The organism is Staphylococcus sp. HMSC34G04 (assembly GCF_001838765.1).
In the GTDB taxonomy this organism is placed as follows: Bacteria; Bacillota; Bacilli; order Staphylococcales; family Staphylococcaceae; genus Staphylococcus; species Staphylococcus epidermidis.
The window spans coordinates 29,973-87,643 of record NZ_KV838752.1; the positions used below are offsets into that span (position 1 = coordinate 29,973).

43 protein-coding genes and 1 pseudogene are annotated in these 57,671 nt (G+C 32.5%); 4 read left to right on the plus strand and 40 right to left on the minus strand.

Translation table 11 applies throughout. The features are described 5' to 3' along the window. Positions 1-458 precede the first annotated feature (458 nt). Both HMPREF3241_RS09510 and HMPREF3241_RS09515 read left to right on the plus strand, forming a co-directional pair. Positions 459-1,820 carry an FAD-dependent oxidoreductase gene (locus tag HMPREF3241_RS09510; protein ID WP_002486869.1) on the plus strand — a complete coding sequence of 454 codons (1,362 nt, stop codon included), beginning with the start codon at positions 459-461 and terminating at the stop codon, positions 1,818-1,820. Positions 1,821-2,133: 313 nt separating this feature from the next. Next, positions 2,134-3,024, plus strand: a complete 891-nt coding sequence (locus tag HMPREF3241_RS09515) for a fructose bisphosphate aldolase (RefSeq protein WP_002458264.1) — start codon at positions 2,134-2,136, stop codon at positions 3,022-3,024. Positions 3,025-3,156: 132 nt separating this feature from the next. Here the strand turns inward: HMPREF3241_RS09515 and HMPREF3241_RS09520 are convergent, their stop codons facing one another. The 9 genes from HMPREF3241_RS09520 to betB form a co-directional block, all read right to left on the minus strand. After that, positions 3,157-4,080 (minus strand): hypothetical protein, encoded by a 924-nt coding sequence (locus HMPREF3241_RS09520; protein WP_058703079.1) that lies wholly within the window; start codon positions 4,078-4,080, stop codon positions 3,157-3,159. Positions 4,081-4,473: 393 nt separating this feature from the next. After that, positions 4,474-5,973 carry an L-lactate dehydrogenase (quinone) gene (gene lqo, locus HMPREF3241_RS09525; protein WP_001830651.1) on the minus strand — a complete coding sequence of 500 codons (1,500 nt, stop codon included), beginning with the start codon at positions 5,971-5,973 and terminating at the stop codon, positions 4,474-4,476. 208 nt (positions 5,974-6,181) lie between these two features. After that, the gene (locus tag HMPREF3241_RS09530; protein WP_002447042.1) at positions 6,182-7,000 is read right to left on the minus strand and encodes a pyruvate, water dikinase regulatory protein; all 819 of its coding nucleotides are present in this window, start codon (positions 6,998-7,000) and stop codon (positions 6,182-6,184) included. A gap of 1 nt (position 7,001) precedes the next feature. Beyond that, entirely contained in the window at positions 7,002-9,629 is a 2,628-nt protein-coding gene (gene ppdK, locus HMPREF3241_RS09535) for a pyruvate, phosphate dikinase (RefSeq protein ID WP_058703080.1), read from the minus strand. Between the two features lie 362 nt (positions 9,630-9,991). Beyond that, complete coding sequence (gene mbcS / locus HMPREF3241_RS09540; protein ID WP_002447040.1) at positions 9,992-11,572, minus strand: acyl-CoA synthetase MbcS; 1,581 nt, start codon at positions 11,570-11,572, stop codon at positions 9,992-9,994. Between the two features lie 341 nt (positions 11,573-11,913). After that, the gene (locus HMPREF3241_RS09545; RefSeq protein ID WP_002495975.1) at positions 11,914-12,360 is read right to left on the minus strand and encodes an antibiotic biosynthesis monooxygenase family protein; all 447 of its coding nucleotides are present in this window, start codon (positions 12,358-12,360) and stop codon (positions 11,914-11,916) included. Positions 12,361-12,387: 27 nt separating this feature from the next. Then, on the minus strand, positions 12,388-12,606 hold the full coding sequence (locus HMPREF3241_RS09550; protein ID WP_002447038.1) for a sterile alpha motif-like domain-containing protein: 219 nt from the start codon (positions 12,604-12,606) through the stop codon (positions 12,388-12,390). A gap of 842 nt (positions 12,607-13,448) precedes the next feature. Then, a complete protein-coding gene (gene betA, locus HMPREF3241_RS09555; RefSeq protein WP_001830593.1) occupies positions 13,449-15,167 on the minus strand; it encodes a choline dehydrogenase in 1,719 nt (572 codons plus the stop codon). Between the two features lie 159 nt (positions 15,168-15,326). Further along, a complete protein-coding gene (gene betB / locus HMPREF3241_RS09560; protein ID WP_002447037.1) occupies positions 15,327-16,817 on the minus strand; it encodes a betaine-aldehyde dehydrogenase in 1,491 nt (496 codons plus the stop codon). Positions 16,818-17,291: 474 nt separating this feature from the next. Between betB and HMPREF3241_RS09565 the strand changes: the two genes are divergently transcribed. After that, positions 17,292-17,852 (plus strand): choline uptake/conversion transcriptional regulator CudC, encoded by a 561-nt coding sequence (locus HMPREF3241_RS09565; protein WP_002447036.1) that lies wholly within the window; start codon positions 17,292-17,294, stop codon positions 17,850-17,852. Between the two features lie 49 nt (positions 17,853-17,901). Here the strand turns inward: HMPREF3241_RS09565 and HMPREF3241_RS09570 are convergent, their stop codons facing one another. From HMPREF3241_RS09570 to HMPREF3241_RS09700, 27 genes and pseudogenes are all read right to left on the minus strand, one after another. Then, positions 17,902-19,524: a BCCT family transporter gene (locus tag HMPREF3241_RS09570; RefSeq protein WP_002447035.1), complete on the minus strand. Its 1,623-nt coding sequence runs from the start codon at positions 19,522-19,524 to the stop codon at positions 17,902-17,904. Between the two features lie 421 nt (positions 19,525-19,945). Continuing rightward, positions 19,946-21,244, minus strand: coding sequence for an anaerobic C4-dicarboxylate transporter (locus tag HMPREF3241_RS09575; RefSeq protein ID WP_001830664.1), 1,299 nt, complete (start codon positions 21,242-21,244; stop codon positions 19,946-19,948). Positions 21,245-21,606: 362 nt separating this feature from the next. Next, positions 21,607-22,143 carry an anaerobic ribonucleoside-triphosphate reductase activating protein gene (gene nrdG / locus HMPREF3241_RS09580; RefSeq protein ID WP_058703146.1) on the minus strand — a complete coding sequence of 179 codons (537 nt, stop codon included), beginning with the start codon at positions 22,141-22,143 and terminating at the stop codon, positions 21,607-21,609. Then, a complete protein-coding gene (nrdD, locus tag HMPREF3241_RS09585; RefSeq protein WP_070853627.1) occupies positions 22,140-23,990 on the minus strand; it encodes an anaerobic ribonucleoside-triphosphate reductase in 1,851 nt (616 codons plus the stop codon). The genes nrdG and nrdD overlap by 4 nt, the downstream gene beginning before the upstream one ends. 318 nt (positions 23,991-24,308) lie before the next feature. After that, complete coding sequence (locus tag HMPREF3241_RS09590) at positions 24,309-24,614, minus strand: hypothetical protein (protein WP_058703144.1); 306 nt, start codon at positions 24,612-24,614, stop codon at positions 24,309-24,311. Positions 24,615-24,965: 351 nt separating this feature from the next. Next, positions 24,966-25,565: an adenylyl-sulfate kinase gene (gene cysC / locus HMPREF3241_RS09595; protein WP_001830609.1), complete on the minus strand. Its 600-nt coding sequence runs from the start codon at positions 25,563-25,565 to the stop codon at positions 24,966-24,968. Positions 25,566-25,580: 15 nt separating this feature from the next. Next, positions 25,581-26,759 carry a sulfate adenylyltransferase gene (gene sat / locus HMPREF3241_RS09600; protein ID WP_058703143.1) on the minus strand — a complete coding sequence of 393 codons (1,179 nt, stop codon included), beginning with the start codon at positions 26,757-26,759 and terminating at the stop codon, positions 25,581-25,583. Between the two features lie 23 nt (positions 26,760-26,782). Next, complete coding sequence (locus tag HMPREF3241_RS09605; protein ID WP_002458277.1) at positions 26,783-27,682, minus strand: sulfite exporter TauE/SafE family protein; 900 nt, start codon at positions 27,680-27,682, stop codon at positions 26,783-26,785. A 20-nt stretch (positions 27,683-27,702) separates the two neighbouring features. Beyond that, entirely contained in the window at positions 27,703-28,314 is a 612-nt protein-coding gene (locus HMPREF3241_RS09610; protein WP_001830641.1) for an NAD(P)-binding protein, read from the minus strand. 87 nt (positions 28,315-28,401) lie between these two features. Continuing rightward, complete coding sequence (gene cobA / locus HMPREF3241_RS09615; protein WP_002447028.1) at positions 28,402-29,181, minus strand: uroporphyrinogen-III C-methyltransferase; 780 nt, start codon at positions 29,179-29,181, stop codon at positions 28,402-28,404. A gap of 21 nt (positions 29,182-29,202) precedes the next feature. Then, the gene (cysI, locus tag HMPREF3241_RS09620) at positions 29,203-30,921 is read right to left on the minus strand and encodes an assimilatory sulfite reductase (NADPH) hemoprotein subunit (RefSeq protein ID WP_058703142.1); all 1,719 of its coding nucleotides are present in this window, start codon (positions 30,919-30,921) and stop codon (positions 29,203-29,205) included. A gap of 19 nt (positions 30,922-30,940) precedes the next feature. Further along, positions 30,941-32,785, minus strand: a complete 1,845-nt coding sequence (locus HMPREF3241_RS09625; RefSeq protein WP_002458281.1) for an assimilatory sulfite reductase (NADPH) flavoprotein subunit — start codon at positions 32,783-32,785, stop codon at positions 30,941-30,943. Positions 32,786-33,083: 298 nt separating this feature from the next. Continuing rightward, on the minus strand, positions 33,084-33,815 hold the full coding sequence (locus tag HMPREF3241_RS09630) for a phosphoadenylyl-sulfate reductase (protein ID WP_002458282.1): 732 nt from the start codon (positions 33,813-33,815) through the stop codon (positions 33,084-33,086). A gap of 342 nt (positions 33,816-34,157) precedes the next feature. Then, positions 34,158-34,634: a glutathione peroxidase gene (locus HMPREF3241_RS09635; RefSeq protein ID WP_002447025.1), complete on the minus strand. Its 477-nt coding sequence runs from the start codon at positions 34,632-34,634 to the stop codon at positions 34,158-34,160. A gap of 12 nt (positions 34,635-34,646) precedes the next feature. Further along, positions 34,647-35,990 (minus strand): dihydrolipoyl dehydrogenase family protein, encoded by a 1,344-nt coding sequence (locus HMPREF3241_RS09640; RefSeq protein WP_002447024.1) that lies wholly within the window; start codon positions 35,988-35,990, stop codon positions 34,647-34,649. A gap of 16 nt (positions 35,991-36,006) precedes the next feature. Then, positions 36,007-36,447, minus strand: a complete 441-nt coding sequence (locus HMPREF3241_RS09645) for a MarR family winged helix-turn-helix transcriptional regulator (RefSeq protein WP_002475659.1) — start codon at positions 36,445-36,447, stop codon at positions 36,007-36,009. Positions 36,448-36,666: 219 nt separating this feature from the next. Further along, on the minus strand, positions 36,667-37,416 hold the full coding sequence (locus tag HMPREF3241_RS09650; RefSeq protein WP_002447022.1) for a zinc-ribbon domain-containing protein: 750 nt from the start codon (positions 37,414-37,416) through the stop codon (positions 36,667-36,669). A 5-nt stretch (positions 37,417-37,421) separates the two neighbouring features. After that, positions 37,422-38,747: a PrsW family glutamic-type intramembrane protease gene (locus HMPREF3241_RS09655; RefSeq protein ID WP_070853628.1), complete on the minus strand. Its 1,326-nt coding sequence runs from the start codon at positions 38,745-38,747 to the stop codon at positions 37,422-37,424. A gap of 143 nt (positions 38,748-38,890) precedes the next feature. Further along, positions 38,891-40,000 (minus strand): 5,10-methylene-tetrahydrofolate dehydrogenase, encoded by a 1,110-nt coding sequence (locus HMPREF3241_RS09660; protein ID WP_070592532.1) that lies wholly within the window; start codon positions 39,998-40,000, stop codon positions 38,891-38,893. Next, the gene (locus tag HMPREF3241_RS09665; protein WP_058703140.1) at positions 39,997-41,181 is read right to left on the minus strand and encodes a hypothetical protein; all 1,185 of its coding nucleotides are present in this window, start codon (positions 41,179-41,181) and stop codon (positions 39,997-39,999) included. The genes HMPREF3241_RS09660 and HMPREF3241_RS09665 overlap by 4 nt, the downstream gene beginning before the upstream one ends. A gap of 129 nt (positions 41,182-41,310) precedes the next feature. Further along, positions 41,311-42,903, minus strand: a pseudogene (locus tag HMPREF3241_RS09670) (solute:sodium symporter family transporter). A gap of 521 nt (positions 42,904-43,424) precedes the next feature. Further along, positions 43,425-44,015, minus strand: a complete 591-nt coding sequence (locus HMPREF3241_RS09675; protein WP_020363892.1) for a DUF4064 domain-containing protein — start codon at positions 44,013-44,015, stop codon at positions 43,425-43,427. Between the two features lie 103 nt (positions 44,016-44,118). Further along, positions 44,119-46,131 carry an FtsX-like permease family protein gene (locus tag HMPREF3241_RS09680; protein WP_002495980.1) on the minus strand — a complete coding sequence of 671 codons (2,013 nt, stop codon included), beginning with the start codon at positions 46,129-46,131 and terminating at the stop codon, positions 44,119-44,121. A 1-nt stretch (position 46,132) separates the two neighbouring features. After that, complete coding sequence (locus HMPREF3241_RS09685) at positions 46,133-46,882, minus strand: ABC transporter ATP-binding protein (RefSeq protein WP_002458292.1); 750 nt, start codon at positions 46,880-46,882, stop codon at positions 46,133-46,135. Between the two features lie 110 nt (positions 46,883-46,992). Continuing rightward, on the minus strand, positions 46,993-47,889 hold the full coding sequence (locus HMPREF3241_RS09690) for a sensor histidine kinase (RefSeq protein ID WP_002458293.1): 897 nt from the start codon (positions 47,887-47,889) through the stop codon (positions 46,993-46,995). A gap of 5 nt (positions 47,890-47,894) precedes the next feature. Continuing rightward, positions 47,895-48,560 carry a response regulator transcription factor gene (locus HMPREF3241_RS09695; protein ID WP_070853629.1) on the minus strand — a complete coding sequence of 222 codons (666 nt, stop codon included), beginning with the start codon at positions 48,558-48,560 and terminating at the stop codon, positions 47,895-47,897. Between the two features lie 30 nt (positions 48,561-48,590). Continuing rightward, positions 48,591-48,770 carry a hypothetical protein gene (locus HMPREF3241_RS09700; RefSeq protein WP_070853630.1) on the minus strand — a complete coding sequence of 60 codons (180 nt, stop codon included), beginning with the start codon at positions 48,768-48,770 and terminating at the stop codon, positions 48,591-48,593. 296 nt (positions 48,771-49,066) lie between these two features. On the opposite strand from HMPREF3241_RS09700, the gene HMPREF3241_RS09705 reads away from it, so the two are divergent. After that, positions 49,067-50,536, plus strand: coding sequence for an alkaline phosphatase (locus HMPREF3241_RS09705; protein ID WP_070853631.1), 1,470 nt, complete (start codon positions 49,067-49,069; stop codon positions 50,534-50,536). 122 nt (positions 50,537-50,658) lie between these two features. On the opposite strand, the gene HMPREF3241_RS09710 is transcribed toward HMPREF3241_RS09705, so the two are convergent. From HMPREF3241_RS09710 to HMPREF3241_RS09725, 4 genes are all read right to left on the minus strand, one after another. After that, positions 50,659-52,203, minus strand: a complete 1,545-nt coding sequence (locus HMPREF3241_RS09710; RefSeq protein ID WP_070853632.1) for an NAD(P)H-binding protein — start codon at positions 52,201-52,203, stop codon at positions 50,659-50,661. Positions 52,204-52,393: 190 nt separating this feature from the next. Further along, positions 52,394-54,727, minus strand: coding sequence for a CDP-glycerol glycerophosphotransferase family protein (locus HMPREF3241_RS09715; protein ID WP_070853633.1), 2,334 nt, complete (start codon positions 54,725-54,727; stop codon positions 52,394-52,396). 197 nt (positions 54,728-54,924) lie between these two features. Continuing rightward, positions 54,925-55,026 carry an SE2200 family small protein gene (locus HMPREF3241_RS09720; RefSeq protein ID WP_002437978.1) on the minus strand — a complete coding sequence of 34 codons (102 nt, stop codon included), beginning with the start codon at positions 55,024-55,026 and terminating at the stop codon, positions 54,925-54,927. Between the two features lie 332 nt (positions 55,027-55,358). Beyond that, positions 55,359-56,678: a poly-gamma-glutamate hydrolase family protein gene (locus HMPREF3241_RS09725; RefSeq protein ID WP_070853634.1), complete on the minus strand. Its 1,320-nt coding sequence runs from the start codon at positions 56,676-56,678 to the stop codon at positions 55,359-55,361. Positions 56,679-57,671: the final 993 nt, after the last annotated feature.

The window sequence follows — 57,671 nt, forward strand, 5'->3', positions numbered from 1 at the left end:
AGGACAAGCTGAAGACTACAGGATGAAGCTGTTCCCTAAGAAAGCAATCCAACAATACGAACTATTGTAAATAAAGGAGCCAGTAAATGAATTTATAAAAAACTCATTTACTGGTTATTTTGCTAGAAATTATGTGCCAATCTCTCCTTTTAATTTCAATATTTGTAAAATATTTTGAACACACTCTCCTACCAATAACATAAATATTGAAACAAGCTTGATAATAGCGCATTTTAATCCACTATCGACTACCCATATGTAAAAATCCTTGAGTCAATGACTTAAGTTTCATATTAATCGAACATGAACGAACCTCCAATTCTTTTACAAAATTTTGAAATATATATCACTTTTTCAATAACGTTGAATAGAATTTAACTACCTGGGTAAACATCATAATGTAATTGCTAAAACTAACGTAATCTATACGTTTTTATAAATAAAAGGAGGACATCATAATGAAATATATTGTGGTAGGTACATCTCATTCAGGATATGAAGTAATCCAAACATTGCTTAAAGAAGATGAAAATGCTGATATTCAAGTTTTTGAAAGTGCAGATCAACCGTCCTTTTTATCTTGTGGTATTCAAAGTTATCTTGAAGACATCTCATCATCACTAGATGATTTACATTACGCATCCGTTGACTCTTATAAGGCACAAGGTGTAAACATTCATACGAATAGCACAGTCACAGATTTAGATACTGACAATAAGACTGTTACAGTTGAACACCAAGGTCAAACATCAACTTATTCTTATGATAAATTGTTCCTAAGTCCCGGCGGTAAACCTGTTACACCTCCAGTCGATGGAATTGAAAAATATAAACATGTATTATTTATGCGTGGACGCGATTGGGCAAATCAAATTAAAGAACGCATGAAAGATGCCAAAAAGGCTGTTGTAGTCGGAGGTGGCTATATAGGTATTGAAGCTGCTGAAGCTTTTGCTAAAGCAGGCATAGATACTACAATCGTAGATGTCGCTGATCGTATATTAAACACTTACTTAGATAAAGAGTTTACAGACGTATTAGAAACAAATGCACAGCAACACGGTCTTCATTTTAAAGGTGGCGAAACAGTACAATCACTTTCAGGAAATCAAAATGGCGAAGTAACTACTGTAGTTACCGACAAAAATGAATATGACGCAGATACTGTCTTATTTGCTGTAGGTGTCGAACCGGCTACCGAGTGGCTAAAAGATAAAATAGATTTAGGTAAAAAAGGAATTATAAACATTAATCACCAACAACAAACATCTGCTAAAGATGTCTATGCAGGTGGCGATGCGACATTAGTTCCTTTTGCACCAGTATCTGAGGATCGTTATATTGCATTAGCAACAAATTCAAGACGTCAAGGCGTTGTCGCAGCAAAAAACATGTTGGGTAAAGAAATGACAATGCCGCGCGTTTCTGGTACTTCAGGTTTACAATTATTTGATTATAAATTTGGACAGACTGGCATTCATGGTACAGAAATCGATAATTATGATGGCAATTTAGGTCAAACATACGTAGAAGAATTGATTCGTCCTCAATTTATGCAAGATGATACGAAAATTCATATGAAAATTATTTATGATAAAGACACTCACCGTATACTTGGTGGTCAAGTCATGTCAAAAGAAGATATTACTGCTTCTATTAATACAATTTCAGTAGTAATATCTGCTGGATTCACACTTGAACAGCTCGCTGTCCAAGATTTCTTCTTCCAACCTGATTATGATAGACCATGGCATTACCTTAATGTTTTAGCTCAACAAGCATTGGGAGATACATTTGGTAGCGATAAGATGTTATTCTAAATCTCTTAATCTGATATAGGATAAAGTACTTATAAGCCTAGGATATCTAATGTTGTCCTAGGTTGATTTAACCTTTATCAGTTGATAATTAAATTGCACCAGTTAAACTTTTTCAATTCTATTCATCGGTGTTTCTGACGAAATGATGTATTTAAGGAAAATCATTGTTACGATTTATTAACATTTTACACATCTAAATCATAGTTAATTACAACAATTATGTGATTTTTCATCATTTTTAAGTAGAAAAACTTGAGATAAAAAGTAATTTTTATCATACTGTATATGAAAGTTATATTAAGGAGTGGAAAGTATGAATAAAGAACAATTAGAAAAAATGACTCATGGTAAAGGATTCATTGCTGCATTAGACCAAAGTGGTGGTAGTACACCTAAAGCACTTAAAGAATATGGTGTGAATGAAGACCAATACAGTAATGAAGACGAAATGTTCCAACTTGTTCACGATATGCGTACACGTGTTGTAACTTCACCTTCATTTTCACCTGATAAAATTTTAGGTGCGATTTTATTCGAACAAACTATGGATCGCGAAGTTGAAGGTAAATACACTGGAGACTATTTAGCGGACAAAGGCGTTGTTCCTTTCTTAAAAGTCGACAAAGGTCTTGCTGAAGAGAAAAATGGCGTACAATTAATGAAACCAATTGATGATTTAGATGAAACTTTAGATCGTGCAAATGAACGTCATATCTTCGGTACTAAAATGCGTTCTAACATCCTTGAACTTAATGAACAAGGAATCAAAGATGTTGTTGAACAACAATTTGAATTCGCTAAAAAAATCATCGCTAAAGGTTTAGTACCTATTATCGAACCAGAAGTTAATATTAACGCTAAAGATAAATCTGAAATTGAGAAAGTTTTAAAAGCTGAAATCAAAAAAGGTTTAGATTCATTAAACGATGATCAATTAGTTATGCTAAAATTAACTATTCCTACTGAAGCTAACTTATATAAAGAATTAGCTGACCACCCTAATGTTGTACGTGTAGTAGTATTATCAGGTGGTTACAGCCGAGATGAAGCTAACAAATTGTTAAAAGATAACGATGAATTAATTGCAAGCTTCTCACGTGCATTAGCAAGTGACTTACGTGCTAGCCAATCACAAGAAGAATTCGATAAAGCATTAGGCGATGCTGTAGATTCAATCTATGATGCGTCAGTAAATAAAAACTAATTATTTATCAGTTCATAACGAACAATGTTTTCTCTTAACAACATCACATTGTCTAGAGAAATATTAAAACCGTGTGGTAGATTAATCTGACCACACGGTTTTTTTATATTTTACACACATTTTGTCCTTTGATTATTCATCGAATGACATACTACTTTCGATAATTTTTTTAAATACACCAAGTTGATAAGATGAAAAATCGTTTTGAGCACTTAAGAATGGCGCTGATGCAACTTCAACGTATTTATGATTATCGTCACTATCTAATTCCGTTGGTGAAAATAGATAATAAGCTAATATGGCTGAGGAAATATCATTCTCTTCATCAGAGTCACTGCCTAATATTGAAACTTGAGTGTATGGTTTCCCTTTATATTTCGTCTGTAAAATACCATATGATGTCGCTTTAGGATTTTTCAAACGCGTTAAATCTTCCAATGTCTTAACTTCTTCTAAGTCTTTAGCTTTAACCATTTTCTTTTTATCTAAAGCAAAAAATCCAGGTTGAATATTTGTAGCTACTAATTTACCTTCTTTAAATGTTGCAAGTATTTGAGCGTAGGACATAGGTTGCTTATTTTTACCTGTTTTTTTACCATCTGGATCTACATACATATAATTGATATGCTTAATATTTTTTTCCTTACTTTTCATTCGTTTAATCTCTACACCTTTTTTATCTTTAAAGAACTTATTAACTTCTTCAATGGATGATCCTTTAGATTCTTTTGTGTATTTATAATCTGCAAGTGTTACCTTATCCATTAATTTTTTATAGTCTTCCCAGCCTTGCAATCCCTTTTTGTTTGTAAAACCTTTTTCTGTAATAAGTGCATCAATTTCATTAAGAACTGGCTTTTGTTTAAGATCCTTAGCTTCTTTTTCTAGTTCTTTATATTCATCCTCTTTTGTATATTCAGTCGCCACGTCCGTTTTTTTCTCCGAGCTTTTTGATGATGACTTTTCATTAGAAGATTGATCTGAATCATTGCTATTTGAACATCCCACAAGAGCAATTGACATCACAATTAATAAAATTCCCAAAAATTTTTTCATATTCTATCTCCTTTTAATTTTTATATACAGAGAAATAACAATTAAATATTCATTATTTTTAAATTGCTATTTATAACTTTATAATACACTATTTAAGGTTTTGGATATATAGTTACCTATACATATTTTTATTTATTAATTTTAAAAAACGAATTTTCATTAATTATCTATCAATTAAAGAAAAGATATGAAATATACTTTGTATTGAATTTTTTCGCTGCCTTATCAAAAGATATGATAGTTCACAATCTTGATTTAAATCCCTTTCATCTGCAAATTAACCATCGACTGTTAATATATAAAAATGCCTGAGACACTCATTGTCTCAGGCATTTAAAATATTAAATACAGCAACTTTACCTAACAAGGATTAATAGATAACGCTATATATTTTTATTTTGCTTTATTATAGAATCCTAATTCAAGATCTTTAGATGTTTGTTTACGTATTTTTCTCATTAATTGAACATCATCAATAAGTGATTCACCATATGAAGGAATCATTTTCTTGATTTTAGGTTCCCAGTCTTTCGCATATTCAGGGAAGTTTTTCTCTAAAACTTCTAGTGCTACTGATACTGAAGTTGATGCTCCTGGTGATTCGCCTAGTAATGCAATAACTGAGTGGTCTTCAGAATTAACCACTTCAGTACCAAATTGGATAAATCCTTTACCATTCTCTTCAGTATCTTTAATAACTTGTACACGTTTACCAGCTGTGTAAACTTGCCAATCTTCATCACGTGCTTCAGGATAGAACGTACGTAAATGGTTCATACAACCTTCTTTTGTCATAATGACTTGGTCAAATGAATACTTAATTAATGGTAAGTTTTTAACTGCAGAAGCAAGTAAAGTCGTAATGTTATATGGTTTAATTGATTTGAATAAATCCAAGTTAGAACCATGTTTTAGGAACTTAGGCCCCACGTTTGCAAATGGCCCAAATAATAATGTTCTTTCACCATCAATGTAACGTGTATCTAAGTGAGGTACCGTCATTGGTGGTGTACCAGGTGGTTCTTTACCATAAACTTTAGCATCGTGTTGTTCAATAACTTGTGGATTTGTACAAGCAATAAATTGTCCACTGATTGGGAATCCACCTAAATGTTTACTTTCTGGAATGCCAGTTTTTTGTAATAGTGGAATTGCGCCACCACCAGCACCGATAAACACATAATCAGTTTGATGTTCGAATACTTGTCCATTATTTAGATTTTTAATTTTAACTGACCATTTACCATTAGACAAACGTTCAAAATCAACAACTTCATGTTTGTATTGCACTTCAACGTTTGGTGAGTTTTTAAGATTTTGAGCCATTTTACGAGTTAATTCACCGTAGTTTACGTCAGTGCCTTCGTCTATTTTACTCGCTGCCATGTAGCCCTTATCTTCACGGCCTTTCATCATTAATGGAATCCATTTTCTCATTTCTTCAATATCTTCAGTATATTCGATATTATCGAACATAGGGAATTGCTTCATCGCTTCATAACGATCTTTTAAGAATTTAACGTTATTTTTACCACGAACAAAACTAATATGAGGTAATGGATTAATAAATTCTTTAGGATTTTGAATTTCTCCTGATTTAACTAAATGCCCCCAGAATTGTTTAGAAATTTCAAATTGTTCATTAATTTCTTTAGCTTTTTCAATATCAATTGAACCATCAGGTTGTTGTACAGTATAGTTCAATTCACATAAAGCTGCATGCCCTGTTCCTGCATTGTTACGTTCATTTGAACTTTCAATACCAGGACGATCTAGACGTTCATATAAATGAATGTCCCAATCAGGTGCAATCGTTTTCAACATAGAACCAAATGTAGTACTTAGTACACCGGCACCGATTAACACGACGTCTTTTTTGTCAGACATAGCCATAATGTTCACCTCTTGTGTAGTAGTTATCAAATTGCTTTCCAGCTAATTAGACGTCATCATTCTTGTTATATTACTTTATAACCTCAAAACCTTAGAAAAGAATCAAATCTAATAGCTTTTACATATATATGTTAAAGCAAGCACTTTGAAAAGTAAATTGTTAATAGTAAATTTATGACAATTTTATGATATATATTTTTATGAAAATTTAACGTTTAGCTAAAAACTTTTCAATATAAAATGCCGATTCCTCTATCGATTTATATTCTGTATTAATTACCGTTGCATTTAATTTTCTAAAAACTTCTTCAGCATAAGATAATTCTTTTTTGATACGCTCTAAACTATTGTAATTAGATTCTGAAGATAGTCCTAATGTTTCTGCACGATTACGTCGTATATTTGCGATATAATTGGGACTTGCTGTTAATCCAAATACCTTTAAATTCTTTTGTTGAAATACATTATCTGGAATAGCCACTTCAGGGACCAAAGGAATATTTGCAATCTTATATCCTTTATTAGCTAAGTACATACTTAATGGCGTTTTAGAGGTACGTGATACACCTACTATTAAAGCATCCGCTTCTCCAATATCTGTAAAATGCTTACCATCATCATATTTCACTGAATACTCAATTGCTTCTATACGCTTAAAATACTCATCATTAAGCTTACGCAACGCACCACTTTCCATTAATGGTTTAGCGTGTGTATGTTTTTTAATTATACTAATTAACTCAGACATGTAATCTACATAGGGAATTTGATGTTCATTTGCAAACTGATGACCTAATGCATTAAATGACTCACTCACTAATGTTGTTGCAACAATTGCATTCTGTTCTTTAGCTAATTGTAAGACATTTAAAAATTCTTGTTCGTCCTTAATATACGGAAATTTCTTAATTTCTACTTGAGTTAAATCTGGAAACTGTGTCAACGTTGCATGAATCATCCGTTGCGCTGTTTCTCCTATTGAATCTGAAACTATAAATAACTTTAATACTTCATTATTATCCTTCACCTTATCGCTCGCTTTCCTCCGCTTGACTCTGAGCTGTAGCTAAAATTGCACCCGGAACTCTAAATGGTGAACATGAAACATAATCAATTCCCCATTGGTTAAATTGACGAATTGATTTTGCATCGCCACCAAGCTCACCACATACACCAATTTTAATCTCTGGATTGGTATTTTTAGCTTGTTCAACGGCTAATTGAATTAGTCGTCCTACACCTTCTCTATCTAAAGTTTGGAATGGGTCAAGCTGTAAAATGTTATTTTCAGTATACACATTTATGAATTTTCCTGCATCATCTCTAGAGAAACCAAATGTCAATTGTGTTAAATCATTAGTACCAAAACTGAAGAAATCACAATGTTTCGCAAGGTCATTCGCAATCAAGCATGCTCTAGGCGTTTCAATCATAGTACCTATCATATATTGTATATCTTGTTGAGATTCTTTTTCTAAATGTGTAATTGTATTAACTAATCGTTCTTTTAAAGTTGTAAATTCTTCTACTGTTGACACGAGAGGAATCATAATTTCTGGCAGGCACGTTATCCCCTCTTTTTGAAGCTTAATAACACTTTCAATGATAGCTTCAACTTGCATCTCATATAACTCTGGATAAGTCACAGCCAAACGACAACCACGATGACCAAGCATTGGATTGACCTCATTTAAGTCAACGATTCGCTTGCGTAAGAACTCAGAAGATACATTCAGCTGTTGAGAAACATTGTTTATATCTTCTTCAGATGATGGTAAGAACTCATGTAACGGTGGATCAAGTAAACGAACAATCGTAGGTCTATCTTGAGATAATCTAAAAATTGTTTCAAAATCTTCTATTTGGTATGTTTTAATTTTTTCTAAAGCTTGTACACGTTCGTCATGATTTGAAGCTAAGATAAAACGGCGCATTTCTATTAAACGTTCAGGGCCAAAGAACATGTGCTCAGTACGAACTAAACCTATTCCTTTAGAGCCAAAATTATATCCAGCTTTTATATCTTGTGGTGTTTCAGCATTCATTCTAACTTGCAGTCTTGCAATCTCTTCAGACCAAGTCATAAATTGATCGAACTCTTCACTATGTTCAGCATTGACTGTTTCAATTGCTCCTAAATATAAATCACCAGCTGAACCATCTACAGAAACGATATCCCCTTCATGTAATTCACCTTCAGGATAATATACTGTTTTGTTCACTGTATCTATCTCTACATTCGAACATCCTGTCACACAACATTTACCCATTCCTCTTGCTACAACAGCAGCGTGTGATGTCATACCACCATGAGTTGTTACGATTGCTTCACTTGCTACCATCCCCTCAATATCTTCAGGTGATGTTTCCGGTCGCATTAACACTACTTTATTACCATTTTCAGCTTGAAGTTTTGCTTCTTCAGCAGAGAAGACTACTTTTCCTGTTGCTGCACCGGGACTAGCTGGTAAGCCCATTTTAGAAACCACTGTCGCTTGCTTTAATGACTCTTCATTAAAATTAGGATGTAATAATTGGTCTATTGATTTTACTTCTACTTTTGATACTGCTTCTTCACGTGTAATTAATTGCTCGTGAACTAAATCCACAGCAATTTTTATTGCTGCTTTAGCAGTACGCTTTCCGTTACGTGTTTGTAATAAATAAAGTTTCCCATTTTCAATTGTAAATTCTATATCTTGCATATCTTTGTAATGCTTTTCAAGTTGTTTGGTTACATCAACGAACTCTTGATGCACGTCTGGCATTTGTTGTTTTAAAGTGTCAATATCCTTAGGGGTACGAATACCTGCAACAACATCTTCACCTTGAGCATTAAGTAAGTACTCCCCGAATAAATGATTTTCTCCGGTAACTGGATTTCTTGTAAATGCTACACCCGTACCACTATTTGCACCACTATTACCAAATACCATTTCCTGAATATTTACAGCTGTACCAATATCATGTGGAATATCATTTAAATCTCTATATACACGTGCACGATCATTGTCCCAAGATTTAAATACTGCTTCAATTGCTTCTTCTAATTGCTTTAACGGTTCTTGTGGAAAAGGTTTATATGCCTCTTCTACATAAATTTCTTTATATCTTTCACATATAGTTTGTAGTCCTTCTGCCGGAATTTCAGCATCATTTTGATAACGATGCTTCGTTTTAAAATCATTAAAATATGTATCGAAAGCTGTCATTGGAATACCGTAAACAACCTCTCCAAACATTTGTAGTAAACGACGGTAACAATCATATGCAAAGCGCGCATCATTTGTTTTGTCAACAAGCTTTTTTACATTATCATCGTTAAGTCCTAAATTAAGAATTGTATCCATCATTCCTGGCATGGAAATTTTTGCACCACTACGTACTGATACTAATAATAAGTTGTCATCAGAAGAAAATGCCTTTCCAGTTCGTTTAGAAAAAGCTGCTAAATGATCAATTAATTGTGTCTTTACTTCTGTAGGTAGTTCTTCATTTTGTTTTAAATAGGTAATACAAGCTTCAGTCGTAATTGTAAAACCATCAGGTACTGGTAGTCCGAGTCTCTTCATCTCTGAAAGATTGGCACCTTTACCACCAAGTAAGTCTTTCATAGCTATATTTCCTTCATTAAATGCATAAACGAATTGTGTCATTCTTGACCACCTCTTATTTTTATTATGTCATACTATTTATTTACAAGTATGTCATAATAAAAAAGGAATTACAACACTTTTAAGAAAAGGCTTTCATTAAATTTGTTCTAAATATGTCAAAAGTATTAATTTAATGCTTTTTTATTCATGATTCTATTTTTCAATTCATCATTGATGAGGTTATACTCATGTAATCGTAAAAAACAGGACAAAATTCATATTGAATTCCCTATCCCATGACATTAACTAAATTATACTAATGCATATTTCTAATATTAGTCTCTGATAATCAAAATAAAAAACCTGAGACATTGTATAAGTGTCCCAGGAAATATTTTCATTCATACTTAATGCGATGAATACTATTGTTTATATTTTTTAATTTCTGCATCACGTAATTCAACGCGACGTATCTTACCTGAATTTGTTTTTGGTAGATTTTCAACAAATTCAATTGCTCTTGGATATTTATACGGTGCTACTTCATTTTTACAGAATACTTGTAATTCTTGGATTAACTCATCACTTGCTTCATAATCATCTTGCAAGATGATAAATGCTTTAACAATATTTCCACGAATGTCATGCGGACTTGCTACAACAGCACATTCTTTAACAGCTGCATGATTTGTTAATGCATCTTCTACTTCAAAAGGTCCAATGGTATATCCTGAACTAATAATAATATCGTCACGGCGACCTTCGAACCAGAAATAACCATCATTATCAATATGAGCTTGGTCTCCAGTAACATAATAATCACCTGTTGAAGCTGCTTTTGTGCGTGCTTCATCTTTAAAATAACCTTTAAATAAGGCAGGTAAGTCTAAAGGCACGGCAATATTACCTTTTACATTTGGGCCAACCTCTTTACCATCATCATCAATGACAGTAACAAAACTACCAGGTATACCTTTACCCATTGAACCCATACGTGGTTCAGTATCTTTTAGAAATCCAATCAACAATGTACTTTCCGTTTGTCCATATCCATCTCGAACAGTAATATTAAAATGACGTTTAAATTGTTCAACAACTTCTCGATTTAAAGGTTCACCCGCAGACACCGCACTGTGTAAATGTTCTAAATTATACTGTTCTAAATGACTAAGTTTAGCCATCATACGATATTCTGTTGGTGTACAACATAGAACATTGATTTGATAATTTTGAAGTAACTCGAGATATGTTTCAGGGTGGAAACGACCGTTATAGACAAATGCTGTTGCTCCCATCCCTAAAACAGATAAGAATGGACTCCACACCCACTTTTGCCACCCTGGTGCTGCAGTTGCCCATACAAGATCATTCTCTTGTATGCATAACCAATGTTTTGGTGCCATTTGCAAATGGGCATACCCCCATCCATGTGAATGCGTTACTGCTTTTGGATTACCTGTTGTACCTGATGTATAAGAAAGAATCGCCAAATCATCTCGTGTTGTATCTGCGCCTTTAAGGTCATCACTTACTTTTTCTTTTTCATCTTCTATTGAAACCCAATCTTCTTTGTGACCAGCTACTATAAATTTCTTTAATTGGTCATATTCTTTAACGTTTTCGAATTCTTTAGTTAGAGAATCAAATGAAATAACTGCATCAATCTCACCGTGAGTAATTCGATATTGTAAATCTTTTGTTCGTAACATTTCCGAACTTGGAACAATCGCTATACCCAGTTTCAATGCTGCAATATATAATTCATATGTAACGATTGCACGTGGCATCATGATGAGAACTTTATCTCCCTTTTTTAGCCCATGATTGAGGAATACATTCCCTACTTTATTAGCATTACTGATAAGTTCTTTATAACTTACAGAAATATTTTCATGCTCGTTATCCTTGTAAATAATGGCTTTTTTATGATCTTCTGAAGCATATTTTTCTATTTCTGAAACAATATTATATTTCTCAGGTGCTAGTAAATTTGATTTATTCATACGTGTACTTCCTTTCAATATACTTTCATCTAAAAACTACCAAAGGTTTATAATCTATCAAACCTATTAAAAACATTCGTATCATTCATCATCAACTAACAAATTTTCAAATAAGAAAAACCTGAAAAATAAAATAATGTACAGGTTTATCATTAACTTTTTGATTGTTGACAATAACTTTTTGTTACATACATTCATTTATCTTATATTATTTGGGCAAGTCAAATAGACTTTTACGTGTGTACAATTCATTAAAAGTATTCTCAAACTTTTATTCTTAATAAATCCAATAAAATATTATACCGTTTTTATATTTTATCATTCATATATTCAACACAAATTTAGTTATTAAGACTTTCTAACTCTATTCTTATATTATAGGATAAATCTTTATTGACTATACGATGATCGACACCTTTTTGAGTTCCACGTTTTTTATGAGTTTGCGCATATGCTTTTGAATTTTGCCAATCATAGAAAGCTTGTCTACTGTTCCATAGCGTGATGATAATGTAATGTCTCCCTTTGACTACCGGTCTAAGAAATCTTAACGCTTTAAAACCAGGCACATCTTGCAAATGTTGATTTCTCTTTAAAAACCGTGACTCAAAAACCTCTTCATTACCTTCATTGACGAATAAGTGATTTAACACACAAAATGTATCATTAGATAAGCTGTTAATTGATTCTAATACTTCGTAGTGCTGTTGATTATTATTCCTTTCAATTATGAATGAATTACGAGTTTCTTCTATTATATATGTTTTATTTGTATCGCTAACTAACATAAGACATCCCTTCATTTCAATTTAATATTATAGGGCTACTTTACTTTGTTCATATAGTGATAGTGAGCGTTTTACAGTTTCAATACAATCGTCATCAAAATAATTTAACTGATTAAAATAGTTTAATATATTATGTGCTGTTGTTTCCTCCATAGGGAAATCTTCATCTTGGTTAATCCATGCGGCTAGTTTACCTAAAGGTGTTTCATCACCAACGAAATTTTGTATAAAATGATAAAAACTCACCTTATCACCTCTTCAATATGATATAAATACATACTACCATGATTTATTATATAAAACATTAAATCCAAACCGACACTCTATGTACTTAACTTATACATATATATTCTTAGTAACTTATCAAAGTAAGAGAAACTAAGTGATATAGTAGCTGAAAAGTGTTATTGACACATAAAAAACATAAACTTTTCATTGCTCTTATTTTCTCTAATTAATTAAACAGAATATCAAACCTACTACATATAGAAGTAAACATAATTATCTCTATGGCACCCAAAATGTGCGACTTGATTATCTTGTAAATATCTGAAGCAACATTTACTATTCAATTATTACTTTTCTAAATATAAGCATATATACTATTTATAAATTATGACCCCAAGTATGCATAATCACCTCATTTTCAGAAGGATAAAATAAGGCTAATTCTTTAATATTGATAGAGCGACAAAGACGTTACATATAACTATGTTTTAACAAAGATGGTGTCTTATGATTATAGATGTAATTTTATTAGCTCGTATACGCACCTCAATCAAACAATACTTGCCTTCATAAAAGTAAGTAATAGTAGTATTTCATTTCTCTTGAATAATAAGTACAGAGTCTTGTGTAAATAACGTCTGATTTCTACTTTTCTCTGTTTTTTCAAGATAACTTTGAACTAATGTTTGATGCATCTAAATACTCACTTTGAAAGCTCAATGAAATTTCATTTATAAATACTGTTATATATGTAAAAACCTGAGACAACGATTTGTCTCAGGTCATTTTATAAATAACGAATAAATGAGCTAAAAATATACATTTAATTAAATTTTTAACTTAACTTTTCATCTATCATTTTAATATTGATAGAATGGATCATCTTCCATTGCACCTGCTTTTTCATCATCAATACCATGTTTATAATAGTCAACATATTGAGGTTCAAGCGGTTTTCTACCACGAATAATATCCGCTGCTTTCTCAGCTAACATCAATACAGGCGCATGAATATTACCATTTGTTGTTCTAGGCATTGCTGAAGCATCAACGACACGTAAATTTTCCATACCATGTACTTTCATAGTTAATGGATCGACTACTGCCATTGGGTCAGATGCAGGTCCCATTTTCGCGCTACAAGATGGATGTAATGCAGTTTCTCCATCTTTTCGTACCCAATCTAAAATTTCTTCATCCGTTTGAACTTGTGGTCCTGGTGAAATTTCGCCACCATTAAATGGATCCATAGCTTTTTGTTTTAATATATTTCTTGCTACTCTAATTGCTTCAACCCATTCTCTTTCGTCTTCTTTCGTAGATAAGTAATTAAACACGATACTTGGTTTTTCAAATGGATCCTTAGATTTGATTTTCAAACTACCTCTTGAGTTGGAGTACATTGGTCCAACATGTACTTGGTAACCATGTGCTACTGGTGCTTTTTGACCATCATATCTTACAGCAATTGGTAAGAAGTGGAACATGAGGTTTGGATAATCAACATCATCATTTGATCTTACGAAGCCGCCACCTTCAAAGTGGTTAGACGCCGCTGCACCTTTACGTGCAAAAATCCATTGTAAACCGATGAACGGCATACGTTTAACATCAAGACTAGGTTGTAGTGAAACCGGTTGTTTACATTTATGTTGAATATATACTTCTAAGTGATCTTCGAAGTTCTCACCAACACCTGGTAAATGCATACGTGGTTCAATACCTTTTGATTTTAAGAATTCTGAGTCACCAATACCTGATAATTGTAATAGTTGTGGCGTATTGAAAGCACCGCCAGATAAAATGACTTCATTTGCATGAACAGTATGTTCTTTACCATTTTTCTTGAAAGTCACGCCTGTTACTTTTTTACTATTATTTTCATCAAATATTAATTTTGTTACGAACGCACGTGTTTCAACATCTAAGTTTCTACGTCTTAATGCTGGGCGTAGATACGCTCTTGAAGCAGACATACGACGTCCATGATGTACTTGGCTATCAAATGGGCCAAATCCTTCTTGTCTGTAACCATTAACGTCTGCAGTTTTATGATAGCCCGCTTCAACACCTGCGTTAAAGAATGATTTAAATAATGGATTAGTAGCTGGTCCACGTTTTAATTTGATTGGACCATCATGACCTCTAACTTTATCATATGGCGCTGCACCATATGTTGTTTCTAACTTTTTGAAGTATGGTAGACAATGCGCAAAGTCCCATGTGTCCATTCCTTCAGGTTCTGCCCATCCTTCATAGTCCATTGGGTTACCTCGTTGATAAATCATACCGTTAATAGAACTTGAGCCACCTAATACTTTACCTCTCGCATGATCAACTCTACGTCCCATATGTGGTTCTTCGTCAGTTTGATATTCCCAGTCATAAAAACGATTACCTGATGGGAACATCAATGCTGCTGGCATTTGAATAAATAAATCCCAGAAATAGTCACTACGTCCAGCTTCTAATACCAAAACATTTTTATCTTTATCCTCTGAAAGGCGTGCACCAAGAACTGAACCTGCACTACCACCACCAATAATGACATAATCGTATGAATCGCGTTTTCTTCTCATCGTTAAAGACCTCCAAAAATTGATTTGTTTTCTTTGTTTGTTAACATCTCTTTCTTAAAAGGTTTCATTTATTGAAGTGAGCACCATACCTTTGTAAGTACTCACTTCATGTAGCATTTTGTATTTATAAGTCATTTACTGTATATAAGCAATGTATTATTATTTACTAAACCAATCCACTGGTTCTGGATTAGTATTTGTAAGAATATGTTTACTTACTAAATATTCCTCTAATCCTTCTTTACCTAATTCTCTACCAATACCTGATTGTTTGTAACCGCCCCATGGCGCTTGCGCAAAGTATGGATGGAAATCGTTAATCCAAACCGTACCAAGTTTCAATTTATTCGCAACACGTTGTGCTTTACCAATATCTTTAGTAAATACAGCACCTGCTAAACCGTAAATTGAATCATTTGCTAAGCGAATAGCTTCTTCTTCGTCAGCAAATCCTTCTACAGTCACAACTGGTCCAAAGACTTCCTCTTGAACAATACGCATTGATGTATCACAATCTGTAATTACAGTAGGTTCAAAGAATAATCCCGCTTGTAAGTCTTCACGTTCAGGACGTTTACCACCAATAGCAATTGTTGCTCCATCTTTTTTCGCAACTTTCATATAACCTTCAATTTTATCGCGGTGTGCTGTTGAGATAACTGGTCCCATTTCAGTATCTTGATCAAAACCGTTACCTAATTTGATTTTGCTTACGCGATCAATAAGAGCTTTTTCAAATTTATCTTTAATATCATTGTGAACTAAGATTCTAGAACCAGCAGAACACACTTGACCAGCGTGGAAATATCCACCATTAAGTGCTTGGTCTACAGCTAATTCGAAATCAGCGTCATCAAAAATAATATTAGGATTTTTGCCGCCTAATTCTAATGCAACGTCGGTTACGTGATTAGCTGCTTGTTTCATAATGTGTTTTCCTGTTTCAATACCACCTGTAAATGAAACTAAATCGACTTCTTCATGACCTGACATCACGTCGCCCACTTCTGATCCAGCACCAAGTACTAAATTAATTGTTCCTTTTGGGAAACCAACTTCCTCCATCAATTCAAATACACGAATTGTTGTTAACGGAGTAATTTCACTTGGTTTCATAACTAATGAGCAACCTGTTGCTAAAGCTGGCGCAATTTTCCAAGATGCTTGAAGTAATGGATAGTTCCAAGGTGTAATTTGAGTAACAACACCTACAGGTTCTTTAACTATTTTACTTTCTGTATTAGGAATTGGTGAGTTAATCATTTCACCGCCATCTTTATCAGCTAAACCAGCAAAGTACATAAACACATTGTGAATATCATCCATATCAGCGTAGGATTCTTCTAAAGTTTTACCAGTGTCTAATGTTTCTAATTTAGCTAACTCTTCTCTATTTTTTTTAATTTTATCAGCAACGGCTCTCACTTTTTTACCTCTGACTTCACTTGTTTCAAGTGACCATTCACCGTCTTCGAAAGATCTTCTAGCAGCTAAAATTGCTCTTTCAACATCTTCTTTAGTTCCTTCAGCTACAGTGAAGATTGTTTCTTGATTGTAAGGATTTATAATATCTCTTGTGTTTTTATTTGAACTTTCAACCCATTCTCCATCAATATATTGACGATTTGATAATTTATCTACAAGTTCCATCAAACGACCTCCGTTAAGTTTGTTAAATTTTTATTTAACGAATTTTACAGAGTTATGTTATCATAATTGATGAAAAAGTGTCAATTTCTTTAAAAATGTTTGTATTTTACAATCAAACTTATCTATGTTTAAGAAATAATTTTTGTTCAGAAAATTACTTTTCTTTTTTTCATAAAAGGCTTTATAATGATTCTCGTGTGTATTTATTAGAAATGGGACATATAGTATAGGTTTTTATAGCCGTTTATAGATTACGGCATTGAGATAGTCAAACAGTAGTATAGACATTAACAATTCAAATCGATAACTAACATTTGATTTTGATGATTATAAACTTTCAATGTAACTATGCTTTATATTCGCGAACGAACTACAACTCAAAGCAATAGATGTATTATTTACAATCATCATAAAATCATAGTATCTAGTGCGTCCCACCTAAGCTGAATAATGGATTAAAATGGAGGTGCAGTGATGGATTATAATAACAATGACAGTCAACATATCGAAGAAGCTAAAGATTTAGTTATCAACTCAATCGGTGAAACCATGGATTTGTATGGTATCAACCGTAGTGTAGGTAACCTGTATGGCATTATGGTTTTTGAAGGAAGTATGACACTTGATGAAATGCGACAACAACTGCAAATGAGTAAACCTAGTATGAGTACAGGTGTAAAAAAACTACAAGAATACGATATCGTCAAACAACAATTCACGCGTGGTAGCCGAAAGCAACATTTTATTGCAGAGAAAGATTTCTTCACTTTCTTCCGCAACTTTTTCACTAAAAAATGGGAACGTGAAATTGACACTAATATGGAAGCTATTAAAGATGCAGAAAATATCATTTACCCAATTCTTGAAAAGAATGATATAGACGAGGAAGTTAAAAACCAAGCAATAAATGTAAAAGCGCAGTTAGACCACTCTAAAATTTATTACAAGTGGCTCGCTCAATTAAGTGAAGCTTTAGAGTCAGGAGAAATCTTTAACTATTTTCCAATTCCAGATGAACAACATCATCATGATTAAAAATAAAAAGCCAAGCGATAATGACTTAACATTATTGCTTGGCTATTTTTTATAAGTTATCATCTTCAGGTTTATCTTTGACCTGAACTATTCTTAGAGAACGTCTTTCAATTTCTTTATGCTTATCTGCACGTCTTTCTAACTTGATACGATCTCGTCCGAGTATAATTAAGAACGAAATCATCATAAGCGTAAATATAACAATTAAAGGTACACTAGCAAGTAATGATGCTGTTTTCAATACTTCTAATGCACGTTCTCCTCCAACTAGCATTAAAGAGAACGGTAGTAAACATAACGCAAACGCCCAGAATAAACGATTAGCACGTAACGGTTCTCCTATCACTTTTTTCTGTGACGCTGCTGCTAAAATATATGAACCAGAATCGAATGTTGTTGCTAAGAATAAGAAAGCTGATATTAAGAATAAGATAATAGTAATTGTCGAGAATGGTAGTTGATGCATTACTTCTATGATTGTTGCCTCTGTACCATGATTGTTTAAATAGCTTATTACATTAAATTGCTCAGAAATTTGTAGATATACAGCATAGTTACCAAAAATACCGAAAAATAATACACAACCTAATGTTCCATAGCATATTGTTCCTAATACAACTTCTTTAAGTGTACGTCCTTTTGAGATACGTGCGATAAATAATCCAATAAACGGTGCATAAACGAGCCACCATGACCAGTAGAATATTGTCCAATCTTGAGGGAAATTCGTCTCTTTACGACCTTTTATGCCACCAAATGGTTCCATCCATGTCGCCATATGGAAGAAATCTTTTATCATATTACCGAACCCTGTAACTGTAGTTTCCATAATAAACACAGTTGGACCTACAATGAATACAAATGCTAATAATAAAAATGATAACCAAACGTTAACATCACTTAATTTTTGAATACCTTTTTTCAAACCTGTGTAAGAACTGATTGCGAAAATAACTGTAATAGTTAGTAAGATGATTGAACGTAAAATCATATTAGATCCATCTAAACCAGTCAATCGTTCAATACCAGCTGAGATCATTGGCACGCCTAGAGCGAGTGATGTTGCAGCACCACCGAGCAAACCGAAAATAAATAAAATATCTACGATTTTTCCTAATAATTTATCCGTATGTCCTTTTAAAATTGGTCGACAAGCTTGACTAATTTTATAGACGGGTTTCTTCTTAACGAAAACTAAATAACCAATTGGCAATGCTGGTAGCACATATATTGCCCAGGCTATAGGTCCCCAGTGAAACATACCATACTGAGTTGCATATTGAAGAGCTTGATCAGACATTGATTTTGCACCGTTAGGAGGTACTTGATAATAAAATGCCCACTCAATAACACCCCAATATAAAATATCCGAACCAATACCGGCACAGAATAACATGGCTGCCCATGTGAAATTATTAAATTCAGGTTTGTCAGTCGCTTTTCCTAACGTGACATTCCCGTACTTACCAAATGCTATGTATAAAACAAAACAAAATATAGCCAGTCCCATAAAGAGATATACCGATCCAATTGAATTAGAAATGGCACTATTGATATCGGTAATGATTATTTCACTTGCTTTCGGAAAAACCATCATAGGTATAACAGCAAAAAGTAACACAATGACTACGCCTATGAAGGTCGTCCAGTCCATAACTTTTTCCTTTTTCAAATGTGATCCCCCTAATATTAATTTATGAATCTTTACTTTAAATTACGTTCAATGGATAGTGATTCACAAAAAAGACAATAACGAATTTTTAATAATAATGCAAATTACATACATGGATCATCAAAATCTCATTTGAATAATTATATAATTTACGCCTCTCAAACATTCATCTTAAATTGCTATGACAATAGTGTTAAGTTAAAATTTAACAAAATGAACGAACTTTACAATATTTCATATTGTATTTTTATACACTTTTAACGTATATATATTTATTTTAAATTTTTTTCTCCACTTATACTCACTCTTAATCTATAAATAAAAAAATCGCCAATATTTAGTCATTCAAATACCTTACTCTATGAGATGAAGTATCTAAAGAACTATATATAGCGATTAAATTCCAACTTATAAAAATTGATTAATATCCTAAAATGGTTTTAATAACAAATCCAGTAATGACGGATACTGTTATAACAAAAAATCCTGGTATCATAAAGCTCGTAGGTCTTGTTCTACCAGTTTCATCTAGTTCTACAGCAAATAATAGTGTCGGTTGAGCTGGAATAACGAAATTCACATTTAATGTTTGTACCATCGCAACAAAATAGATGGGGGGTATACCTAAACTCATAACTATCGGTACCATAATTGATGCTGTAGCTGTTTGAGAAATGACAATCATTGCAACTACAGAAACAAGTATGATAACAAGCCAAGGTACTTCACTAATAATTGACCCAATATCATTTTTCAATATTTTTAAGTTATGTGGAGCATTAAAAATTGTTGCACCTAACCAACCTGGGCCAAGAACTGCAAAGAGTGCTCCCATTGCAGACTGAGTAATATTCGATGACAGAATATCAGAAGTATTGATTTTTATTAATAATAAATTAATTGTAGCGCTGAGATACATAAAGAACTGAACAATTTCAGTCATCTCAACTTTAACTACATCTCCATTCACATTGAATTGCGGCATGAGATTAGGAAATATGCCAAACGTTAATATACCCATGACACATAATAGGAATGAGATAACACCTATTTTTACTTTTAATGAAAAGTCATTTTTGATTTCGACTTCTGGCATCTGAACTAAACGTTCTGATTCATCACGCACGTGTTCTTTTCGTCCTACAAATGTACAAAATGTACTAAGCATTAACATACTAATTAAAGCTGTAGGTAAAACAATACTTAAATACTTGCCCATCGATATTTCATACCCTGCTAATACTGAAATAATATAAGCTGTAGCGGAAGCTGCCGGGCTACAAAGTAGGGCTAAATTGGCGGTTAGTACCGAAGCAGTTAATGCGCGTTTAGGCTGAATTCGTGCTTTTTGTGCAGTTTTAGCGATGATAGGTTCAAGTGAAAGAGCTATATTTGCAGTACCAATTCCAAAAACAAAGACAAAGACAATCATTGGTGCTATAAATATAATTGATTTTGGAAAGCGTTCAATCACACGTGAAGCAATGTAAACTAAATAGTCAATACCACCAGTAGCTTGTAACGTACCACCTGCTATACCAATAGATAATATGATCAAGACTGCCGTCACTGGTGCTGAACCTGGAGGTAACTGGAATCCAAATATCATAATAAGTTGCGCTACTATAGCAAAGATGCCACATCCCAGTGCACCAGCAGTTCTTAATCCTAATAATATCGCTAGAATCATGATTATGATTTCTATGATAAACAATAACATGGAAGAATCTCCTAACTTATGCCGAACAATTTTCACTTCAATATTTTATCACTTTAATATGTAATTAGTATATATATAAGTATAATATTATTTCTTTTACTTTTTAGATGTTTAATGTTTGTCACTTTTCAGTCTATAAATTGCAACAAATCACATCCACCTAATAAAAAGTGATAAAAATTTACTTTAAAAATAAAATTAACTATACTCTTTAAAACTGTCGTTATACATGTGATAACATTCCTGTTCATCTCATTGATAACTTATAACAAAGATTGCCCAAAACAAATGAACCATAACATTTATTTTGGGCTATTTTTCTAAGAGATATCTTAAAAATTAATTACAATTATTATCATAAACTATTTAGTTAGATATTCAATGACCTGTTCTTTTTGTAAGGAAGCTTGAACATCAATCACACGTTGATTAAGTGATCCTTTATATGGAAGATTCGGACGATATAAATGTTGAATAAACATACCATCAACTAATACATCAATATGTTCGAGTAATGACTTGCGCGCATCGTTTTGCTGTTTCAAATATTCAAATAAAAAGCCAGTCCACACCCAAATTGTTTTTGTATGACCGAATCGTTGTCTAAAAGCTTCAACGAGTTGGAGTGTGATAGACAAATTACAAAATGGTTCTCCACCAAGTATGCTTAAGCCTTCGATATAAGAAGGCGCACAATAATCTAAAATCTCTTCAAGCATTTCTAGTTCGAATGGTTCTCCGTATTTAAAATTTTGGGCTTGAACGTTATAACAACCTTTACATTGAAAAGGACATCCGGAAACATATACACTGCATCGAACACCTTCACCATCTACAAAGCTATGACTTTCTATTTTAGCTATATAGTGGTGACCTTCTTTAATGTTTAAAATATTCATGAACGAGGTTCCTTCATGTGTTTCACTCTCGCACATATCTCTTTTTGTCGTCCTTCAATAACTGGTCTTTGAACTGGATTTCCTAAATAACCACATGTTCTTTTTACAACGTCAACTGTTTTAGGATCATTGTTGCCACAATGTGGGCATTTATATCCGTTAGCAGTAGTTTCAAAATCTCCATCATAGCCACAACGATAACAGTGATCAATAGGAATATTCGTACCTAAATAACCTACCTTATCATAAGCATAATCCCATACTGCTTCTAAAGCTTTAAGATTATGATTTAACTTTGGATATTCACAATAATGAATGAATCCACCACTTGCGTAGTAAGGATAGTCCTTTTCAAAATCTAGTTTTTCAAACGGCGTTACATCTTTACGAACATCATAGTGGAATGAATTTTGGTAATATCCTTTGTCAGTAACATCTGGAATAGATCCAAATTTATCTTTGTCCAATCGGCAAAATCTATCTGTGAGTGATTCACTAGGTGTGCTGTATATACTGAACCAAATATCATATTGTTTCGTCCACTCTACTTGATAACGTTTCATTTCTCTTAATATGTCTAATGTGAATGTTTTAGCCTCAGGATTATGTTCCCAATTTGGTCCATAAAATAATGTTGCTGCTTCGTATAAACCGATATACCCCATTGAAATTGTAGCGCGTTGATTTGTAAATAATGATTCGACAGTATCTTCTGAAGTGAGTTTATTTTTAAATGCACCACTTTTATATAAAATAGGCGCGTTATCCGGAATAGCATCTTGTAGTCTTTCAATTCGATACACAAGTGCATCATGTAACAATTGCATGCGTTTTTCAAAGATATCCCAAAACTGTTGCATGTCACCATCTGCTTCGATTGCAATTCTCGGTACGTTCAGCGTCACTACACCTAAGTTACACCGTCCATTATTTTCCAATTGACCTTCATCATTCTTCCAACTTGGTAAAAATGAACGACATCCCATCGGTGCTTTAAAATCACCAAGCAGTTCCACTAGTTTATCGTAATTTAAAATATCGGGATACATGCGTTTTGTTGAACATTCCAATGCAAGTTGCTTAATATCATAGTTAGGATCTTCTGGACCAAAGTTAATACCCTTTTTTATCGAAAATACAAGTTTAGGGAAAATTGCAGTGACTCTATCTTTACCGAGACCTTTAATACGAGTATGTAAAATTGCTTGTTGAATCTTTCGACTTAATTGATCTGTTCCTAAACCAAATCCCAAAGTAACGAATGGCGTTTGTCCATTGGAAGTATAGAGTGTGTTGATCTCATACTCTAAACTTTCAATTGCATCGCCAATATCTTTAGTTACTTGTGTATCCACATAATTCTCAATTTTGTCAGGTTGAACGAAATCATTCGCTACTTCCCTGTGATGTTGTGCGTTCATTTGTGCATATTTACTTAGTAATTCGTCAACACGATCGACAGTACAGCCTCCATATTGACTGCTTGAAACGTTCGCAATGATTTGTACAAGTTGTGCTGAAGCGGTTTGTATTGATTGAGGTGTTGTAACATTAGCATTGCCTATCTCAAAGCCATTCTCTAACATATCCTTTGCATCTATGAGACAACAATTGGTTAATGGTTGAAATGGATGGTAATCTAAGTCGTGAAAATGAATATCTCCCGATTGATGTGCATGAGCAACATGCTTTGGAAGTAAATGATCGAGTGCATAAGACTTTGATACCGTTCCAGCTGTTAAATCTCGCATTGTTGAGAATGTATTACTATCTTTATTTGCATTTTCATTTAATATAGTTGGATCTTTTGTGATTAATCGAGTTAATGATGTTTCTAAAGTAGTCATTTTGTCACCCTTCGCTATATATAGTATGTATCAATAAAATAAAACACTATATATAGTATTACAATCGATTACTAAGTCGTTAACTAAAATGTCATAAAGATTATTAACGTTTAGTGAACTCTATGTGAGATAAAGATAGTTTTGTAATCAATATAAAAACCTGAGACGTCAATGTTCTCAGTCTTCTATAACATATAGTTAGTTATTAATTCAGTTAAAATTTATAATATCTTCACTTTTGGTAATTCTAGTAATTATCTTCGTATAAATTGGGAATAAATAACCGAAAAAAGCATTTACCTTTTCCCTTTCACCTATCTAATTATTTCTATTATCTTGTGTTGATTGATTTATATTTTGATGTGTTTGTTGATGATCTTGAACGCCATGATGAGAATGCTCTTGTGTTACTTGTTCTTCCCCGTTGCTCGACTCTTGCGATTCATCTGTATGCCCCTTTGACATCTCAAGATTTTTTTCTAAATTTTTGCGCTTTTCATCTTCTGATCGACGGTCATATGAACGCTCTTCTAACACTGAGCCAACTGTTAAAATGAGAATTACAGCTATTGTCCCAACAATAAATAATACAAGTAAAATCCACATCCAAATATTAAATGCCATGTTATATCACCATCCTCTTATTTTTTATGATAAATCACTCAATATCTCTTTAAAAATATTTTCCCTTTTTATTTCACTTTAATCACACATCAATAATTAGCTTTTTATAAATTTAAATTATATTTGTATTTAGATAATCACAAACTAAGCATAAATCATGACTCATAAGTATACTATTGATATCATTTAGAAATAACATCTTCTTACTTAATTAGAAGTAAGTATACCTGACCAAGTGCTTTTCTTTAAAAATTATGATATGTTCAAAACTTTCCAGTATACTTTTAAAATTAAAAAGAGTAAGATTAAGAATCTTTAATTCTCTCCTACTCTATATGATGAAATATCAATTTAAATATATTGGTGTTCTTTAAGATAACGTATAATTTGTTCCACTGATTGTTCAATAGTGTCGTGTTCAGTATCTATAGTGATTTCAGGATTTTCAGGTGCTTGATAAGGTGCACTTATACCTGTAAATTCAGGTATTTCCCCAGATCGTGCTTTTTTATACAATCCTTTCGGATCTCTCTTTTCACATTCTTCAACACTACATTTTGTATATACTTCTATAAACTCATTATCCTCTAGTAATGCTCTAACACCTTCTCTGTCTTCTTTATATGGGGAGATAAAAGCAGTAACTGTTAAAGCTCCAGCGTCTACCATTAATTTTGCTACTTCTCCAATGCGTCGAATATTTTCTGAACGATCTTCAGGACTAAATCCTAAATTTTTATTAAGACCGTGACGCACATTATCACCATCTAAACGGTATGTTTGTTTTCCTTCATTAAATAATTCTTTCTCTAAGGCAACAGAAACCGTTGATTTACCTGACCCAGATAGCCCTGTAAACCAAATTACAGCACTTTTGTGTCCATTTCTATGCTGTCTTTGTTTCTTCGTGACTTCTGAGTCATGCCATGTAATATGATTTGATTCACTCATTTTAACACTCCTGATTTATTTTTCTCGCAAACCTTTAATTAGAACTTCGGCAACTTCTGGTCTTGAAAATTTAGTTGGTAATGATTCGCCATTACGCAGTTTTTCCCTTACTTTAGTACCACTTAAATGTAAATGTTGAGAAGCGTCATGCGGACATGTTTTAGCAGTTGCCATATTACCACAAGCTTCACAATAAAAGGCATGTTCAAATTTTAAAATTTGAATACCTAACTCATCTTCAAATTGAGCAATCAGTTCTTGTGCTTCATAAGTACCATAATAATCGCCTACACCAGCATGATCTCTTCCCACAATAAAATGTGTACAACCATAATTTTTACGGACAGTTGCATGAAGTATCGCTTCACGTGGTCCGGCATAGCGCATTGCAGCAGGATAAATGACTAGACGTGCTCTATCTTCAGGATAATAGTTTTTTAATATCACTTCATAACTTTCCATACGTACATCCGCTGGAATATCGTCTGACTTTGTTTCACCAACAAGTGGATTTAAAAGTAGACCATCAACAATTTCTAGTGCTGATTTTTGAATATATTCATGTGCTCGATGCACTGGATTTCTCGTTTGAAAACCTACGACAGTTTTCCAACCTAAATCATGAAATAATTGTCTCGTCTCTGAAGGATCCAAATGATAATTTGAAAACGCATCATGTTTCGGACGCTTTAATAGTTTAATAGGACCACCTAAATAAATATTACCTTTTTCGTAAACCTTTTTAACTCCAGGATGCGCTTCTTCAGTTGTTCCGTATACCAAACGCGCTTCTTTTTCTTTATCATATGTGTACTTTTCTTCTAATTTAAGCGTTCCATATAACTGTCCATCTTCACCATATAAAGCGATATCATCACCTATATCAAGCTTATCTGCTTCAGATTCTGTTACAGGTAAAGTGATCGGAATACTCCAGACCAGGCCATTGCTTAAATGCGTTTCCTCTATAACCTTAGTGTAGTCTTCCTTGTTCATAAATCCTGTAAGGGGACTAAATCCGCCAATACCTATGAGCTCTAGATCCGATATTCCCCAAGGATTTAAAGTAATCGGTTTAAATTTTAATGCTTCCTCAATCAAACGTTCACGTTCGTTTCCTTCAACAACACGATTGATAAGTTCTCCTCCATGAGGTTTAATTGTATAATTGGTTATTGTTTCATTGTTAGACATTATAATCAAATCTCCTTTTCCAATTAATTATATTTGTTTACTCGGCTTTTCTTGTAAGAAAAAGATAATTTCTTGTTTCGAACGACTTGAAAAACAAGCAAAATAATGATTGCAATAATAATAATGAATCGAACTGTATTTGAAATAGTGCTATCTTTTACAAAATAGCTTAATAATGCATTACTATTTGTAAAAATGATTAAACCTCCGACACAAATTGCAAGAATGTTAATAGGTAACACTTTAACTAAATACGCTGAAATAGGTGCCGCTACCATTCCACCGAGACTCAAAGCAATTACAGCAAACCAATTAATTTGAGTGATTCCTAAAAAGATGATGAAACTTAAAGCAGCAGATGACGTAACAAAAAATTCACTTGCTGAAACCGTTCCAATCGCATATCGTGGTTGAATTTTTTTACTTGAGAGCAGGAGTGGTGTATTTACTGGTCCCCAACCACCACCACCGATTGCGTCTAAAAATCCTGCCACAAAACCTTGTGGAATTACTTTAAAGCTACTCAAATCTCCCACATGATGATGATGTTCATGTGCACGTTTAAATAGAAATTGATACAAAATATAAAATCCCATACTTAACAAGAATAAAGCAATGAACGGTTTAATATAATCACCATGAATAAATGTCAAAACACCTGCACCGATAAAGGCGCTTATTGACCCGGGTATAGCTAACTTCAACATTGTTGGTTTATGAACATTATCAAATCTCCAATGTGATGTCCCAGATGCAGCTGTTGTTGCAATTTCAGAAAAATGAACGGTTGCTGACACTACTGCTGGTGCTATACCATAAGTTAATAATATTGATGACGATGAAGCGCCAAATCCCATGCCTAATGATCCATCAACAAGTTGTGCTAAAAATCCCGCAATTGCGAAAATTAATACTTTGCGCATATATCATATGCCCCCATTCTTCATTTGACTTGTGATTTTAGCCATCGGATGAAATCTTGTTGCTTCTTCTCATCTAAATATTTGTCTGACAAAATTTGCTCGAGTAACGCTTGTTTATCAGATGGCTCAATTTTAAGTGATTTAATATACTGTCTACTTTCATATAAAAACTGAATATACATTGAATAGTCTTCATTGTATGTATCTTTTAAATCTTTAATAATTCGTTGACCTAATTTAGGACTTGCACCATCAGTTGATACACTTATTGTTAATTTATCTCTTTTTAAGAAATTAGGGAACGTTATATTTCCTAGGTCTGCTTGTCCTGCATGATTAAATAATACGTTCTTAGACAAAGCTGCCCCCACATCGTTGTTAACATCAGATTGATTAGTAGCCGCGATGACCATATCAGCATTCTTAACATCTTGTGGTTCGAAGAGTTTCTTTTCATAAGTGATTTGCTTCGCTTCTAGATATTTTTGTAATGTATCAGTAATTGTTGGACTTACAACATGAATATGGTTTGTATAAGCTAATAAACTTGTAGTACGACGTGTTGCAACTTTACCTCCACCTACAATGACGACTTTCTTGTTACTTAAATCAATCATTAAGGGCATATTCATGATGATTTCCTCCTATACACTTTTATTAATACTCATTATAAACATGATATTTATCCATGATTTTTACTGTTGCGTTAAATGTATGCGCTAAGTTGATGACATTTCCGTTAACGTTTCATTTTGAACAGTTGCTTGTTCTACAAACCAATTAATTTTTTCTCTCATCTTAACCACTTCGCCTACAATAATCATTGCTGGATTCTGAATATGATGTGCTCGTTCTTGAATTGTATCCAGTGTCCCAGTCACTGTCATTTGCTGTTTTGACGTTCCCATATGCACGAGAGCTACTGGTGTTTCTGACGAACGGCCATATTGTATTAACAACTCACAAATTTCACTGAGTCTCTTAACCCCCATATATATGCATAAAGTTTCAGGACCATTGGCCAAATGTTGCCAGTATTTGCCTTTATCCATACCAGGTTTATTCACTGCAGTTACAAATGCTACAGAAGAACTATAATCACGATGTGTTACTGGAATTCCAGCATATGCTGGTGCTGCAATTCCCGATGTAATTCCAGGTATAATTTCAAAGTGTATATTATGACATGCTAATTCCTCTGCTTCTTCTCCGCCACGTCCAAAAACAAATGGATCGCCACCCTTTAAACGTGTAACTGTGTGCCCTTTTTTGGCTAAGGTTACCATCATTTTATTTGTTTCTTCCTGCGGTAAGGAGTGCCTGTGAGGATCCTTACCACAATAGAAGAACTTAGTAGAAGGAGAAGCATAATTAAGTATTTCTTTATTTACAAGTCGGTCATAAAGAATGACATCGGCTTCTTTAATGGCTTTTAAACCTTTTAATGTTATTAATTCTGGATCGCCAGGTCCAGCTCCAACTAAATATACTTTCCCCATATGAAACACTACCCCTCTCGTTTAGCTATGAAAATCGCGACCATCATGAACTTTGGCTATCACACCGGCACGAATTACAAAGTCCCCAAAGTGTTCTCCGTCAAGACGCTCTTTACTATAACGCAATAACAATGGACGTAGACTTTCTAATATTTCATTTTCGTCGATATTCTCTTTATATATTTTATTTAGACGTTCGCCTTTAAAACTACCACCTAAGTACATATTATATTTACCAGGTGCTTTACCGATAAAAGCTATTTCTGCTAGCGCTGGTCTTGCACATCCATTAGGACAACCTGTCATACGAATCGTTATTTCTTCCTCTCTTAAACCAGACTCATCTAGTAAATCTTCAATTTTTGTAATTAATGAAGGAAGATATCTTTCAGATTCTGCCATAGCTAAACCACACGTTGGGAAAGCAACACAAGCCATAGAATTTCTTCTAAGTCCTGTATAATTTTTGCCATCTGTTAACTTATATTTATTAATAATAGCTTGTATTTCTTCCTTTTTCTCGGGAGAAACATTTGCAATAACTAAGTTCTGATTAGGTGATAATCTGAAATCTCCAGTATGGATTTCTGCGATTTCTCTTAAGGCTGTTTTTAACAAATAGTCTTCAGTATCTTTCACACGCCCATTTTGTATAAATAAAGTGAAGTTCCAATTATTAACACCTTCAATCCAACCTAATCGATCACCATTATGTTCAAATTCGAAATCACGTGGCACTTTAATTTCCCAACCTAATCGTCGGTTTAATTCTTCAGTCACCCAAGTTTCTCCTAGACGGTCCACTGTATATTTAAAACGTGCATTTTTTCGATTTTCACGATTACCATAATCACGTTGTATTGTAAGTATTTTCTCACATACATCTACAACCTTTTCCTTAGGTATAAAACCTATGAGACGTCCAAGTTGAGGATATGTTTCTGTATTACCATGAGTCATACCCATACCGCCACCGATAGTCACATTAAATCCAATTAACTCATCTTGTTCAACGATAGCGATTAAACCAATATCTTGAGAATAGACGTCAATATCATTAGATGGTGGTACCGCAATACCTATTTTGAATTTACGTGGTAAATACGTATTCCCATAAATAGGTTCCTTTTCCTCACTAGAATCTAAAACCTTTTCACCATCAAGCCAAATTTCATGATATGCATTTGTTCTTGGAAGTAAGTGATTACTTATACGCGTTGCATAATCATTAATCTCCTTATGTACTTGAGATTGATAAGGATTAGGATTGCACATTGTATTACGATTAACATCTCCACATGCAGCAATAGAATCAAGTACTGCATGATTGATATTTTTCATTGATTGTTTCAAATTACGTTTAAGAATGCCATGAAATTGAAATGCTTGGCGTGTTGTTAATTTAATCGTATGATTGGCATATTGATTAGAAATATCATCCATAGCAATCCACTGTTCAGGAGTCGCTTTCCCCCCGGGTACACGAACTCGAATCATAAAACTATATGCAGGCTCAAGTTTTTGTTTACGACGCTCATCTCTTAAATCCCTGTCATCTTGCATATAACTTCCGTGAAACTTTAGCAGTTTTGCATCATCTTGTGTAATGGATCCAGTGATTGGATTAGCTAAACTTTGTTCAATAGTTCCACGCAAAAAGTCACTATTTGCTTTTAAAAATTCCATTTCATCAAGATTTTTATCTAATTCTTCCGAAATATGATTATTTGTATTAACCATGTATCCCCCGTCCCTTCTATTAATACACGTCTCTTTGATATCTTTTATCTCTTTTCATTTGTTTTAAGTATTCTTCTGCATCTGTTTCAGATAGGTTTTGCTCTTTGATTAACACATTTTTAATCGCTTGATGAACATCCTTTGCCATTTTACTTTCATCACCACATACATAAATAGTAGCGCCATTTTCAATCCATCGATTAAATTGTTCACTATTTTCTGCAATTTTATGTTGCACATACACTTTTTTATCAGTATCTCTAGAAAAAGCAATATCTAATTTTGATAAAGTTCCATCTTCAAGCCATTCTTGCCATTCCGTTTGATACAGAAAATCTGTAGTGAAGTGTTGATCTCCAAAGAATAACCATGTATTTCCTTCAAAACCTAGTTCCTCTCGTTCTTGCATATAGGATCTAAACGGTGCAACACCTGTCCCAGGACCTATCATAATCACAGGTGTTGATTCATCTTGCGGAAACTTAAAATTCGGATTTCGTTTTAAATAGATAGGAATTGTATCGCCCTCTTGTATTCTCTCTGCAAATTGAACTGAACAAACTCCTGAACGTTCGCGACCGTGTGCTTGATATCTAACTGCCCCAACAGTAATGTGAACTTCATCTGGTGTTGCTTTATAACTACTAGATATTGAGTACTCTCTAGGTGGTAACTTTCTTAATAATTGATGTAAATTTTCAGGTTGTAGTTCTGTCGTTGCGAAGTCATTTAATAAATCAATCAAATCCCGTCCCTCAACGTAGTTTTGAATCCATTCTTTATCTTGAATTTTTTCAGAAAGCTCTTCATTATCAAAAAATATCGCAGCATTTTCTATTAGCGGTTTTGTTAATTTAGTAATTTCGAAATGCGATGTTAATGCCTCTTCAAGATTTAAAGTATCTCCATCCTCGTTAATTAAAACTTGTGTTTCTGGACTCCAACCTAATGTGCTAATAAGTAAGTCTACGATAGCTGGATCGTTTTGAGGCAAGACAACTACACAATCCCCCGGTTCATATTCTTCACCGAAATTATCAAGTAATAACTCAATATGTCTTGTCTCTTTGTCTGAACCTCTACCATTCAAATTAATGTTGGTCAATACTTCAGCATCGTAAGGATTAGACTTACTATATTTCTTTTCCTTTGCTGATTTTATAGATTCGCTAACAACTTGTTCACTTTCAGTACCAGCTGGTGTTGAATCAATCGTATTAATAACATTGGCCATCCACTTTTCAGCGTCTTCTTCATAATCAACATCGCAATCAGTACGTTGATAAAGTCTTTCTGCCCCTAATTCAGCCAAACGATTATCAAAATCTTTACCAGTTTGACAGAAGAATTCATAGGTTTGATCTCCTAATGCTAATACTGAAAATCTCACCCCATCCAATTTTGGCGCTTTACGTCCGTGGATGTATTCATGTAATTCAACAGCATTATCTGGTGGATCTCCTTCGCCATGTGTAGATGTGATAATAAATAAATCTTCTACTTTCTTTAAATTCTTAGGTTTAAAGTCATCCATTGATTTGAGCGTAACGTCATTTCCAATATCAGATAAACGTTGTTCAAATATTTCTGCAAGTCCTTGCGCATTACCAGACTCAGATCCATATAAAATCGTTATCGATCTCGCTTCCGGCTCAACTGAAGGTTCCTTTTCATGTAGCATCGCTTCTGTATTGTCATCTAAGTTATGTTGGTCTACAGAATCTGTAGATGTATTTGATTGTTGATTTGCCATCAGATAGCCACTTAACCATACTTGTTGGTTAGGTGATAAAGTGTGAAGCAATTCATTGATTTGTTTAGCTTGCCCTTCCGTAAAAGGACTATTGGTAACACTTAAGTTCAATCTTATCCACCTCTTATACTTTGTTATTCCGATATTTGTCATTAGTTTATATATGTCTATATTTGAAAATTATTAATTATATCTTCAATTCTAGTATGTACCATTTATTATTTTCAGTAAATGTAATACTCAAATGATAACTAAAATCGAAAAGACAATTCATAATATCAAAGTGCAATACAAACTTTGATTACTCAAGATAATCGCTTATAAATAAAGCTGTATCAGCTTTTAATAAACAATCCCTTATTTCTTATCGGAATACTATGTTTTTAAATTAAAATTTTTTGACTATCTCTTATGGTTTATCAGCTACATGTAATCCGCATTCAGTCTTACTAGAATTTGACCAACGACCAGCACGTGAATCATTAGAATTAAATACGGGTGATGTACATGGAATGCAACCAATACTTGGATAATTTTGATCATGTAATTCATTATAAGGTAAGTCCTTATCACGTATATAAGACCATACTTCTTCTTCTGTCCAATAGATTAAGGGACACACTTTAATTGATTTAAATCTTTCATCTTTGTTAATGAAATTTGTATGTGCTCGTGTTGGTGATTGTGCTCGTCTAAGACCTGATATCCAAGCTACAGCACCAGATAATACGTCTTCTAGAGGTTTAATCTTGCGTATGTAGCAACATTGATTAGGATCATTCTTCCATAAAGCAGGATTATATTTCTCACCTTGTTCCTCTAACGTAAGTTCCGGTTTTTTCATTTTAATGCGTAATTGTGGATATTTATCTTTCACCCTATCTATTAAGTCATATGTTTCTTGAAAATGTAAATCAGTGTCTAAAAATACAATTTGTGCGTCGGGTTTAATTTGAGAAATCAAGTCAATCAAAACCATACTCTCAGCACCAAAACTGCAAGAATAAACAATATCATTTTCATAAGTTTGATATGCCCATTTTAAAATCTCATAAGCACCTTTTGTCTCATCATTAATATCTAATTCATTTATAAATGGATCGTTTTGAAAATTGTCATAAGTAATTCTTTTTATAGACATTTGTGGAGCCCCCCTATCACCTTATCAACCCATCCAAATCAACAAAACATATCAGAATTGTCAGAATAATTATGTTTAATACTTTAACTACTTTTATAACGAAAGTCAAGGTAACTCGAGAAATTATCGAAATAAAGATGAGATTAATTTAAATTTTTTGTCCTATATGCTCATAAAAAAATTTAAAGAGCCTACACATATGATATGGCAAACTCTTTAATAATTTCTTTTCCATTCGTTTATCGTGGCTTCATTCAAAATATTACAAATGAAACAAGATTATTTTATTCTTTAATTGAAACAAGATTATTTTATTCTTTAATTCAAGTATAAGACAGGCATTTATTTTAATAATTGTCTTATTAATTCCTCCATTTGGTTAGGATTATCACAAGGTAAAAATCGTTTAACAATATTTCCCTGTTGATCGACTACAAATTTAGTAAAATTCCACTTAATTTGCGAACCAAATAATCCTGGTTGTTTACATTTTAATAATGTGTACAAAGGGTGCTCATGCTCTCCATTAACGTTAATCTTAGCATGGATGGGGAAAGTAATACCAAACTTATATTTATATACGCGATAAATATCTTTGATTAATCCTGGCTCCTGATTATTAAAATCATTGCAGGGGAAGCTCAAAATCTCAAGACCATACTTATGATATTTTTTATAAAGCATTTCTAATTTATTAAATTGATCATTCAAAGTACAATTAGTTGCAGTATTTACGATAATGAGCACTTTCCCTTTATATTTTTTTAGTAAATAGGTAGAACCATCATAATTCTCTACCGCAATATCATAAATACTCATTTAGTTACACCTCTACATCATCGCCAATTTCAATAAATCTATAACGCCACTGGAAGCTCCAGGAAATGCAAAAATATTTTGATTTAAATCGTGTGCAGTAAGTTTTTGATTAATGATAAAGACTAGGAGATTAACCAAATCACCAGCGTCATTCCCATAAATCTCTGCTCCTACTAAACGTTTTTGACTATCTAATACAATTGACATTTCAGCTTCTGTTTCGTTTTGATACTCAAATACCATTTGTCTTCCGAATGGTATATCTTTAATTATATACGTATCATCTTTCTTAGCCTCGCTTACTGTGACACCTATTTGAGATAAACGAGGCAATGAATAAAGCACTGAAGGTATTGGTGGATACTGGATGGCCTCTGTATTCAATCCAAGGATATGGGCAGCGATATAATTAGACTCAAATGTAGCTGTAGGAGTAAGCTTAGGAATCATTTTATCGATAACGTCCCCACTTGCATATATATTTTTTACATTTGTTCTTAAATAATCGTCAACCTCAATACCTCTATCACTAAATTGTATACCCACTTTTTCCAAACCTATTTGCTCAACATTAGGCTTTCTACCTGTTGCATCCAGTACATAATCTGTTTCAATCATTTTTCCAGACTCAGTTTCTACTATAAAACGTTGCGCATTCGGTCTAACTGACTTGGTATTCTCACTAAAGTAAAATTTAACACCTTCATCTTTTAACTTTTGAATTAATTTATTGACGTGAGATTCGTTAAACCCTTCAAGTGCCTGATTTGTATGATGAATCACATTGACCTCTACACCAGATTTGACCATGATAGAAGCGAATTCAATACTGATAATACCTGCTCCAATAAAAGTTATACTATTCGGTAAAGATTGCATTGATAAAAATTCCCGACTATCATGCGTATATTCTTTACCTTCGATATCTAATTGATGACTATGTTGTCCAGTTGCTATAACAATATAATCTGATTGTAATGTTGTATTATTTACCTCTATTGTATGAGCATCTACAATTTTACCTTTCCCCATGATTACATCAATCCCCTGTTGTTCAAACATAGATGTGAGGGTTTCAGACATAGGATTAATGACTTGCTCTTTGTAACGCATTAAATTCTTCCAATTCACTTCTAAATTGTGACTATCAATAATATTAGGATACTGTTTGGCTTCTTCAAGCACTTCATAAGGTCCCTCTAATAAAATTTTCGCATTACAACCATAGTTAGTACATGTACCGGCGATGGTATCTTTTTCAACTATAGCTACTTGCTTACCACTTTGCTTTAATGTTAACGCAGCATGCCAAGCTGCATGACCACTTCCTAAAAATACTACATCATATTGTTTCATTAACTCTCATCCTTTCTTATTTTTCTATGAGATGTTTTAATGTTTTCTCTAGTTCTTCAAACACATACTTCGTTTCATCATACTCCGTTGTATCAAATTCTTGTGGTAAGCAACTTGAAATTGCTTCAAAAACTGCTTCTTGTTGTTGTTGTCCATTGTCAGTTAACGTAATTATCAACTGTCGTTTATCAGATTGTTGACGTTCTCTTTTAACCCATCCAGATTGCTCAAGTCTTTTTAGTAATGGAGTTAAAGTGTTACTGGATAAATCCAAATGTCTACCGATTGAATTTAATGTTTGAGGATTCTCTTCCCATAACGTCAGTAATACTAAATACTGAGAATAAGTTATACCAAACTGTTTTAACTTTTTCTCATAAAATTGAGCAAATAAACGACTTACATTATATGCTGAAAAACAAAGCTGATTCGCTAACCTCATTTGTTCTTGTTTCACATATTCACCTCTTTTCAATCGCGCGCGATTGATTATAGTGTAAAATGACTCGCACATTTTCACAATATTTATGCTCACAAATAAAATTTTCTTATTTAAACATCAACTATAAAGTTAAAAAGACTTGGAATAATACTATATTCAAGATACCCTGACCACTAATCATAGAAAAAGCCCAAGACACTCTTTGAGTTCTTAGGCTTTCCATAAGCGTTATATTTAAATTTGATTTACATTTTCAATGACGGTAACGTCTCCATTTTTAACATTAACTAACACAGAGAAGTCATTATCTTTGTTACTATCATAAATAAGCTGGCTTGAATTTCTATCATCCGGTTCATTATACATACTTAAAAATTGATCTTCTGAAATATGATTAGGTGCTACACCTACGCTAACAACTTCATTATCATCGTAGGCTACAGCTAAATCACCATATGTTTCATAACTCCACTTCAAACTTTCTACAGAACCATTGGATGTTCCAAATTTATCTTCAACTTCTTCACGTGTCATTCCATTATAAACACCTCTATATCCACTTGTTGAAGCAGACTTCATATAACCTTGATCAAAGTCATTACTAAAAACATCAATGCTTGGACCAGTAGATTGGTTTCTATTTTGATTACTTTCATTTGATTGTTGAGACTGTGTTGTTTGATGACTTTGCTCATCACTAATATAATGATTGTAAGCATAGTACGCACCATACAATAGTGCTGCTATCAACAAGACAAATATAATTGATAGTACAATCAACCAACCTGTATGTTTCTGTCCTTTATAAAATGTTGAATCATGATCTTGTCTTTCCTCACGAGAAATATACGATTGCTGTTCACGCATATGTTCAATTTGATTTTCACTTTTTCTTTGTGTCGATGTCTGTAAATGTTTTCCACATTTATTACAAAATGACTGTTCCTTTTTTACCGGATTTCCACAATGAGGGCAGAATTTCATTTATATCACCTTTCCTCTAAACGATTGTATTCCTCACGCAACTGATTCACCTGAGTTAGCCCTGCTTTCATAAGTATAAATATAAATAGCCATGCAATTATAATTAATAGAATATATTTTAAATAACCACTACTTAAAAGTGTTATTTCCGTATCCCATATTCCGTGCAATGTCACTGCCACAAAAAAGAAAAATATAAAACGTTTATCGATGATATTCGCCCATTCGAAATGGTTTGTTTCTTTCACTATTACTGCCGCAGCACCAACAATAGCTGCCCAAACGAGGTGACCGCCTAAAGCTGTCCAACCTCTTTGTATAGTAATTTCAGTAATATTATTAACTCCATCAACTAAATTAAATCCAAACCTAAAGATATAACCGGCTGATTCAAACACCGCGAACCCTGCACCAACAGCAGCACCGATAAGTAATCCATTGAGTATTTTATTTGTTTTTAAATAATTGATAAACAAAATAACAACAGTTGCTTTTCCAACCTCTTCAACAAATCCTACTATGAATGCATCTGTTATAGTCATAATTCCATAATATTGCGATTCAGTACTAAATGTAACAAATTGATATAAAATCATTGTACTAATGAGTGACAATACACCCCCAATAAAAAACATCCTCATTACATCAAAGATACTAATGTTTTTAAATGCATTAGATTCGAAGAAGAAGATTAATCCTGAAATAGGAACTAATAGTGCGCCAATAAATATCATTCCTGGTATGGCATTGGCATTACCAAATACATTTGTTAATACCCATAACGCTAAGAAAGTGATACCTAAAGCTAAAAATACACGCGAGAATACCCAAGGTCTCCCCCACTCCTCGGAAACTTCATTAATATGTGGCGTCGTACGCTTTGTTCCAGCAATAAATACATTATCCGCTTCATCTTTGGTGTGAGATTTAAACACCTCAGAAAACATATCACGCAAATTCAATTTTAAACTTTCATCATTCCCTGCTAGCCTACCTATTGATTTCGTTGTGTTATTAAATAGATGCTTGGCTTCTTCTGTTAATCGAATGCGATCTGCAGTTTCATTTTCAATTTCAGGTTTTGTGTTTGAATATGTATGTGATCCTATGTTGTCATTTGCATTTGATAATGTTTGCTGAAGAAAATGACCACAATTAATACAAAACTTATCATCGACATTTACTACTTTGTGACACTTTAGACATTGTCTTTCATGACTATTAAAAAAATGTTCAGTTTTTGTCTTTGGATTATCTAACACACTCTGTCCACAATTAACACAAAATTTATCATCCTTCTCTAAATGTGCCCCACAATTAGAACAAATCAATTCAATCCCTACTTTCAAGTTATCTCTATAAAAAAGTTGTTATCAATATTTTAAATTAATTCTCATAAAATCGCTATATTCTATGACAGATAAACTGTTAATTTTCGTATTGCAAAATAAAACGTCGATAAAAGCGACTGCTTTTATCGACGTTGCTCTTCGTATCTTATACGTTGACGATATCCATATGTGCTCTCTTTAATGAGTTCATCATTAAGTAAACCAGCTCCAATTGCACCTGCAACTGTCGAAATTGAAGCTGCAAACCATGGAATACTTAAATACAAATCAATGCCTGCAGGACCTTTTAATCCAACTTGCTGACCTAAAAATCCTGATGGCAATAATACGATTTCAGCAATTAAGAAGAGTAAATATAGAATAATATAATAAATGATAATGGCAAAAATCAATGTCATTATTGTTGTAAGATTGTATAACCAAGTAATACGCTTATGATTGCTTTTATTAACTGGTTCCCATAAATCATGTGACATCATTATCCATATTAACATTCCAATAATCGCAATAATTGAAATTCCAAATAAGCGCCACATTGAAAAGTTATAAGCCATTTGCCACATCGTTGTAAATACAAGTCCAAATGCACCTGTAGTAAATGCAATAGCTACTATATTACTTAAACTTGCCATCATATTTAATGGATTATTCGCAAAGGTCATTCCACTAACAAGACGAAACATGCCTCTAGAACGTGAACTAGATAAATATCTTAAGTGATAAGAGTCTGTTTCTTTCATATATATTGTTTCCTTGTCTATTTTAGAGAGCGGAAATTGCTTTTTCACTGAATTTTCTATTTGCTTATTATTATCATAATTACGACTTTCTTGTTCAGCTTCATTTAATTCTTGAATAATATTATAAATCGCATGCTTGAAACGTTTTTTAACTGGACGCCAGCCAAATGCAGGATATGAGAAAATAGCTGCACCATTTTCCATATTAATATCTAATGCCATCACTTGCTTGTCAGCAAACATCGGCAAATCTGTAATTGCTATCACATAATCCCATTGTCTCTTATCGTGATAATCGGCTACTTTCTCAAAAATTTCATCTACAGATTCAGCAAAACCAGTAAGCGGATCAGTAACTAAATCAAAAATCCATTCTTGCTGATAATCATAATGCGTAGATAACATTTTAGGCATTTCTTGTATAAGATTTTCTGCAAGATGTTCAGTAACACCTGGAGCGACGACTAGACCCACAGTTTTTTGATTTGTCATGCGTCATCCTCCTCTCTATGTCCTTGTTTTTTACCTTCATATTGTTCATTATTTCCATCTTTACTTGAAGTTTGTTGTTCGACATTTTGTTGTGATACATCACGAGAAGTTTCTTGTTCTTTTTGTTCTTGTTCAGCTTCTTTATAACGATGATATTGTCTATAAGAATAAGTAATACGACGTATTTTCTCTTCATTTTCAACAGTTGATCCCATAGCTCCAGCTAAAAGCCCTAATGATGATACAAACCAAATCAATCTCATATAATTTGAGAATGTAAATTGTGCTTGGGCACTCGTCCAACTATTAAATAATTCCACAGGGACAAAGAGTGTAATACTGATGATTAACAATAAATATAAAATGACATAATTTATAAGTGTAATCAAACTAAGTGTAACAAGTGTGGTTGAATTATAAATATATCGATATACACGCTGAGATTTAGCAGTTTTCTTTTCAATCAATTGATGCGCATAGAATAGCCATCCGGCCATCCCAAGTATAGCAATCACCATCAATATGATAAGTCGAAGCGGTGAATAAATCACGCTTAATTCCCATGGCATTGAAAATATGGAGACATAAGTTCCTGTTGCAAAGGCAACTGAAATGATTTTCTTAAAATTAAAGATGTTTTTCCAAGGCTGATTTGCTCGTGTCAGTCCGCCAATTAACTGAATCCAACTTATGATAAATAAAATATTAATATATCGTTGCTTTGATGTTGCGTCTTCGTCTGGTTCTACAGCCTTCACGCGTACAAAAGGATGTGGCGCATTTTTGTTTTTCGGTTGATTATAATATAATTGTTCAATCAATGAAGTCATCGTTTTAACTAGCTTGCGCTTTAAATCAATAAAACCTAGTGACGGTAATGATAGCATTGCAACATGTTTGTCACTATTAAAGTCGCTGACTACCACTTTATTATCTGAAATACTTGGCAAATCTGTCAGGCAAACAACGTAATCCCACTGATGTGCCTCTTTAATTTGTGCTGCTTTTTCAACACTTTCATGTACATCCTCTGCAGATCCTATCATGAGATCGACTTTGATTTCGAAATTCCATCGATTATGTTTAGTCCGCTTTGACAATAACTGTTTAACATTTGGAATTATATTTTTTGCATGTTGATGCGCTATACCTGGTGAAGGTATAATTCCGACTGTTTGCATCGTCGTTGTCCCTCCTTTCTAATTTTTAAATCAACTCTATTCATAGTTAAAAAGTGCACGTGATCACGCTGATAAACGTTCTTAACGTACACTTTTGTTTTGTTACTCATTAAGTTTTAATTGTAACATTTATTTTGCTAACACGAGTGGTGAGAAGATAATATAACTTACTACTACTAATGCAAGAACAATAATACCTGCAACGTAACGATATTTCCAAGGCGTCATATCTACTTTCGGTTGATGCGTGTTTAAATCAAACTCACTAGATGGTTTAACTTTGTTAAAGATCAAAATTATAATTAAATCTACAAAGAATAATACACTAAATGTGTATAGATAATTAATTTCTGTAAATACAAAGCTGATGATGGCATATAAAATTATATGTGTGAAGAGTGTCACTTTAGCGCCCAATTTAGATGTGCGTTTAGAAAAGAAAGCGACTAAAATCAAAGCTAGCACAGGCATACTATACACACCATTAAACTGTTGAACTAATGCATAAAGACCACTAGGGAATAATGAGATGACTGGTGCAAGTGCTACAACAATAACTCCAATGACTACAGTAGCAATATGGCCTACTCGAGCAATATGTTTATCTGATTTATTTTTTCCAAAAATAGGTTTATAGAAATCGAGTGTTAATAGTGTAGTTGTACTATTCAATGAGCCAACAAATGAGCTTAATATTGCACCAAAAATAACCGCACCAAATAAGCCGAATGCCCATTCTGGTAATACTGAAGTTACAAGTGCAGGGTAAGCGTTATCTGATTTATCAAGACTACCATTAAAATAGTTAAATGCTACTACACCTGGTAAGACTGTAAATAATGGTCCGAACACTTTAAATAAGCTTAAATATATTGCACCTTTTTGAGATTCTTTTAAATTTTTAGCTGCGAGTGCTTTTTGAACTATCATCTGGTTTGCGCACCGGAAGAATAAATTGTTAAAGAACATACCAAAGAATAGGGTTGGCCAAGGCACAACATCCGAGTCCACCTTACCAAAACCATTCAATTTCTCAGGTGTGTCTTGCACGATTTTGTCGAAGCCATGTAGGAAGTTGCCATCTCCTAATTGACCTAGACCTAATATTGTAATCGCAAGTCCACCTATGATTAAAGCCATGCCATAAATTGAATCACTAAAAGCACTTAACGATAAACCACCTACAAATAAGTAAATAATACCAATTATACCAATAATAGATGAAATAATGATGACAGCTGTTGAACTACTTACACCTAAATATTCATCAACTTTAAACATTTTATTAAACACTAGTGAACCAGAGTACAATACTACAGGCAAGAAAGATACGACATAGGTGAAGATAAATAAAATGGAGACAAAACGTTTAGTAAATGTATCATAACGTAATTCCAAAAACTCAGAAATTGTATTAACACCCTATTTTAAATATTTAGGAAGAAAGACCCATGCCAACAATACAACTGCTACGGCATCCGTAACTTCCCAAGCCATTACTTCCATTCCTTGTGCATAGCTTTAACCATTTTGCCCAACAATTTGTTCTGTCGACAAATTGGTCATGATAATTGTTGAAGCAACTGTAAATCCAGTAAGGCTATTTCCTCCCATAAAATAACCATCTGAACTATTCGTTTTAATTTTTCTTGATTGCAAATAGGCATAAAAAGAAATGCCACCTACGACCATAATAAATAAAATAATCGATATCCAATTCATTTAATATGTTACTCCTTTCCACTTTTGTCGATTGGATATAATTAAAATAAATCCTAAAAAACAACGATAGTGACTTATACGTAAAACAATGAATGTATCTACATCAACTTAACAACATATTATTGTAAAGTGATAAATGTTTCATATGTGAATTGGGTTTGTCATTTCGTGCACAACTCATATATAGACAGAAATATAAATTTTAAAACTTCTTTTTTGTTTTTAAAATGAATTGTACACTTTAGAACATTTTTTAATAGCGGCATTTTTCCAATATATTTTTTAAAGTATCCTTGCACTAAATTTAACTATAGAAATCACTTCATCATTTTAAAATAATAATTAAATTTTTATACTAAAAAAGCGAGACCGATTCTTTTCAGATTCGTCGTCTCGCTCCCTTGCAACTGACTATGATACGAGACAGTCAGCAACAAGCATTTTTCAATTCATTTATTTATAATAAAAGTTTCAAACATTAAAACATATGATATAAGTATCCAACCTTTAATACGTTTGTACTATTTGTATGGTTGATTATCATGATTATGGTTTTCTCGTTTATTTTGATCATTCAATGCGTGATCATGATGAGATGTTGATGGTTGACCAATATGTGGTTCGTTCATATTATATTGTTGTTGTTCACGTTTCTTTTCTTCTGGAACAACATGTGAATGTATGTCATTACTATATTGAGAATTGATTTGGTCATTTTGTGTTTGTGGTTTACGTACTAAAAGCATGATACCTGCTATTAACCATAAGACACCAGCCATAAAACTTAAAAAGAGACCAATGATTCCTGTAATAACGAGTAATATTCCTGATACTTTTGCATTTTTGCCAATTAAAATAGCTGCAACTATTGATACAATTAATAAAATGAGAAGTACAATAATTAAAACAACACCTAAACCTAACATCAAATTATAAGTTTGGTATGCTAAATCATATTCCCCCGGATTTTCTTCTATAAATCCTTGAATCATCCCATTTTTAAAATCACTTGTTTGTGTCATTATGAAAAATATGCCTATTAAAAACACATACAACAGATGTAATCCATTGCCAATCCATGAAAGTATTAATTCACCTTTACGTTGTATCATTCTTGTTCCTCCTTTTCACCTATTCATTTAATTCCCTATTTTTTAAAAATATATGCATTAAATTAGATATATTGTAATTTATATTTCTTAAAATATATAAATATTAATGCTTACCGTTTATCATCGTATAATAAATTCTAGAAGTAATCCAGTACATCATTGAATAAAAAATAATAAATACAACTATCACACCGACGTAACTTGTAGCATACAGTCCCAAGTCATACTGACCAACGATTCCTAATACAGAGTATATGATGCGAAAAGCAGCTAACGTATGTATAATTGCAACAATTACAGGAATGAGAAATACCCATATTACTTGTTTATTAATTGTTTTTTTGATTAAATTTTCATCTAATCCAAGTTGTTTCATCGTTATATATGCATCTCTATCTTCATGCCCTTCTGAAACTTGTTTATAATACATCATAAGAAATATACCTATCAATAAAACTAGAGATACAACACTTCCAACAAAAACTAAACTTGAGTTGACTTGTTTCCACATCAATAGATTTTGTTTTTTCACTTGAAATTCAATATCATGTTGAACCCCTATTTTCTTAATGCGATGATTCAACTTATCCTTTTCTTTTAATACATTAAATTCAACGGCAGTTTGTACTTGATTAGGAGTGATGATTAAATTTTCATCATTATGATTACGATATTCATTAACAATACGATCCATCAGTTGTTGTTGATTCACAATTAAAGTTATACCATCTGCATAGAGTAAGTTATCCATATTTGTAGACTCAATATATTTAACTCTGTATGTTTTCCCGAATATATTGAGCGTTTTCATTTTTTTAAATAATGACACACTTGTACTAATTGCAATTTCATCATCATTTAATTTTATTTTTTTATTGTTTTTATTGTAATCACTTTTATTATATATAGAAATAAAGGAGTTGAATTTTCGCTTATTTCCAAAATTAAATAAACCACTCGATACAGTTTGTCTTTTTAGCTTTTTATGTTTTAAGCCTCCCTGCAATTCAGCTCCCACCATACCTCGTGCATAAATTTTAAATTGACCAGTTGGAACTTCTTGGCGAATATCTTTTTTTAAATTTTCTATCTTACGTTGAATTTTGCTATTTTTATGAAAATCACCAATATAATAACCTGCGTAATCATTTTTAAATGCAAATTCAAACCTGTGATCCATATTTCTATAAGTTGAGACTGTCATACTTAACGTAACAATCAGAAATGTACACATAAATGAAATCGTAGCTAAACCAATCGCACTAGATTTTACGCGTGATTTAAGTCCTGCAATAAAGAAAAAATGATTGGGTTTATAATAATAATGATCTAATTTTTGTAACATTTCTAAAACTATTGACCCTAAGCTAACAAAAAGCAAATAGGTACCGATAAGCGTTGACAAAATCGCAAAAAATATAATCCCCAAGGAACCGATAGCCGTGTTAGGTTTTATAGCTAAATAATAGCCCATTCCTATAAAAATTAATCCTAAAATTAAAAATATTATTAACAGTACACGGGACTTTTCATGTGTCTTACTTTTATTTTTAAGCAGTAACTGTAAGGAGTTTTTAAATGATATTTTAAAATTGTTAATAACAAACAATATGATCATCAAACTGAATAGCATGGTTAATGTGATTTTCATTGACAAAACATCAAATGGATAATCTGACAACTGAGGTTGATGCGTATTAACTAGTTTATTAAATAACATAAAAAAGAGCTCACCAAATAAGTAACCTCCAACAATGCTCAATATTGCAGATATAATAAATTGAATGAGAAGTTCAATCAAGATGATGAGTCTTAGATGTTTTTTCTCCATGCCAAGAACCATATTTAAGGCAAATTCCTTTTTCCTACGATTCATAACAAAGTGATTTGCATAAATTAAAAATATGAATAATAACATCGTCATAAACACTATTCCAATCATCGCAGATATTTTTAATTCAGGATGATGCTCATTAAAATACATGTTAGTGGTTAACGATAACAATATGTATTCAATACCGAATAAAATACTTATTACGCTAATAAACGGAACAATGATATGACGTTGATTAACAAAATTTTGTTTAATCATTTTCCACAAAATCTTGAAAGTCATATTAGTCACCTACTCCATTCAATATGGCCAAATTATCGGCAATACGCTTTTGATAATCTGTTTGCGATTCTTCACCACGATAAATCTCATGATATAAACGACCATCTTTGATAAAAATGACACGGTTCGCATATGACGCGTCAATATTTGAATGTGTCACCATTAATATAGTTTGATGCTTTTGATTAATTTTTCGAAATAAACACATAAGGTTTTTAGAGGTTTTTGAATCAAGTGCACCAGTGGGTTCATCAGCTAATAATAATTTAGGTCGTGCTATCAACGCACGGGCTATAGCTATCCGTTGTCTTTGTCCCCCAGATATTTCAGACGGATATTTTTCAAGCAAGTCTTCAATTCCTAATTGTTCACTTATTTCCGTTAAGCGTTTTTGCATTATTTTCGGACGTTCATTTGCAAGTACAAGAGGCATCAAAATATTATCTTTGTTCGACATCGTATTCAACACATTAAAATCTTGAAACACAAATCCCATCATTTCTCTGCGAAAGCGTGCAATGTCTTTATGCTTCAATTGATTAAGCGGCAACCCGTCTAACTTTATTAATCCTTCAGTTGTACGATCAAAAGTAGCAATTAAATTGAGTAATGTAGATTTACCTGAACCTGACTCGCCCATGATTGCTACAAATTCATTTTCATCAATTTCAAGGTTCATTTGATTTAAAGCCGTTGTCGTGTTCATACCTCTGCCATAGACTTTTTTTACATTTTTAACCTCTAATAACACTATGCAAACTCCTTTCTCCCTTTCTACTACATCATAAAATAAAAAGAATGCCAATAACATTCATAATATCTTACAAATATCATTGGCAAACTTACAATTTTGAAAGTTTATTATTTTTCTTTAGTAAAATGTATAAAAAATACTGTCCCCTGATTCAACTCTGATTGTACAGTTACTTGTATATTTAAATGATTTGCAATGTGTTGCACTATAAATAAACCTATACCTGTTGATTGTTCATTCAATCTACCGTTAAATCCTGAGTATCCTTTATCAAAAATTTTAGGAATATCTGCTTTACTAATCCCAATACCATTATCTTTAATCTGTAGAGTTTGATTGGCAACATCAAAATCTATCCATATATCTTTACCTTTAGCATATTTTAAAGCATTATTTAAAAGTTGCTCTATCATTATAGAAGCCCATTGTGTATCGGTTAAAATGATGTCCTCACTTTTTTCATAATGGATTTGCGTCTTTTGTTCAATAAACTGAATTCTATATTTTAAAATCAACGGCCGAATCAAATCATCAACTGTCACTTTGGTAATTGTCATATCTGACTCTTCATTTAATAATTTTAAATAACTTAATGCGAGGCTTGTATAATTATCAATGTGCACAATTTCTTGTCTAACACGATTAACTACATTCTCCTCGTTTCTCTCCAAAAGTAATTGTGAGGCAGTGATAGGTGTTTTAATTTGATGTACCCATGTTAAAAAATAACTTTCAACATCATTACGATATTCAATTTGCTGATTCTTAACATGTGCTAACTCATATTCTAAATATGCCACTTTATCTTTAAGATGTTCGTTCTTTTTAAAACTTAAATACTTTATCCACCAACGTACACACATCAATAGTAATATGATACTGATTGCTAGTACGTATGCATCAAATGGTAAAGAAAATACATAAAATATAAGTGCAAAAAATAATAGAATTATTAAAATAATTGAAATCTCATTACGAATCGATTGAATATATGCAAACTTCATATGTCTCAAACCTTGTATCCTACATTTTTCTTTGTCTCAATTAAATTATCGACACCGATAGAAAGTAATTTTTTTCGTAATCTCGTCATATTTACTGCTAGCGTATTGTCATCAATAAAATTCTCAGACTCCCAACATTTCTCAATTAAAGCTGTACGACTTACATACTTATTTTCATTTTGAAATAACAATTTTAATATCTGTAACTCTGTTAAGGAAAGTTGAACATGTTCATTATCCTTGCTAAGCTTCGCCTCATCAACAATTAGTTTACAACCTTTAACAGCTATTTCATCACGAGCTATTGATAAATCATAAGTGCGACGCAATAGTGCCTGAATTTTAGCTACTGTTAAAGACAAGTTAAATGGTTTCTCGATAAAATCATCGCCACCCATTTGAATAGCCAGAATTTGATCCATATTATCTGTTCTTGAACTAATAAACATAATAGGCACATGAGATACTTTTCGTATTTCTTGGCACCAATGGAAGCCATTAAGTGTTGGTAGATTGATATCTAATAATACGAGTTGTGGTTCTACTCTGCGAAAATCTTCCATTATCTTTTCAAAATTATCAACCACATGAACCTCATAATTCCATTTAGATAGCTCATTAGCTAAACTTTCAGCAATCACTAAATCGTCTTCTACAATGAAAATCTTCATATATGTTCACCTTTCACTATCTTTTCACTCTTATTTATCATCATCTGAATTTATATTTTGCTGTTGTTCTTTGTCGACATAATCATGTTGTTGTTGTTCTACATGATTCGAATTTTGTTCTTTTGAATTTTTCTTTCTACGTTTTTCTTCTAATACGCTTAGTACAATAAACAAAATAATTAATATTGGAGATAACATTACAAATATCATTGTCTCACCTTCTCCTAGGGTCTCTAACTCCCAATAATTATGATACCTATTATAGATTATTTTACATGTTTATTAATAAGAAATACATTGACATGATGCTATTATTTTAACAATATTATCACTTTGAGAGATATAAAGGGGCATCGAATATAGAGCCATACATTTTATTTAAGTGATAAAATTTTATAATATGTAAAAATAATATTACTTTACATTATATTTACTAAAAACTAACTCTCAGTCAAAATTCGTCTTCTATACTTAAATTATCATACATATTGGGAGGCAATTTATTTATGAAATTTATGAATAAAATGGGCAAGACGACGCTTGCTTCATCAATCGTAGCAGCATCCGTTTTAAGTACAGTGAACGTATCCTATGCTTCAGGCAGCTCAGAACAAGGTGCTCAAACTAAGCAAACACAAAACGAAGCCATTGCTTTCGGCAACACAAAAAATCCAAAAAATGTCATCTTCATGGTTGGCGATGGTATGGGACCTTCTTTTAACACTGCATATCGCTATTATAAAAATAAGCCTGGTGCTAAGAAAATGACTCCAACCGCTTTTGATAAATATCTAAAAGGAACAAATCGTACTTATTCTAATGATCCTAAAGAAAATGTTACAGACTCTGCTGCTGGAGGAACAGCTTTTAGTACCGGTCACAAAACATATAACGGTGCAATTAGTGTTGATACAAATAAAAAACCAATTAAATCTGTGCTAGAACAAGCTAAAGAACAAGGAAAATCAACTGGTTTAGTAACTACTGCTGAACTTACTGATGCAACACCTGCTGTATATGCTGCTCATATAGATTCACGCGATAAAAAAGATGAAATTGCACAGCAATTTTATAATGATAAAATAAATGGCAAACATAAAGTCGATGTGATGTTAGGTGGCGGAGCAAAATACTTCGGTAAAGAAAATAAAAATTTAGCGAAAAAATTCAAAAAAGACGGTTATGATATCGTTTCTAATAAAGATGAATTAAATCAATCACAAAGCAAGCAAGTCTTAGGTACTTTCTCAGAAAAAGATATGCCATTACAAATAGATGCACCACAATCTAATCCGTTGCTAGTAGACATGCAAAATAGTGCACTAAATAAATTAAGTAAAAATAATAAGGGATTCTTTTTAATGGTTGAGGGTGCCTCAATTGATAAAGCTGCCCACCCTAATGATATCACTGGTGTGATGTCTGAAATGTCTGGTTTCGAAACAGCTTTTGATAATGCTATTAATTATGCAAAGACACATAAAGATACACTTGTTGTAGCAACTGCAGACCACTCAACTGGTGGTCTATCAACCGCAAAAGGTAAAGATTATAAATGGAATCCAGAGGCTATTCACAAGATGAAACATTCTGGAATGTATATGACAAAACAAATCGCTGATGGAAAAGATCCTGAAAAAGTAATTAAAGATGGATACGGCATTGATTTTCCAAACAAACAACTCGATAAAGTCAAAAAAGCAGCAGACGACCTTCACAAACTACAAAAAGAAGGTAAAGATGACAAAGACGAAAAAGTTGTAGAACAAACAACAAAATTACAAAATGCAATTCAAAAACCAATTAACGATGCTTCACACACAGGTTGGACAACCAATGGCCATACAGGTGTAGATGTTAACACATATGCATATGGGCCAGGTTCTCATAAATTCAAAGGGAATATGGAAAATACCCAAAACGCTAAAAACATATTTGACTTTTTCGGAAACAATGTAACATCAAATCAAAATTAGTTATAAAGTTTAAATTTAATATAATAAGAAAGGGGCAGTCGTCGTTATGACCACTGTCCCTTTATCATGTACATAATATATTTTATATACATAAGATGTAATAACTATTAAATATAAATCGCTTATAATTCTGCATTCGACATTGTGTTCTTTTTGATTTGATGCTTTTTAAAAAGTTGGAACCCTACTGCGCTTCCAATAACGAACGTTGATGCTACTGTTACTCCAATTGTTACACGATTAGACATATTCTTTTCATCTTTCACATTTTTTTGCTGTGCTAAACGTGCCATCTTATTTTTAAAAATATTCATAACAGTCTTGTGTGCTTTAGCTTGAGTTAGTTTATATACTACCCAAGGTAATGTAGGTTCATATTCTTGTAAAGCAATAATACCATCATTGGTGTTTCTTATTCTTCGGAATTCAAAGCGTGCATTTCCACCATCATTTGAATGTGCTAAATCGCCACCCACAATATTATATACCACCATATCTTCTGTAGAGTTAGCTTCATCACGTTCCATTTTTAAAATAAATTTATTAATGCAGGGCAAATTCATATTAAATTCTCGCTCATTTATCGTACCTTTAACGAGATGTAGTGTGATATTATTGATGAATTTTGCATATTCTTTAGTCACATCTTCAATCGAATAACCTTCCGGAATTTTAAACCGTGTAATGGCTCGTACATCTTTAATTTCTTGATGCATACGCCCAAATGATTGAGAATTTTTCGAATCCGACTTTTTCTTAGAAGTCTTTTGTTCTTCTCTTAGTGCTCTTCTCACACTATCTTCAAAGGTGATATTTCCTACGGACAAGTTAGACACAACGCGTTTTCGATGTGGTACCATATCGTGAATCAAACTATTCATTAATGGATATACCATTTCTTTCGGTACATTTGAAATCAGTTGTACCCAATAACGACTTACGATAATGGGTATAATAGGTAAATCAAGCATAGGTAGTCGCTTATCAAGTACGTTAGCTGTGCGCTGTATCAGCGTTTTATAATTCATCACTTCAGGACCTGTGATATCAATTGCTTCGTTATCTTTGGGTGTTCGATTCACCAATGCTGCTAAACCATCTATCACATCGTCAATGGCAACAGGTGCAATTTTATTGTAAGCCCAACTAGGCAAAACCATTGCTGGCAATCTCTCAACTAGTCTTTTAAGAATTGGATAAGAACTTCCTTTTGCACCAATAATTAAACCTGCACGTAATGTGCTAACTGGTATACCGTAATCACCAAGAATTTTTTCACATTCAAGTCGACTTCTTAAATGCGCAGATAGCTCATCATTTTCTGGTATTAAACCACTCATGTAGACAATATGCTTAACACCCTGCTTTTGAGCCGCACGCGCAAAATTATCCGCTAATAATGCATCCATATCTTCGAAGCTAGCCTGCGTTAATTTTGCTGATGGCATCATAGAGTGTACTAAATAAATCGCTGTATCTACATCTTTCATTACTTTTGTAATTTCGTCCAAATCAAATAAGTCTGCTGACTTCCACGTGACATTTTCTTCATCCGTTTTATTATGAGTATTTCTCGATATAGCTATCACTTCATGATCTTTTTTTAATTTATTCTTGAGATGACTACCAATATAACCTGATGCACCAGTTAGTAAAATTTTAGACATATACTCCCCCTTAGAATGTGTTTTAATGTTCTAGAAAAATAGTTAGATTGTATACTTATTAAATTTGTATTGGTTATCATTGCTATATGTTAAATGTTTACCCAAAAATATGAAACTGAGACAAGATTCACATGATTCTTGTCTCAAAGTATCCATACTTATATTATTTCCCAGTAAATAACAACTTTCTTTAAGAAATCTGTTGTTTGCAGATTGATGAACGTGGATATTCTGGTTTCCCAAGAATTTCAGTTATTAACTTTTCACTGCTTTTCGAACTATCTTGTTTCATCAAACGATGAACCACTTTTGAATAATTTATATAATCAGTGCTACAAATTTGTTTAGCTAACATGCGTTCATTTAAAGAGGCTTTAAGAAAATCACCCACTTCAAACAAATCAAAATAAAAACCAACACTTTGTTTATATTGTTGCTCGTCTTCTTGAAGAATAAACACCGGCTTGTTTAAATGTATATAGTCAAAAATGGTCGACGAGTAATCTGTAATCATACATTCACTCAGAATATACAGTTCTTGAATATCAACAAGTTCATTGAAATAACAGTGAATTCGATTATCTATTTGATTATATCTAGTTCTTAAATGACTTTCATTAGGATGGAGTTTCACAATAATCTCGTAATTCTCTGGTAAATATTTAAGTAAATCTTTTAAATTAATCTGAGTGACTTCTTTTCTTTGATTTCCCCTCCAAGTGGGACAATATAATATATATTTTTTATCATCATCTATCTTATACATATATTTAAGCTGTAACTGCTGGCGCTCTTGTAAATTATTATTATTTATTAAATATTCATTCTTAGGTGCGCCGTATTCTAGAACTTTAAGATTTGGATTTTTATTTAGCATAAAGGCTGATTCTAACAACGTCGTATTAATATCTGATGATGTCAAAATATAATCCCATTTTTTCATGCGTGGTATGAATGCCTCTAGTTGTTGTTGTCTTTCATGCTGTTCATTTAAATCATTAACCATTTTCTTTAATGGAAAACCGTGCCACGTTTGAATAAATATCTGATCTGAAGACTTGTACACTTTATCCCATGAGTTACCATTGATAAAAACATACTTACACTTTCTAAACGTTTTAATATACTTCTCGCTTCCAAATCTAACGGGTGTAAAACCGTAACGTTTGATTTCCATATCAACAAGTGAATTGGTTGAACTCACATATCTTTTTTTATGAGCATACTGTCTCTTAATAGCGAGAGCAATATATTTAGGATCTCCACTGAAATTCTTACCATGGAAAGACTCTATAAATATTGAGTCTGCGTCTACAGGTATTTGATTTAAATTTTTGATATAGCTCATATGCTTTCTTTTTTCATAGTACGTTTTACATTTATTAAATAAATATTTATTTTTTCTAATTAAATTCATCCAACGACTTTCTTTTAAACGACTTGCTATATCTATTTGTTTTTCACTAACGAGATGTTGATGAATTTTCTTCACTTTTACATGTTGAGATGAAGAAAAAGTTTCAACATGATTTAAAAATTCCTGTCCATAGTTAATGCATTTAAACGTACTTTCCAACTGTCGATAATCTTTTTGTCGATCACAGTGACTATATTTATAGTCTAGAAAGTCTTTAATTATTTTACTATCTTTAATCATATCTTTGGTTAAAAAACGTATCGCTTCATATGGTGCATAGATATCCTTTAACACGTTATCATCACCATAGTAAACTAGAGCTTTATTCCCCTGTGCAATCGTTTCTAATATAGAATAGCCGAGTGTTTCATATGGTGAACTAGATATATAAATATAACTCTGTGGTTCTTTTTCATTAATATGAATATAATCATTAAGATGATAGTAATTTATCAAATTTTTGTAAAGCATTTCTGAAGGACCATATCCTATTAAATAAAGTTGAGCATCGTCAACAATTTGGTTTTTAATGATGTAATTAAACAATTTAATAATATATGAAATATCTTTAACTTCGTCCTCAAAACGTGCTTTAATTAAAAAATTTCGTTTAGTATTTATTGGCTCTGATTTTAAATCGATATGTTGTGCATTTACGTATTGATTAAAAACCCGATGATAGTCATATTTAGCTATAAACTCATTTTTGATTCTAGCTGTACTCACTCGAACACAATCAATACAGTCTAATGCTAAATCTATATTCTCATTAATATATTCCAATGGACCATGTATTTCACCAACAATCTTAATCTTGCTATTTAATTTTTTAACTAAATATGCATGATTAAAAAAGGTTTCTCTAGTAATTATAAGTAGGTCTCCATGAGCAAGTTCTTTTCCACTATTAAATTGATAAATATGAAGATGCTTTGTGCTCAACCCTTCGTAAATAATTAGTTTTGTGATATCACTTTTATTATAGTTCTTATAATTAAAGTAGTGTACCTCATGTCCAATTTCTAATAAGCTTTTCACTAAGTTAATATTACTTCTTGATGTTCCGCCCTTGGCGAAGATATTATATCCAAATATGTTAATCTTCATTTAATATCTCACTTCCCAAATACATTAAATTATTTCATCTTTAATATGTAGAACTCGCGAAAGATATTATACTTAATATTTGGAATTTTATCTACTTTGTATATAATTAAAATAATTTTGAATTTTAAAATTAAAAAAGACACGACATGGTCGCAATCGACCTAGTCGTGTCTTCATATAATTATCATTAGTGAATCTTAATATTCAATGTTTGGAGCTTGGTTTACATGATTTTGGTATTTTTTGAAACCATAGAACGCTGCACCAGCTAATGCTAAAATAACTGCTAATTTTTTCATCTTAATAACACTCCTTTCAAAGATGCGGTTCTTGAACAAACAAAATGTTCAATAGTTAATTACTATTATACACGTTTTATAGTTATTTTTAAAAACTTGAATTTCAAATTAACGTAATTTTTCCCTTATTTTCTAAAATTCATTATTAATTTTGAAACTACATAGATTTATTTTACAACTTAAGTTACGATTTATTCTTATACCATTTCAAATCAAATTGTTACTCTTACCATAGATTAAGAACTATAAAATATAACATAATCTTAAAACATCTCGTTCTTATCAAGATTTTTTAAGTAAGATATTGTTGTTTATCATTTATTAAAAATATTTTATGAATACGTTTGATTGATACCTTCATACAATGCATTAATAAATGCCTCCATTGTGGGTGTCCAATTTTCTTTGTTGGTACGATTTTTTGTACTAGTATCTCCATTTTTAAAGAATACTTTTCTTAAAGCAGTCGTTAATTCTAACTGAACGCCAGTGTTATTGTCTTCTCTATTAATGAAGTTTTTATTATTTTGACCGCCTAGATACTCTGGTGGAACTTTAACAGTAAATCCACGTCCAACAAGTTGCTTCTCTATAGCATTTCTCAAATCTGAACGAGGTCCGCCAAGATAGATAATCTCCTCAGTACCTGATGCGCCATGAATTGAAACAGTTGCAGTACGGTTTTTAATCATTTGATTTAATGTCGGATCATCATAATGAGTAGACGTAACATGTAATTCAGAGTTATTTTTAGGTCTAATGCCTTCAAATGAATAATAATCATAATTCCCTTTATCCGCTAATGCTTTAGTTAATTCTGTTGTACCTTGTTCAATACTTCCACCATGTGGAGCAACAATGAGTACTTGATTCCCAGTGTTTTTTGTATCTTTTCTCCAGTCTACACCTTCAGTTGTTTCTTTTTCTAACTGTGTCATCGATTGATATTTATCTGTTTTACGTTCAGCAGGTGCCACTCCCACTAATTCTTTACTACTACTGATTTTAGAAGTAGGTGACGTTGAAAGTTGCTTTGCTTTTGTAGTTGTACTAACTTGAGTCGTTAAAGTAGGTTGTGCCTTTGTCGTAGAGGATTGAACTGTTTTAGATTTTGTTGATACTGACGGTGATTTTGTTTTACTAAGTTGTGTAGTGTTTTTTTTAACTGAAGTTGTATGACTTTTAGTTGATTGTTGTGTTTTTGTTGATATTTTAGCTTTAGAAGTTGGCGACACAGTAGTTGCTTTATGAGAAGTTGTGCGTTTCACAGAAGTAGGCATTGTTTTTGAACGTGTTGAAGTTGTTGAACTCTTACGAATGGTAGGCTGAGTCTTGGTTGTTGTACGCGTTTTATTTAATGTTGTAGATTTTTTGACTGTTGTAGTTTTTTTAGTTGATGACGTTTTGGGTGATATAGCTCTTTTTGTTGATGTAGCTCTAGATTTAACAACCGTATCTTTAACTGAACGTTTAAAATTGGACGTCGTCTTTTGAGTTGGAGATGTCTTAGTTACATGTGTTTGTTGCGTTTTCGTACTTGCATCAGCATACTGATTAAATGAACCTATTGTCCCTACTCCAATAAATACGGTAACGAAACTTAGCGTCACTTTCTTCATTGAAAAGAACCGTGAAATACTTTTGACTTTCATATCAATTCTCCTTATGAATTATTAATATAAAAATTATACTAACTTATTTGTGCAAAAAATCAATATTTTTTATTAAGTTGTGGAATGTTTTTTATCATATCAATATTTTTAAAATATTGATATTACTAAATATTTTCACTAAAAAATTTTTTAAACAAAAACAAAGAGTTTAAGATACAAATCCTTAAAAAAGCAATAAGATATTTTCAATTGAAAGTTATCTTACTGCCATTCTCTATTTATGCAATATTTCATATTGAATGACTCACTTTCCTAGTGTGCCATCTCAATCTCTTTCAACAATTAGCACTACTTGCTTAGGAGTCTCGGCATAAATACTACGTATTAACATGCAATTTCGCTTTTAAATACTTAAAAAAGTAAGACACCTTCATATAATTTAATAAATACCACCAAATTAAATTAACAGAGTGCTTACGTATAAAAATTATAACAAGCCTCAACTTAAAAACTTACGCTATCAATGAGAAGTTATGTTAGAACTGCTCAAAATAATATTTCGCGGTATGTTAATGAAATTTTTGGAACGAAATCCAATTGTGATCTTAACTAATATATATCTTAATAATAAAAGAATAGATTTTAATGATATGTATATCGAAATGGTAGAAATGGCTTTAAATGTGATTTTAATATAAAAAAATGTGATGATTGTTCAGCATGTTCTTTGAGAGCTCTATACATAAAACCGAGTTCATAACAAATAAGAAAATCATGAAAAATGATAATTAGGAATACTTTAAAATTCAAACTAATTAAAACCTTTCTTAACTAGAAATGAAAAACTATAGTCATAGTATATTGGGTGTAGAACCTATTTTGGAAATTATGAAGGCTATTTGGGGTTTCATTCGAGTGTCAGCTCGAGCTATAAATAAAGTCAAAGGGAAATAAAGTTTTTATTAACGGTGCTTAATATTAAGAAAAATAGCGACTCAGAGATTTGAATACTTATAAAGTATCTCTTTTGTC

Coding starts and splice junctions, on each gene's coding strand:
- HMPREF3241_RS09510 (WP_002486869.1), top strand. CDS start 459: ATGAAATATATTGTGGTAGGTACATCTCATTCAGGATATGAAGTAATC.
- HMPREF3241_RS09515 (WP_002458264.1), top strand. CDS start 2,134: ATGAATAAAGAACAATTAGAAAAAATGACTCATGGTAAAGGATTCATT.
- HMPREF3241_RS09520 (WP_058703079.1), bottom strand. CDS start 4,080: ATGAAAAAATTTTTGGGAATTTTATTAATTGTGATGTCAATTGCTCTT.
- lqo (WP_001830651.1), bottom strand. CDS start 5,973: ATGGCTATGTCTGACAAAAAAGACGTCGTGTTAATCGGTGCCGGTGTA.
- ppdK (WP_058703080.1), bottom strand. CDS start 9,629: ATGACACAATTCGTTTATGCATTTAATGAAGGAAATATAGCTATGAAA.
- mbcS (WP_002447040.1), bottom strand. CDS start 11,572: ATGAATAAATCAAATTTACTAGCACCTGAGAAATATAATATTGTTTCA.
- HMPREF3241_RS09545 (WP_002495975.1), bottom strand. CDS start 12,360: ATGTTAGTTAGCGATACAAATAAAACATATATAATAGAAGAAACTCGT.
- betA (WP_001830593.1), bottom strand. CDS start 15,167: ATGAGAAGAAAACGCGATTCATACGATTATGTCATTATTGGTGGTGGT.
- betB (WP_002447037.1), bottom strand. CDS start 16,817: ATGGAACTTGTAGATAAATTATCAAATCGTCAATATATTGATGGAGAA.
- HMPREF3241_RS09565 (WP_002447036.1), top strand. CDS start 17,292: ATGGATTATAATAACAATGACAGTCAACATATCGAAGAAGCTAAAGAT.
- HMPREF3241_RS09575 (WP_001830664.1), bottom strand. CDS start 21,244: ATGTTATTGTTTATCATAGAAATCATAATCATGATTCTAGCGATATTA.
- nrdG (WP_058703146.1), bottom strand. CDS start 22,143: ATGAATATTTTAAACATTAAAGAAGGTCACCACTATATAGCTAAAATA.
- nrdD (WP_070853627.1), bottom strand. CDS start 23,990: ATGACTACTTTAGAAACATCATTAACTCGATTAATCACAAAAGATCCA.
- HMPREF3241_RS09590 (WP_058703144.1), bottom strand. CDS start 24,614: ATGGCATTTAATATTTGGATGTGGATTTTACTTGTATTATTTATTGTT.
- cysC (WP_001830609.1), bottom strand. CDS start 25,565: ATGAGTGAATCAAATCATATTACATGGCATGACTCAGAAGTCACGAAG.
- sat (WP_058703143.1), bottom strand. CDS start 26,759: ATGTCTAACAATGAAACAATAACCAATTATACAATTAAACCTCATGGA.
- HMPREF3241_RS09605 (WP_002458277.1), bottom strand. CDS start 27,682: ATGCGCAAAGTATTAATTTTCGCAATTGCGGGATTTTTAGCACAACTT.
- HMPREF3241_RS09610 (WP_001830641.1), bottom strand. CDS start 28,314: ATGAATATGCCCTTAATGATTGATTTAAGTAACAAGAAAGTCGTCATT.
- cobA (WP_002447028.1), bottom strand. CDS start 29,181: ATGGGGAAAGTATATTTAGTTGGAGCTGGACCTGGCGATCCAGAATTA.
- cysI (WP_058703142.1), bottom strand. CDS start 30,921: ATGGTTAATACAAATAATCATATTTCGGAAGAATTAGATAAAAATCTT.
- HMPREF3241_RS09630 (WP_002458282.1), bottom strand. CDS start 33,815: ATGTCTATAAAAAGAATTACTTATGACAATTTTCAAAACGATCCATTT.
- HMPREF3241_RS09635 (WP_002447025.1), bottom strand. CDS start 34,634: ATGAGTATTTATGATATTGCGGTAGAGAATTATGATGGTTCTACCTAT.
- HMPREF3241_RS09640 (WP_002447024.1), bottom strand. CDS start 35,990: ATGAAACAATATGATGTAGTATTTTTAGGAAGTGGTCATGCAGCTTGG.
- HMPREF3241_RS09650 (WP_002447022.1), bottom strand. CDS start 37,416: ATGAAATTCTGCCCTCATTGTGGAAATCCGGTAAAAAAGGAACAGTCA.
- HMPREF3241_RS09660 (WP_070592532.1), bottom strand. CDS start 40,000: ATGACAAATCAAAAAACTGTGGGTCTAGTCGTCGCTCCAGGTGTTACT.
- HMPREF3241_RS09665 (WP_058703140.1), bottom strand. CDS start 41,181: ATGCAAACAGTCGGAATTATACCTTCACCAGGTATAGCGCATCAACAT.
- HMPREF3241_RS09675 (WP_020363892.1), bottom strand. CDS start 44,015: ATGATACAACGTAAAGGTGAATTAATACTTTCATGGATTGGCAATGGA.
- HMPREF3241_RS09680 (WP_002495980.1), bottom strand. CDS start 46,131: ATGACTTTCAAGATTTTGTGGAAAATGATTAAACAAAATTTTGTTAAT.
- HMPREF3241_RS09690 (WP_002458293.1), bottom strand. CDS start 47,889: ATGAAGTTTGCATATATTCAATCGATTCGTAATGAGATTTCAATTATT.
- HMPREF3241_RS09695 (WP_070853629.1), bottom strand. CDS start 48,560: ATGAAGATTTTCATTGTAGAAGACGATTTAGTGATTGCTGAAAGTTTA.
- HMPREF3241_RS09700 (WP_070853630.1), bottom strand. CDS start 48,770: ATGATATTTGTAATGTTATCTCCAATATTAATTATTTTGTTTATTGTA.
- HMPREF3241_RS09705 (WP_070853631.1), top strand. CDS start 49,067: ATGAAATTTATGAATAAAATGGGCAAGACGACGCTTGCTTCATCAATC.
- HMPREF3241_RS09710 (WP_070853632.1), bottom strand. CDS start 52,203: ATGTCTAAAATTTTACTAACTGGTGCATCAGGTTATATTGGTAGTCAT.
- HMPREF3241_RS09715 (WP_070853633.1), bottom strand. CDS start 54,727: ATGAAGATTAACATATTTGGATATAATATCTTCGCCAAGGGCGGAACA.
- HMPREF3241_RS09720 (WP_002437978.1), bottom strand. CDS start 55,026: ATGAAAAAATTAGCAGTTATTTTAGCATTAGCTGGTGCAGCGTTCTAT.
- HMPREF3241_RS09725 (WP_070853634.1), bottom strand. CDS start 56,678: ATGAAAGTCAAAAGTATTTCACGGTTCTTTTCAATGAAGAAAGTGACG.